The 57,671-nt window shown below is 43.7% G+C and carries 50 protein-coding genes, 2 tRNA genes and 2 other annotated features (1 of these 54 cut by a window edge); of the genes, 24 read left to right on the forward strand and 28 right to left on the reverse strand.

The features are described 5' to 3' along the window. The first annotated feature begins 581 nt into the window (after positions 1–581). Entirely contained in the window at positions 582–1,358 is a 777-nt protein-coding gene (locus tag ERJ70_RS19050) for an HAD family hydrolase (RefSeq protein ID WP_209369564.1), read from the forward strand. A 244-nt stretch (positions 1,359–1,602) separates the two neighbouring features. On the opposite strand, the gene ERJ70_RS19055 is transcribed toward ERJ70_RS19050, so the two are convergent. The 12 genes from ERJ70_RS19055 to ERJ70_RS19110 all read right to left on the reverse strand — a co-directional run bounded on the left by ERJ70_RS19055 (position 1,603) and on the right by ERJ70_RS19110 (position 13,534). Further along, entirely contained in the window at positions 1,603–3,069 is a 1,467-nt protein-coding gene (locus tag ERJ70_RS19055; protein ID WP_209366296.1) for an aldehyde dehydrogenase family protein, read from the reverse strand. A gap of 196 nt (positions 3,070–3,265) precedes the next feature. Beyond that, positions 3,266–4,852, reverse strand: coding sequence for a phosphoglycerate dehydrogenase (gene serA, locus ERJ70_RS19060; RefSeq protein WP_209366297.1), 1,587 nt, complete (start codon positions 4,850–4,852; stop codon positions 3,266–3,268). Between the two features lie 42 nt (positions 4,853–4,894). Continuing rightward, complete coding sequence (locus ERJ70_RS19065; protein ID WP_209366298.1) at positions 4,895–6,049, reverse strand: pyridoxal-phosphate-dependent aminotransferase family protein; 1,155 nt, start codon at positions 6,047–6,049, stop codon at positions 4,895–4,897. Positions 6,050–6,125: 76 nt separating this feature from the next. Then, positions 6,126–6,347 (reverse strand) — a binding site (T-box leader). 237 nt (positions 6,348–6,584) lie between these two features. Continuing rightward, positions 6,585–7,043: an Hsp20/alpha crystallin family protein gene (locus tag ERJ70_RS19070; protein WP_209366299.1), complete on the reverse strand. Its 459-nt coding sequence runs from the start codon at positions 7,041–7,043 to the stop codon at positions 6,585–6,587. A 170-nt stretch (positions 7,044–7,213) separates the two neighbouring features. Beyond that, positions 7,214–7,717, reverse strand: a complete 504-nt coding sequence (locus ERJ70_RS19075) for a hypothetical protein (RefSeq protein WP_209366300.1) — start codon at positions 7,715–7,717, stop codon at positions 7,214–7,216. Between the two features lie 590 nt (positions 7,718–8,307). Further along, positions 8,308–8,538: a 30S ribosomal protein S18 gene (rpsR, locus tag ERJ70_RS19080; protein WP_026568902.1), complete on the reverse strand. Its 231-nt coding sequence runs from the start codon at positions 8,536–8,538 to the stop codon at positions 8,308–8,310. A gap of 52 nt (positions 8,539–8,590) precedes the next feature. Then, positions 8,591–9,061 carry a single-stranded DNA-binding protein gene (ssb, locus tag ERJ70_RS19085; protein ID WP_209366301.1) on the reverse strand — a complete coding sequence of 157 codons (471 nt, stop codon included), beginning with the start codon at positions 9,059–9,061 and terminating at the stop codon, positions 8,591–8,593. A 12-nt stretch (positions 9,062–9,073) separates the two neighbouring features. Further along, positions 9,074–9,364, reverse strand: coding sequence for a 30S ribosomal protein S6 (rpsF, locus tag ERJ70_RS19090; protein WP_209366302.1), 291 nt, complete (start codon positions 9,362–9,364; stop codon positions 9,074–9,076). Positions 9,365–9,527: 163 nt separating this feature from the next. Next, complete coding sequence (gene ychF / locus ERJ70_RS19095) at positions 9,528–10,628, reverse strand: redox-regulated ATPase YchF (protein ID WP_209366303.1); 1,101 nt, start codon at positions 10,626–10,628, stop codon at positions 9,528–9,530. A 738-nt stretch (positions 10,629–11,366) separates the two neighbouring features. After that, positions 11,367–11,570 carry a DUF951 domain-containing protein gene (locus ERJ70_RS19100; protein ID WP_209366304.1) on the reverse strand — a complete coding sequence of 68 codons (204 nt, stop codon included), beginning with the start codon at positions 11,568–11,570 and terminating at the stop codon, positions 11,367–11,369. A 3-nt stretch (positions 11,571–11,573) separates the two neighbouring features. Continuing rightward, a complete protein-coding gene (locus ERJ70_RS19105) occupies positions 11,574–12,518 on the reverse strand; it encodes a mechanosensitive ion channel family protein (protein WP_245208071.1) in 945 nt (314 codons plus the stop codon). Next, on the reverse strand, positions 12,515–13,534 hold the full coding sequence (locus tag ERJ70_RS19110) for a YkvI family membrane protein (protein ID WP_209366305.1): 1,020 nt from the start codon (positions 13,532–13,534) through the stop codon (positions 12,515–12,517). The genes ERJ70_RS19105 and ERJ70_RS19110 overlap by 4 nt, the downstream gene beginning before the upstream one ends. Before the next feature lie 133 nt (positions 13,535–13,667). Between ERJ70_RS19110 and yyaC the strand changes: the two genes are divergently transcribed. Then, a complete protein-coding gene (gene yyaC / locus ERJ70_RS19115; RefSeq protein WP_209366306.1) occupies positions 13,668–14,258 on the forward strand; it encodes a spore protease YyaC in 591 nt (196 codons plus the stop codon). Between the two features lie 133 nt (positions 14,259–14,391). Here yyaC and ERJ70_RS19120 read toward each other — a convergent pair whose 3' ends face one another. The 5 genes from ERJ70_RS19120 to ERJ70_RS19140 form a co-directional block, all read right to left on the reverse strand. Further along, complete coding sequence (locus ERJ70_RS19120) at positions 14,392–15,105, reverse strand: DUF554 domain-containing protein (protein WP_209366307.1); 714 nt, start codon at positions 15,103–15,105, stop codon at positions 14,392–14,394. Positions 15,106–15,230: 125 nt separating this feature from the next. Continuing rightward, positions 15,231–16,067 (reverse strand): ParB/RepB/Spo0J family partition protein, encoded by an 837-nt coding sequence (locus ERJ70_RS19125; protein WP_209366308.1) that lies wholly within the window; start codon positions 16,065–16,067, stop codon positions 15,231–15,233. Continuing rightward, positions 16,039–16,821 carry a ParA family protein gene (locus ERJ70_RS19130; protein WP_026568912.1) on the reverse strand — a complete coding sequence of 261 codons (783 nt, stop codon included), beginning with the start codon at positions 16,819–16,821 and terminating at the stop codon, positions 16,039–16,041. The genes ERJ70_RS19125 and ERJ70_RS19130 overlap by 29 nt, the downstream gene beginning before the upstream one ends. 207 nt (positions 16,822–17,028) lie before the next feature. After that, positions 17,029–17,892 carry a nucleoid occlusion protein gene (gene noc, locus ERJ70_RS19135; protein ID WP_209366309.1) on the reverse strand — a complete coding sequence of 288 codons (864 nt, stop codon included), beginning with the start codon at positions 17,890–17,892 and terminating at the stop codon, positions 17,029–17,031. A 306-nt stretch (positions 17,893–18,198) separates the two neighbouring features. Beyond that, positions 18,199–19,245, reverse strand: a complete 1,047-nt coding sequence (locus ERJ70_RS19140) for an ATP-grasp domain-containing protein (RefSeq protein WP_209366310.1) — start codon at positions 19,243–19,245, stop codon at positions 18,199–18,201. Positions 19,246–19,732: 487 nt separating this feature from the next. Here ERJ70_RS19140 and ERJ70_RS19145 point away from each other — a divergent pair, with 487 nt between their 5' ends. Further along, positions 19,733–20,566 carry an alpha/beta fold hydrolase gene (locus ERJ70_RS19145; protein ID WP_209366311.1) on the forward strand — a complete coding sequence of 278 codons (834 nt, stop codon included), beginning with the start codon at positions 19,733–19,735 and terminating at the stop codon, positions 20,564–20,566. Positions 20,567–20,792: 226 nt separating this feature from the next. Continuing rightward, complete coding sequence (locus ERJ70_RS19150) at positions 20,793–21,077, forward strand: hypothetical protein (protein ID WP_209366312.1); 285 nt, start codon at positions 20,793–20,795, stop codon at positions 21,075–21,077. Positions 21,078–21,401: 324 nt separating this feature from the next. On the opposite strand, the gene rsmG is transcribed toward ERJ70_RS19150, so the two are convergent. The 7 genes from rsmG to rpmH form a co-directional block, all read right to left on the reverse strand. Then, a complete protein-coding gene (gene rsmG, locus ERJ70_RS19155) occupies positions 21,402–22,118 on the reverse strand; it encodes a 16S rRNA (guanine(527)-N(7))-methyltransferase RsmG (protein WP_209366313.1) in 717 nt (238 codons plus the stop codon). A 26-nt stretch (positions 22,119–22,144) separates the two neighbouring features. Beyond that, the gene (gene mnmG, locus ERJ70_RS19160) at positions 22,145–24,034 is read right to left on the reverse strand and encodes a tRNA uridine-5-carboxymethylaminomethyl(34) synthesis enzyme MnmG (RefSeq protein WP_209366314.1); all 1,890 of its coding nucleotides are present in this window, start codon (positions 24,032–24,034) and stop codon (positions 22,145–22,147) included. Positions 24,035–24,083: 49 nt separating this feature from the next. Then, positions 24,084–25,460: a tRNA uridine-5-carboxymethylaminomethyl(34) synthesis GTPase MnmE gene (gene mnmE, locus ERJ70_RS19165; protein WP_209366315.1), complete on the reverse strand. Its 1,377-nt coding sequence runs from the start codon at positions 25,458–25,460 to the stop codon at positions 24,084–24,086. A gap of 627 nt (positions 25,461–26,087) precedes the next feature. Beyond that, entirely contained in the window at positions 26,088–26,711 is a 624-nt protein-coding gene (gene jag, locus ERJ70_RS19170) for an RNA-binding cell elongation regulator Jag/EloR (RefSeq protein WP_209366316.1), read from the reverse strand. Beyond that, positions 26,711–27,493, reverse strand: coding sequence for a YidC family membrane integrase SpoIIIJ (spoIIIJ, locus tag ERJ70_RS19175; RefSeq protein WP_209366317.1), 783 nt, complete (start codon positions 27,491–27,493; stop codon positions 26,711–26,713). The genes jag and spoIIIJ overlap by 1 nt, the downstream gene beginning before the upstream one ends. 96 nt (positions 27,494–27,589) lie before the next feature. After that, positions 27,590–27,931, reverse strand: a complete 342-nt coding sequence (rnpA, locus tag ERJ70_RS19180) for a ribonuclease P protein component (RefSeq protein ID WP_209366318.1) — start codon at positions 27,929–27,931, stop codon at positions 27,590–27,592. 310 nt (positions 27,932–28,241) lie between these two features. Continuing rightward, positions 28,242–28,376 carry a 50S ribosomal protein L34 gene (rpmH, locus tag ERJ70_RS19185; RefSeq protein WP_019377820.1) on the reverse strand — a complete coding sequence of 45 codons (135 nt, stop codon included), beginning with the start codon at positions 28,374–28,376 and terminating at the stop codon, positions 28,242–28,244. A 1,387-nt stretch (positions 28,377–29,763) separates the two neighbouring features. Here rpmH and dnaA point away from each other — a divergent pair. The 8 genes from dnaA (at position 29,764) to ERJ70_RS19225 (ending at position 40,194) form a co-directional block, all read left to right on the forward strand. Continuing rightward, the gene (gene dnaA, locus ERJ70_RS19190; protein ID WP_209366319.1) at positions 29,764–31,119 is read left to right on the forward strand and encodes a chromosomal replication initiator protein DnaA; all 1,356 of its coding nucleotides are present in this window, start codon (positions 29,764–29,766) and stop codon (positions 31,117–31,119) included. A 230-nt stretch (positions 31,120–31,349) separates the two neighbouring features. After that, on the forward strand, positions 31,350–32,492 hold the full coding sequence (dnaN, locus tag ERJ70_RS19195; RefSeq protein WP_209366320.1) for a DNA polymerase III subunit beta: 1,143 nt from the start codon (positions 31,350–31,352) through the stop codon (positions 32,490–32,492). Between the two features lie 197 nt (positions 32,493–32,689). After that, positions 32,690–32,911 carry a S4 domain-containing protein YaaA gene (gene yaaA, locus ERJ70_RS19200; RefSeq protein ID WP_209366321.1) on the forward strand — a complete coding sequence of 74 codons (222 nt, stop codon included), beginning with the start codon at positions 32,690–32,692 and terminating at the stop codon, positions 32,909–32,911. Between the two features lie 40 nt (positions 32,912–32,951). Further along, positions 32,952–34,064: a DNA replication/repair protein RecF gene (gene recF / locus ERJ70_RS19205; RefSeq protein WP_209366322.1), complete on the forward strand. Its 1,113-nt coding sequence runs from the start codon at positions 32,952–32,954 to the stop codon at positions 34,062–34,064. A 15-nt stretch (positions 34,065–34,079) separates the two neighbouring features. Then, positions 34,080–34,364: an extracellular matrix regulator RemB gene (gene remB / locus ERJ70_RS19210; RefSeq protein ID WP_074599226.1), complete on the forward strand. Its 285-nt coding sequence runs from the start codon at positions 34,080–34,082 to the stop codon at positions 34,362–34,364. Between the two features lie 41 nt (positions 34,365–34,405). Beyond that, positions 34,406–36,322, forward strand: coding sequence for a DNA topoisomerase (ATP-hydrolyzing) subunit B (gene gyrB / locus ERJ70_RS19215; RefSeq protein ID WP_209366323.1), 1,917 nt, complete (start codon positions 34,406–34,408; stop codon positions 36,320–36,322). Between the two features lie 130 nt (positions 36,323–36,452). Beyond that, entirely contained in the window at positions 36,453–38,996 is a 2,544-nt protein-coding gene (gene gyrA, locus ERJ70_RS19220) for a DNA gyrase subunit A (RefSeq protein WP_209366324.1), read from the forward strand. A 112-nt stretch (positions 38,997–39,108) separates the two neighbouring features. After that, positions 39,109–40,194 carry an HD-GYP domain-containing protein gene (locus ERJ70_RS19225; protein ID WP_209366325.1) on the forward strand — a complete coding sequence of 362 codons (1,086 nt, stop codon included), beginning with the start codon at positions 39,109–39,111 and terminating at the stop codon, positions 40,192–40,194. 270 nt (positions 40,195–40,464) lie between these two features. On the opposite strand, the gene ERJ70_RS19230 is transcribed toward ERJ70_RS19225, so the two are convergent. Continuing rightward, a complete protein-coding gene (locus tag ERJ70_RS19230) occupies positions 40,465–41,421 on the reverse strand; it encodes a YaaC family protein (protein ID WP_209366326.1) in 957 nt (318 codons plus the stop codon). Positions 41,422–41,660: 239 nt separating this feature from the next. On the opposite strand from ERJ70_RS19230, the gene guaB reads away from it, so the two are divergent. From guaB to proC, 11 genes are all read left to right on the forward strand, one after another. Then, on the forward strand, positions 41,661–43,130 hold the full coding sequence (gene guaB, locus ERJ70_RS19235; RefSeq protein WP_209366327.1) for an IMP dehydrogenase: 1,470 nt from the start codon (positions 41,661–41,663) through the stop codon (positions 43,128–43,130). Between the two features lie 356 nt (positions 43,131–43,486). Then, positions 43,487–44,497, forward strand: a complete 1,011-nt coding sequence (locus tag ERJ70_RS19240; protein ID WP_209366328.1) for a TAXI family TRAP transporter solute-binding subunit — start codon at positions 43,487–43,489, stop codon at positions 44,495–44,497. Positions 44,498–44,659: 162 nt separating this feature from the next. Next, entirely contained in the window at positions 44,660–45,187 is a 528-nt protein-coding gene (locus ERJ70_RS19245; RefSeq protein WP_209366329.1) for a DUF1850 domain-containing protein, read from the forward strand. Then, on the forward strand, positions 45,171–47,267 hold the full coding sequence (locus ERJ70_RS19250; protein ID WP_209366330.1) for a TRAP transporter permease: 2,097 nt from the start codon (positions 45,171–45,173) through the stop codon (positions 47,265–47,267). The genes ERJ70_RS19245 and ERJ70_RS19250 overlap by 17 nt, the downstream gene beginning before the upstream one ends. A 410-nt stretch (positions 47,268–47,677) precedes the next feature. Next, positions 47,678–48,355 carry a uracil-DNA glycosylase gene (locus ERJ70_RS19255; protein ID WP_209366331.1) on the forward strand — a complete coding sequence of 226 codons (678 nt, stop codon included), beginning with the start codon at positions 47,678–47,680 and terminating at the stop codon, positions 48,353–48,355. Between the two features lie 198 nt (positions 48,356–48,553). Beyond that, complete coding sequence (locus ERJ70_RS19260) at positions 48,554–49,891, forward strand: serine hydrolase (RefSeq protein WP_374099741.1); 1,338 nt, start codon at positions 48,554–48,556, stop codon at positions 49,889–49,891. Positions 49,892–49,999: 108 nt separating this feature from the next. Beyond that, positions 50,000–50,884 (forward strand): pyridoxal 5'-phosphate synthase lyase subunit PdxS, encoded by an 885-nt coding sequence (gene pdxS / locus ERJ70_RS19265; RefSeq protein WP_026568936.1) that lies wholly within the window; start codon positions 50,000–50,002, stop codon positions 50,882–50,884. Between the two features lie 171 nt (positions 50,885–51,055). Next, a complete protein-coding gene (gene pdxT / locus ERJ70_RS19270; RefSeq protein WP_209366332.1) occupies positions 51,056–51,646 on the forward strand; it encodes a pyridoxal 5'-phosphate synthase glutaminase subunit PdxT in 591 nt (196 codons plus the stop codon). A 31-nt stretch (positions 51,647–51,677) separates the two neighbouring features. Beyond that, positions 51,678–51,886: a binding site (T-box leader), on the forward strand. 374 nt (positions 51,887–52,260) lie between these two features. Beyond that, on the forward strand, positions 52,261–53,535 hold the full coding sequence (gene serS, locus ERJ70_RS19275; protein WP_209366333.1) for a serine--tRNA ligase: 1,275 nt from the start codon (positions 52,261–52,263) through the stop codon (positions 53,533–53,535). Between the two features lie 117 nt (positions 53,536–53,652). After that, positions 53,653–53,745, forward strand: a tRNA-Ser gene (locus ERJ70_RS19280). A gap of 541 nt (positions 53,746–54,286) precedes the next feature. Further along, a complete protein-coding gene (gene proC, locus ERJ70_RS19285) occupies positions 54,287–55,135 on the forward strand; it encodes a pyrroline-5-carboxylate reductase (RefSeq protein ID WP_209366334.1) in 849 nt (282 codons plus the stop codon). Positions 55,136–55,206: 71 nt separating this feature from the next. Here proC and ERJ70_RS19290 read toward each other — a convergent pair whose 3' ends face one another. Further along, a complete protein-coding gene (locus tag ERJ70_RS19290; protein ID WP_026568940.1) occupies positions 55,207–55,887 on the reverse strand; it encodes a deoxynucleoside kinase in 681 nt (226 codons plus the stop codon). After that, positions 55,884–56,525 carry a deoxynucleoside kinase gene (locus tag ERJ70_RS19295; RefSeq protein ID WP_209366335.1) on the reverse strand — a complete coding sequence of 214 codons (642 nt, stop codon included), beginning with the start codon at positions 56,523–56,525 and terminating at the stop codon, positions 55,884–55,886. Before ERJ70_RS19295 ends, ERJ70_RS19290 begins: the two co-directional genes overlap by 4 nt. Positions 56,526–56,742: 217 nt before the next feature. Between ERJ70_RS19295 and ERJ70_RS19300 the strand changes: the two genes are divergently transcribed. Next, positions 56,743–56,815, forward strand: a tRNA-Arg gene (locus ERJ70_RS19300). A gap of 232 nt (positions 56,816–57,047) precedes the next feature. Here the strand turns inward: ERJ70_RS19300 and ERJ70_RS19305 are convergent. Then, positions 57,048–57,671 carry the 3' portion of a Ger(x)C family spore germination protein gene (locus tag ERJ70_RS19305; protein WP_245208072.1) on the reverse strand. The gene runs 621 nt beyond the window's last position, so only the last 624 of its 1,245 coding nucleotides appear in the window; the start codon falls outside the window, past its right edge — the gene reads right to left on this strand; its stop codon occupies positions 57,048–57,050.

The following is a 57,671-nucleotide window of genomic DNA, read 5'->3' on the forward strand; positions in this document are numbered from 1 at the left end:
CTGCGACATAACTTTTGCGTGACCTTCTGCCATCCCATTCACAATGAGTGCTTACCCAGCGCTGTGGGAAAATACTCGCTTTCCGTGGGGAACGCTTCAGCCAGAGTGCTGCATGAATCGGCCTCTTCGTTCCCTTTGGTCGAGGAAGCCCGCTGCGGAGCTTAACAGGGACGCAGACCCAACCGAGCGGGTCTTCAGACTGTTCCTTTCCAACAGGACATGGAGAATCTTCCTTGAATTTTCACCGCACGAAGAAAATGTGGGCTTCATTTTTGAGGATCTCGCATTTTCCCACAGCTTGAAATAGCTTTCTTTTCAGGTGAGAAGAAGGTACAAATCAATACTAAAAGTCATTTAAATCAAAATACCAAAAACCTCACCATGCCCGCGGAAAGCGAAGTGTTCTGCCGCAGCGAGGCTATGTACCCGACGAATATCAGAGTGTGAGAACTCGTCATAAAGTAGAATTTTTACTATGTCGGACTTACCACCAAAAGAATGAAAACCTGAAACACAACGAAGCCTGTGTAAAGAGGCTTAATAAAATATTACAGGGGGATGAACGGACGTTGAAAGCGATTATGTTTGATTTGGACGATACTCTGCTTTGGGATAAAAGAAGTGTGGAGGAAGCATTTAAAGCAACCTGTCTCACCGCCGCAAAAAAATATGGAATCGATCCCGATCTTCTGGAGGAGAAAGTGCGCGAGCAGGCACGCGAACTTTATGCAGGCTATGAAACCTATTCCTTTACTAAAGCCATCGGTATCAACCCATTTGAAGGGCTATGGGGCGAGTTTACCGAGGATGAAGACAACTTCCGGAAGATGAATGAACTGATGCCGACATACCGGAAACAAGCATGGACAAAAGGGCTGAAAGCAGTCGGAATCGACGATCCCTGGTTAGGTGCTCAATTGGCCGAGCAGTTCCCGCAGGAAAGAAAAAAATACCCCTTTACGTACGAAGAAACATTTCGAGTTCTTGATCAATTAAAGGGAAAGTACCGGTTATTGCTGCTGACCAATGGCTCACCCGATTTACAACAGTCCAAACTGGATTTGACGCCGGAAATCGCCCCGTATTTTGACCATATCGTCATTTCTGGCCAATTTGGCAGCGGGAAACCCAATCCGGCAATTTTTGAGCATGCGCTGAAGCTACTCTCACTGGATAAAGACGAAGTCATCATGGTAGGCGATAATCTATGGACCGACATTCTCGGAGCTTCCCGTGCCGGAATTAAATCAGTTTGGATCAACCGGCTTGGGAAAGAGACCGATGAGGTTGTACCAGACTATGAAATTTCCAGCCTGGACGAGCTCAACAATATTTTGGCCGAACACCGTATCAACTAAAAGAAACTTGAGCAAGACGAGCCTCAAGATGGCTGTTTTTGCGACAAAAAGAATAGACGTAGGACCTCGAGGGGGTAGGCGCTGGAGCTGGACGTGGTTGTTGCAGCCAATAATTATCCACAGTCAGTTAAATTTATCATTTCCTATACTACAAAGAAAACCGGGCAAACAGTGCCCGGTCCTTCATGGTTTGAAAGTTTATTTAGCAGTTATTAACCCCTGGTTATGGGCCGTTTCCGTACCATTATGATTGTTGTTGCTTAAAGAAAGGATAGAAGCGGTCTTCTTCCTGTACACTAATCCATTTCACCGTCGTAAATTTCTCAATGGCCCAGTCACCGCCAAATCTGCCGACTCCGGAGCCTTTTTCCCCTCCAAAAGCGACATGGGCTTCTTCGTTAACAGATTGATCATTCACATGAATCATACCTGTTTCAATTTGTTTCGCCACTTGAACCCCGTGGTGAATATCACCACTGAATACAGCACCGCTAAGACCATAAGGGGAGTCATTCGCAATGCGAATAATATCTTGTTCATCCTTTGCTTTAATAACAGAGGATACCGGACCAAACATTTCACGTTGCGCTACTGGCATGTCATTCGTCACATCACTTATAATGGTCGGATAAAGCACATTGCCTTCTGCTTGTCCACCTATGACCACATTTGCACCTTTCGCTTTGCTGTTTTCAATCTCTGTTTGAATTCTTTGTACTTCCTTATTATTGATTAGTGGACCAACTGCTGTCTCCGGATTAGAAGGATCTCCCGCTTTTAACTGGCTAACCTTTCCCTTAAAGGTCTGCACAAATGCATCATAGACACTCGCATCCACCACTATTCGGTTCAAGGACATGCAAATTTGACCCTGGTGCAAATAAGCGCCGAACGCAGCAGCTTCTGCGGCACGGTCGATATCTGCATCGTTCAACACAAGCAACACGTTATTTCCACCTAATTCAAGAGCTACATCCTTCAAAGTCCTGCCTGCTATTTCACCAATTCGACGCCCAACTTCCGTGGAACCGGTAAAGGAAACGAGCTTTGGAATCGGATGTTCAACAATATCATCCCCGATTTCAGATCCTTTCCCTACAATCACACTAAGCACACCTTTTGGCAAACCTGCCTGCTCAAAGATGTCGGCTAATAAAAATCCCGAAGTTATTGGTGTCGAGGAAGCAGGCTTCAACACCACACTATTACCTGTCGCAAGGGCGGGGGCAACCGACCGCATGGTCAGTACCAAAGGAAAATTCCACGGACAAATCACTGTCACTACTCCTTTAGCCGACCGGTATATTCGGTTTTCCTTTCCCGGCACATCAGAAGGCAATATAGTGCCTGTCATTCGATAAGGAAAGGAGGCAGCTTCTTTCAACGTACCAACCGTCGCTCCCCACTCGATTTCCGCTTTTATTCTTGTGCTCCCTGATTCCTTGACTAACCAGTTGATTACATCTTCCTTGTATTCCGTAAATAACTGAGCAGCTTTTTCCATTACCTCCCGTTTTTCCCCAGGAAGTTTGTTTTCCCACTCCCTTTGGGCATCCCTTGCCGTTTCATATGCACGATTAAGGTCCTCTTTCGAAGCCCCTCTAATCTCATTGATCACATCGTCCGTGTATGGGTTTGTATTGGTAATAAAACTGTTGCTTGTACCTTCGACCCATTCACCTGCTATATACTGTTTTGTGTATTTTTCCATGGTGATTCGCTTCCTTTCTTCTCATCGTTTGGAAACTTATTTGACAATTCCCATATTTAAACAAAATCAAGTGAATATCAAGTTATCTGCCTCCTATTATTAGCCAATTATTCAATTTCATGTTGTTTGCTAATTTTCTCTAAATATTTTTTTAATAAAAGGAGCAGCCCATTCTATCTGAGCTGCTCCTTTCTTATTATAAATCGATGGCTGTTACATCATAGATATCGGTAAGCCTCGTTAACTGATTCAATCCTTCTGTATCCAAGTGTTTGTCAATGGTAAGCATCATGATGGCATCCCCGCCGACATTGGACCTCCCCACCTGCATGGTAGCGATATTGATATTCTGCTCTGCCAACAGGCTGCCGACTCTTCCGATTGCGCCTGGCTGGTCTTTATGATGGATGACGACCATGTGTCCTTGCGGGATGACATCGACGCTGTAATTGTCGACCTTAACTATCCTGGCACCAAGACCGTTCAGCAATGTCCCGGACACTTGGCGGGTTCCCGACTTGGTCTTCACTTCGACCGTTAACAGATTGGTAAATCCTTTTGTCGAGGACGTTTTATGTTCATTTACAGCAATTCCCTTGCGCTCCGCAAAGTATGTTGCGTTGACATCATTGACATGGTCGCCCAAGTGTCGTTTCAATAACCCTTTCACCGTATTTCTCGTCAACGGTGCCACTTCGACTTCGGTCAAATCGCCAGAATAATAGATATGCACTTCTTCCGTCACTTCCTGTGTCAAATCGGTTAAAAATGCACCGAGCTTTTCCGACAGTTGAAAGTACGGAGCGATTTTATTCATGATCTCTTTTGGCACCGATGGCAAATTGACCGGATTCCTGGCCAAACCTCCATTCAGAAATTGGACAACGTCGTGACTGACGTCGATTGCCACGTTCTCCTGCGCTTCCACGGTGCTGGCACCAAGATGGGGAGTAGCAATGACTTGCGGAAGCTCTAGCAGCTTGTGGTCGGTGGCCGGCTCCTCTTCAAAAACATCCAACGCAGCCCCTGCTACTTTTCCTTCCTTGATTGCTTCATATAAAGCTTCCTCGTCGATGATGCCGCCCCGCGCGCAATTGATGATTTGCACACCGGTTTTCATTTTCTGGAATGCTTCCCGATTGATCAAGTGCCTTGTTTCCTTGAGCAGCGGAGTATGAACGGTAATAAAATCGGCCGCTTGCAGCACTTCAGGTAGCGTTCCATATCCGATGCCCATTTTTTCAGCCTTTTCCTCTGTCAGAAACGGGTCATAAGCCATGATATTCATCCGCTGGCCTTTCGCTCGAGCCGCTACCTCCGCTCCGATTCTTCCAAGCCCGACGATACCGAGTGTTTTGTTTTTCAGTTCGACGCCTACATACTTTTTGCGGTCCCACTGCTTCTGTTTTAACGAAAAATACGCCTGCGGAATATTGCGGGCCAATGCCATCAACATCGCGATGGTATGTTCCGCTGCCGAGTTGGTGTTGCCATCGGGCGCATTGACCACGATAATGCCGTGTTCCGTTGCAGCATCCAAATCGATATTGTCGACTCCGACGCCGGCCCGGCCGATTATTTTCAGGTTTTCCGCTTTTGTGATAATTTCCCTTGTCACCTGTGTCTGGCTTCTGACCAAAAGGGCATCGTATCCACCGATTTTGTCAGCCAACGTCTCGGCGGAAAGGTCGGTGTCGACGGTCACCTCGACGTTTTCTGCCTCTCTCAATGGCTTGATACCTTCTTCACTTAATGGATCACTGATTAAAACATGAAATGCCATCCTTGAACCCCCTGTTCTTTTTTGCTGCATCCATTCGTAACACTACTTGCGTTCCTCCAAGTACACCTGTTGTGCCGCCTTTGTCCCCGCACCTAATTCGATATCTTTGCCGATCTGCTGCAGACCAATTTCCATCGCGCTGACGATTTGAAGCACATCAGCCGGGGAGCAGTAGCCCATATGGCCGATTCGGAAAATCTTTCCTTGCAGATGCTGCTGTCCACCTGCCACCGAAAGATTGAAGCTCTGTTTTACAGCTTTCCGCAAATCCTCGGCCGCAAAATCCCCCGGTTTTACAGCTGTCACGGTCGGCGAAGCTGCTTCATCGCTTGTCAACAACGGAATGTCCAATGCCCGAAACGCTTCCCTGGTCATTTTCATCATCAGTCGGTGTCTGGCATAGACATTTTCCAACCCTTCCTCTTCGAAAAGGTTCAGTACCTGATCCAACCCAAATAAAAGCGAAAGTCCAGGGGTAAACGGAGTCGCATTTTTCTCCAGATTATCCCGGTATTTGCGCAAATCGAGGTAAAAGCGCGGCTGTTTGTTGGATTCGATTACCTGCCAGGCTCGTTCACTAGCCGCAATGAAAGTCAATCCTGCCGGCAGCATCATAGCTTTCTGGGAACCGGTGACCAATACATCGATTCCCCAGTCATCCATCCTGGTTTGCACTCCCCCGACACAGGAAACGCCATCGACAATCACGAGTGCATCAGACGAAGTATGAACCGCCCTGGCTATGTCCCTTATCGGGTTGAGTACACCGGTGGATGTCTCACAATAAGTAGCAAACACCGCTTTTATTCCAGAATGAGTTTCGAGAAACTGTTTCACGTCCTCAGGATTGGCCGCGCTCCCCCACTCAACCTCCATGCGATGGGTTCTCATTTGATAGGCTTCACAAATTTTAGCAAACCGGTCTCCAAAAGCACCGGTGACCACTACCAAGACTTCATCTCCCGGTTCGACGGTGTTCACTACAGCAGTTTCCAAGCCCGACGTGCCGCTGCCGGTAATGACCATGACGTCCTGTTCCGTTCCAAACACCGGCTTCAGCCTTGGGCGGATTGTCGCGAGCAATTCCTTGGTTTCCTGTCCCCGATGTCCAATCATCGGCTGGGCCATCGCCCTCTCTACACTCGGCGGTATGGGACTCGGACCGGGGATTCTCAATAAATGCTGATCTGGTAACATGCTACGTCTCCTCTCTTTTCTTCTCGTTAGCAGGAAATTTTCCCATTAAAAAAACTTCCCGCCCCCTACGATTTTGGTAAGGGGCGAAAAGTTATCACTCACGCGGTACCACCCTTTTTCACTGTCTTCCAACAGTCTTCATTGGCGCCATGCGTAACGGGCATGAAGCGGGCAACCCTACTGAGATTCAGCTTGCCTATTCCGAAGTGCTATTCCATAACAGCAGCACTGGTTCCCACCAACCACCAGCTCTCTGAAGTCTGCCGATTACCGAACTTGTCTTCATCACCATATTTATGTAACAACTTGAATTTTTATTTATCATAGCAAATTTGTCGTTATTGTCAATATATTTCGTCAATTTAGTTTTACGGCACCTATATTCCAAGCTTTTATTGTAAACGCTTTACCCCCTGTTATTGTTGAACGCTTTCCTGAAAGATTTTCTTACAAAAAAGTTGCATAAATAACCATGTTGCTTTTTCAAAAAAGCACTTCAAATCGAATTATACAACTTGAAGTGCTTCCATCCTGCCTAGTCAATGTCGATTTGGTTGCTCGTCTTGGCCTCTTTTGGTCCTCTGATGGTGAGCACGCCATTTCGGTAAGCAGCCTTTGTTCTATTTTTCTTGATTGTGTACGGCAGCTGAACAATCCGTTCGACGCCTTCAATCATCCGCTCCCTGCGGTAATAATTGTGGACATCGTTCGTTTCTTCTGTCTTCCGGTCATCGATCACCGCTATCTTCAAACGGTCCCCCATCGGTTCGATTTTGATATTTTCCTTGCTGACTCCCGGGATTTCCGCCTCTACCACCCATTCATTCGGGGTTTCATAAAGATCCACCGCGATTGACGTTTTTTTGAACATCGGCTGTTGGAAAAGCGAATCGATGGAGCTTAACAATCCATTATAGGGAGCATTTTTGAAATACTCTTCCATTTGGCTGAGCGGACTGTTTTTCTTTGGCTGCCGTCGATTTTCTTCCTCCATACCAACTCCCCCTTCCAATACTGGTTTCTTTATGGATAGGATATGGAAAAGGGCTCGTGTTGGTATGGACGAATGTCACGGGTATAACAGCCTTTGCAAACTTCCTAACGGATTATTTTTGCTGCCGAACTCTGAAGGAGAATCCATCCTATCGCATTCTTGCTCAAGGATTATTCATCCACCAAGTGCTCTTCATCAAGGTTTCCACTGAATAAAAAGGTGAGGACATCACCGTCTTCCAAAGTAATCGCCAGTTGTGTTTTAAAGGAGTCCAGGTATATTTCATTGAAATGGATTCCCGCTTTTAGTGCATTTGTATCTGCTGGTATCTTAATAAAGCCAGGATCTTTAGGATTCTTCTGTACTTCCCCGTCCTCTGTATCATCCACCGTCTTCGGTCCTTCATAGCCGCTTATCGGATATACATTTCCTTCTCCGTCTTCCAAATAGGTCGAATTTGAAGCATCCTCATTCTCTTGTATATCTGTCTCAATGATCACATCTTCGTCTGTATGGTTGCTGATTTCATAATAGAAAGTGGTCAGTTCATATTTCTGTCCTTGAAATTCTTCGACACGATCAAGTGTTACTTCTATCCCTTGTTTTTCTTTTGTCACCGAATAAGCAAACGTACCTGGAGAATCAGAATCACAAGCGCTGAGCATGCTAACCATAAGGAGTATGAATACCATTGATTTCCGAATAAAAATCACCTCCTATTATGTTCTTATATAAAGCGAGCATGTTGTTAGCGACAAGAGCTGAACAGGTTTCAGAGTCGTTATGTTTCATTCGCCTTTTCTGATTTATCAAGATGATTCGAGGGTGCGGTGGGAGTACATGTTTTCACGATTTTAATACTTCATTAGGGCTTTTCGTGGAGATTAACTAGTAAGGGACTCAGAAAAAAACTTTTTCTGTCTTTCCCTCCTATCTAATATATTTAAAGAATAACATAAAATTAACTTTCGGATTTTTCATGCAAGGACAAAAGCGCAAGCGCCTGTTTAAAGGAGTACAGGCTAGAGCCGCCACGTCTTGTGGCAACGCCTGCATACCCACATCGTGTGGGCCTCCGACAAGCTTAAGCCCACCCTCGGCGTGGCGCTTTTTGCCACACAGAGGGGGCTTAAGACCTCGAGGGGGTAGGCGGCTGGAGCTGAACGTGGCTGTTTCAGACAATAATTATCCACAGTCAATTAAAGTTATCATTTCCTATAAAGCAAAAAAAGCCCTATGGATTCCTCCATAGGACTCTTTCGCATTACTCCGTCACGTATGGCAATAGAGCCATTTGACGAGCACGCTTGATAGCTTTAGTCAATTTACGTTGATATTTTGCAGAAGTTCCTGTTACACGACGAGGAAGAATTTTTCCACGCTCAGAAACGAAACGTCTTAGCAAATCAACATCTTTATAGTCAATGTGTGTAATGCCGTTAGCTGTGAAGTAACACACCTTACGACGCTTTGCACGACCACGACGAGCTGCCATAGGTATTACCTCCTTTTATCTTGAGATGAAAAGTATCGCACTTTCAAGCTCATTAGAATGGTAAATCATCATCTGATATATCGATTGGTTCCCCATTATTGCTGAATGGGTCCTCTTCATTTTGTCTGGAAAAATCGTTGTTGTTCGATTGGTTCTGATTCTGTTGATATCCTGGTGAGCCTTGTCCTCCACCTTGGGAAGATCCTTTTGTTTCCAGGAATTGTACAGTATCGGCCACTACTTCGGTGACGAATACCCTTTTTCCATCCTGACCTTCAAAATTGCGTGTTTGTACACGTCCGTCTACACCGACCAAGCTTCCTTTACTCATAAAGTTGGCGAGGTTCTCAGCGGCACGTCTCCATACTACACAGTTGATAAAATCAGCTTCCCTGTTTCCTTGCTGGTTAGAAAAAGGTCGATTGACAGCTAATGTGAAATTAGCCACTGCTACTCCATTTGGTGTATAGCGTAAGTCCGGATCCTTCGTCAACCTGCCGACAAGTACGACACGATTTAACATCAGAACCACTCCTTATTGGTCGTCTTCGCGAACTGCAATATGACGAATAATGTCATCAGAGTATTTCGCTTGACGGTCGAATTCATTAATGGCGGTTTCATCGCCTTTAAAGTTGATTAGCACGTAGTATCCATCGCGATAATTGTTGATTTCATAAGCAAGGCGTTTCTTGCCTTTTTCATCAACTTTATCGATTTCCGCACCGTTATCAGTAAGAATTTTGTTGAAACGCTCGATCAAAGCTGTTTGCGCTTCCTCTTCGATATCTGGGCGGACGATGTACATGATTTCATAATTTCTCATCCGTTTGCACCTCCTTTTGGACTTAACGGCCCCTTTTGTTGCAAAGGAGCAAGGAGTAATCATTAATTACTCACAATGTTGAATTATACCAAAGTCCTTAGCATTGTGCAAGTACCCTACTACAGGCTTGCACTACATCCCAAAGAAAGACGAATTCCCCTGCTTACACATTGAAACGGAAATGGATGATATCTCCGTCCTTCACCAAATAGTCTTTACCTTCCAATCGAACCTTCCCTTTTTCTTTTGCTCCATTCATGGAACCAGCTTCCATTAAGTCATCATACGAAACAGTTTCAGCCCTGATAAACCCTCTTTCAAAGTCGGTATGGATGATTCCTGCTGCCTGTGGTGCTTTGATTCCTTCTGTGAAGGTCCAGGCACGGACTTCCTGCTCACCTGCTGTGAAATAAGTAGCCAGTCCAAGCAGATTATAAGTGGCCTTGATCAGTTGATCCAAACCGGATTCTTCAATGCCCAGCTCTTCAAGGAACATTTCCTTTTCCTCGCCTTCCAGCTCGGCAATTTCAGATTCTACTTTTGCGCTGATGACAATGACTTCCGCATTTTCAGTAGCTGCAAATTCGCGGACGAGTTTCACGTTTTCATTATCGTCAGCATCCAGCAGTTCATCTTCTCCGACATTTGCTACATAAAGAATCGGCTTACTGGTCAACAGATGCAGCCCTTTCACCAGTTTTTGCTGTTCGTCGGAAAACTCCACTGCACGCGCTGGCTTTTCTTCCTCCAGTGCATCTTTCAGCTTGCTTAATACGTCAAACTCGGCAACTGCTTCCTTGTCTTTTTGTCTTGCCATTTTTTCGACACGCTGCAAACGCTTTGTCACCGTCTCCAAATCTGCAAGAATCAGTTCCAGATTGATCGTTTCGATATCCGAAATCGGATCTACCGTTCCAGAAACATGGGTGATGTTTTCGTCTTGGAAGCAGCGTACCACATGACAAATGGCGTCCACCTGCCGAATGTGCGACAAGAATTGGTTTCCAAGTCCTTCCCCTTTACTTGCCCCTTTAACGATGCCGGCAATATCGGTGAATTCAAAAGCCGTCGGTATCGTCTTTTTCGGCTTCACTAACTCTGTCAGTTTCGTCAACCGATAATCGGGGACTTCTACTATACCTACGTTTGGATCTATTGTGCAAAATGGGTAATTTGCCGATTCTGCCCCTGCCTGCGTAATTGCATTAAACAACGTAGACTTTCCTACATTGGGCAAACCGACAATTCCTGCTGTCAATGCCATAAAAACTTCCACTCCTTAAGGATACCGCTCATATGAACGTTTCAGTCATACCAATTATAGATAGACTTGACCGAAATGACAAGTTATCAAAATGACAAAACAAGGGAAATATCTCCCCTTGTTTTTCCAACTTAGGTACGTGATATTCAGTTTTGTCATCGTGCAGATAAGTATTTTCAGAAATCATGCTTTTTGGAAGCTCTTTTACACGTTATCACTCTATAACTGGACAGTTGATAGAAACTGCGAACTAGTTTGAAATAAGTCGCCCTAACCTCCTACCTTTGTTGAGTTGGAGTACGGTGCTGCGGAAATACCCTGCGCTTTCCGCGGGCGGCTATGAGAACTTGGCTGGAAAACGCAGTGCCAGCCGTCAAAGATAGGTGCTTTTTACCTTCCTTAGGATTTTATGTGTTCCATCTCTGTCAAAAAACATCCTCAGAAAATGGTAAGCATATCTCTTCTTCTATCAAGAAAATATTGATACCAAGCTGCGGAAAAATGCGAGACTCCAGTGGGAAAGGAACAGTCTGAAGACCCCGCAGCTGGTGTTTTTCCAGTAAGGATACTGAAGCGTTCCCCACGGAAAGCGAGTGTTTTTCCGCAGCGCTGGATTAGCACTCATTCTGAAAAGAATAGGAGGAAGCAGCGACAGAGTTAGTTCGCTGTTTATATTTTTATACAAACAACGACCATCGTTTATAATGTCAATTTTTGATTTGTTTCACGTGAAACAAATTATTCTATTTCTTCCTGTCTTTCCAGTACCTTTTTCATTTTGCTATTGAACTTCTTTCGGGGAATCATTACGCTGTGGCCACAGCCTTCGCACTTAATCCGGATATCCATACCCATTCTGATGATTTTCCAGCGGTTTTCCCCACAAGGATGGGGCTTTTTCATTTGTACAACGTCATGTAATTGATAATCTTTTTCCTGCATCGTTTACTCCCCTCTTTCTCCTTGATTTTGATTGGACGATTCCTGGTCCCGGCTGTACATAACCATCCGCGGCAATGGAATGTCGATTCCGTGTCGTTCCAGTCTCCCTTTGATTTCTCTTCTCATCACTCTTGCAATCATCCAGTGTTCCATTGGTACCACTTCCGCAATCACCCTTATCACGACATGGGAGGTTTCCATTGTCTGTACTCCTAACAACTCCGGCACCGTAACCATTTCCGGATACTGTTTCGGAAGTTCCGGAAGCAGCTGTTCTATGATTCTTTCCGCAGTCGGAATGTCTGCTTCGTAAGGGATATTCACATCCACGACGGCGATACTGTTATGGATAGAATAGTTGGTCACTTGGTCGACGCTTCCATTAGGAACAATATGCAATTCTCCTGTCCAGCTTAAAATTTTTGTCGTTCTTAAGCCGATTTCTTCAACTGTCCCTTCTATCCCAGCGGTTTGTATATAATCGCCGACTGAAAACTGGTCCTCGAATATGATAAAAAATCCGGTAATCACGTCACGAACCAAGTTTTGCGTTCCAAACCCGATTGCCAATCCGGCGACTCCTGCACCGGCCAACAGTGCCCCGATTGGAATGGTCATCGCGTCCAGAATCATGATGAAGGCTGTGAAATAAACAACATAAGTCAACGTATTTTGCACCAGCTTTTTCAAGGTGTTTTCTCTTCGCTCGCTGATTCGGAACGGTCCGCGCTCCCTTTTTCGGAAAATCCGGTTGATCAAAGAGGTTCCAATCCGGATGATGAGTGCAGAGATAATGAGAATCATGATGATTTGCAGGATCACATAACCCACTTGCATCCAAAATTCCGGCCCCAACAGCCTTTTCACCCATTCAGCCCACTCTTGTTGTATTTCTTCCACTTTTTGTCCTCCAAAATTGATGGTAGTAATCATTTTACCATTTTTCATTCGATTTTGTACCTATTAACAATTGGATAGACAATAATACACGACAATACGTAGAGATTGAGAACGCCATATAGTGGGTATAAGTATTCTATCAAGGTTGAGAAGCCTATTCTGGTCAGCGGCACCATAAGAAGGACAAGAATGGTGGCGAGCACCCAAAGCGGATAATGCAGTTTATCTCTCACTCTGGTTACCAGACCGAGTGTCCCGGAAACGGCAGTCGTAAAGATTGCCAGCCAGAGGAGTACCGAAATAAACAAGAACATGATGTAGGGGTAACTTTTAAGGATGGCGAACAAAGGTATTTCATAGAGTAATACTTCTTCGGATATTTGGACGAGACTGTTGTTATAAACATAAGAAATCACCCCAAGTACAACACCGCTGCCGACACTGGCGATCCATATTTCTCCCCTGCCCTTCATTTCGTTGCCAATCGCTCCGAGTACAGCGATTAGCGGCAGAATATTAAGGGCGGTGAATGGAAAAGCTGCTGTCCAGTTTCTTTGTTTCGATATGTCAGGTATGAAGGACAGTTGCTGATGAAAAGAAAAGATGAGCAACGTTGCTAATAGACCGGTAATCAATAATGGCAGAATGAAACTATTCAAGGATAATACGCCTTTTATATCCCAGATAAAAACGGCAATCAATGGCAAAACGATTGCTGTTATTCCCCACCAGTCCGGAAAACTGAAGGCATGCCAGGTAGCACCGCTTCCTGCCAGCATGATCACGGTGGTCGTAAACAAATAGACAATGATCATGCCGTCATATAAGAAAGATAGTTTTTTTCCGACGATCATTTGCAGGACCGGTAAATAATGGGTCGACTGGCTTTTATAACTGATCTGCAACACAACATAACAACTAACTGAAAAAAGGATCGTGAACAAGAGGATGGCTAGTCCACTTTCATGGCCGAAAAATTGCCAAAGCTCTCGTCCCGATGCATAACCGGCTCCGATCATGGTGCCTACTATTAAAAACATCCATTTAAAACCTGCTTTCCACATACTGATCTGCCACCTTTTCACCCGGTCATTGTTTGCCAGGTTTTTTACTGGACCTTTATGTAACGCATTTACAGAGGTATAAAAGTATAAAAAATTCGTATACTAATACCAATATGTTTCTGGAGGAACAGCTATGAATCTAAAAAAGAGAATTTCCGGCAAAAAAGAAGGACGTTTCCATTATGAAGACGTGTTATTCTCCCAGAATATGCGGCAAGGTCTTGCAGAATTACTGCCGTTTTATGCAAAGGAAATTGTTGTTGTTTGTATTGGCACGGATCGATCAACTGGAGACTCGTTGGGACCTTTGACGGGTACTTTGCTAAACGAAAAAGCAAATAAAAGATTATCTGTGTACGGCACCCTATCAGATCCGATTCATGCCGTGAATCTGGAAGAGAAAATGGAAATGATTGAGGAACAGCATCCAGAAGCTTTTATTATCGCGATAGATGCCTGTCTGGGACGGATTGACTCTATTGGCTCGGTAATCCTATCCCCCGGACCGTTAAAGCCGGGAGCGGCATTGAAAAAGCCCCTGCCGGATGTAGGAGATATCCACCTGACAGGAGTAGTCAATATCAGCGGTTATATGGAGTTTTTAGTTTTACAAAACACGAGGCTAAACATTGTGATGCAGATGGCAAGAAAAATAACCGAATCGCTTCACCTTTTAGATTTGGAACTGACAAAGAAACAAGCTGTGCCTTTTCGGGTTAAGTAAGAACGATACCTAACATAGGAAAAAACAAAGAAACCCGTCCTTCATAACCGTGGACGGGTTTCTTCGCAATTCAACTGTCATTTTTAAAAAACAATCTCACAATCGCTGCCTTGACTGCCTCGCGTGCGTCCATTCATCCTGCAATCAATCCATATATGTAGTAAACAACGCCTACAGTCACCAGGGCAGGCAGCAGGTTAGCGACACGGATTTTAGTCAATTTAAGCAGGTTCAAACCGATAGCAACAATCATCAGTCCCCCTACAGCCGTCATTTCAACAATAAATCCATCGAAAAATGCTTGAGGAAACCAACTGTCAATCTGTGTTGCCAAAAGCGCGATTCCTCCTTCATAGAACAAAACAGGCAAAACAGAGAAGATCACGCCCAACCCCATCGTAGTAGTCAATACTAAAGCGACAAATCCATCGATGAATGCCTTCGTAATCAAAACACCATGGTCACCCCGTATCCCACTGTCCAATGCTCCGATGACAGACATGGCTCCGATGACAAATATCAAGGATGCAGTGATAAAGCCCTGTGCCACGCTCGCCTTTCCTGCACCTTTTTTAGCAAGCCTCCTTTCAATCCAGTAGCCAGCATTGTTCAATTTTGTTTCAAGGTGCAGTGCTTCCCCTGCAATAGCCCCTGTAAGAAGCCCCAACAGAACCACGACAATATTTTCGGAAGTTAAAGCCATTTGCAGCCCAATCAATAGGACTGCCAGGCCAATTCCATGCATGACGGTTTCTTTATACCTTTCGGGTATTTTCGTAAAAAACAAACCAATAAGTGATCCTATGAGGATACAGATTACGTTTACCATCGTTCCAAGCAAAACCATATGTTCATCTCCACTCTTTTCACTTGCGTTACGTTGCTTCGTTTACCTTTGTTTCACGTGAAACAGGAAAAAAATAAGCCCGGCCGTTAGGATACATATCCTACTGGCCCAGGCCTTAGTGGCAGTTATTGAAACTTGCCAAGAATTCGATCTAAATCCTCATTCGAGAAAAATTCTATTTCAATTTTCCCTTTTCGCTTGCCACGGTGTATGGTGACGCCGGTCCCCAAGTGGTCACGCAATTGGCTTTCCCGCTCCGAAATAAATATATCTTTCTTCGGTTTTTCTTTTTTCTTCTGGGGTGTCTTTTCGTTCAACTGGATAATCAGTTGTTCCACTTGTCGGACATTTAAGCCTTCTTTGCGGATTTTATCAACCAGTGGATTCAGTTTTTGCTTATCCTTTAAGCCGAGCAAGGCCCGTCCATGTCCCATTGTCAGCTCTCCATTGTTGATCAATGCGCTGATTTGATCTGGCAGGCTTAACAGCCGGACTAAATTCGCGATGTGAGGTCTGCTTTTCCCCAGCCTGCGAGCCAATTCTTCTTGCGTGATATTTAATTCTTTCATTAAGTTCGCATAAGCCGAGGCCTCTTCAATCGGGGACAAATCTTCCCGCTGCAGGTTTTCCAAAAGGGCAAGCTCCATCATCTTATCATCTGTCAGATCTTTAATGATGACAGGAATTGTTTTTAAGCCTGCTTCTTTGGCTGCCCGGAAACGTCTTTCCCCGACCACAATTTCATAGCCTTTGATGCTTTTTCTTACAATTAACGGCTGGAGAATACCATACTCAAGGATAGAATCCTTTAACTCTTCAATCGCATCTGCGTGGAATGTTTTCCTTGGCTGATATGGATTCGGCCTGCATTCTTTCACTGATATTTCCTGAACGGATTCCTCTTCCTTTGTTTCCAACTCAGGAAAAAAAGCATTAATACCTTTCCCCAACCCTCTCGCCATTAGCGATCACTTCCTTTGCTAAGTCTAGATAAACATCTGCGCCTCTAGATTTTGGATCATAAATGATAATTGGTTGTCCATGGCTGGGCGCTTCTCCAAGCCTGATATTTCTTGGAATGATGGATTGATAAACTTTATCCTGAAAATACTTTTTGACCTCTTCAATAACCTGGATGCCCAAATTGGTTCTGGCATCAAGCATTGTCAGTAACACACCTTCAATCATCAGTTCTTTATTCAAATGCTTTTGCACAAGTCTGATGGTGTTCAACAGCTGACTTAAACCTTCCAATGCATAATACTCACACTGGACAGGAATAAGGACTGTATCTGCGGCTGTCAGTGAGTTAATCGTCAATAATCCAAGGGATGGTGGGCAATCAATAATCACATAATCATATTCATCCTTGACACTGTCGATTGCTTTTTTCAATCTGACTTCCCTGGATATAGTCGGCACCAGCTCTATTTCAGCGCCGGCTAGTTGTATGGTTGCGGGTATGATATCTAAATTTTCTACGGTTGTAGGAACACATACTTTTTCAGCTTCTAAATCTTCCACCAGCACATTGTAGATGCACTGCTCCATATCTGCTTTGTTTATTCCTACGCCGCTCGTTGCGTTTCCTTGCGGGTCTATATCGACAAGCAGGACTTTATGGTTTAAGTATGCGAGACATGCACTAAGATTCACTGCTGATGTAGTTTTTCCTACGCCACCCTTTTGATTAGCAATGGCGATTACTTTTCCCATGGTGTCACCTACCTACTCTAAAACTTCTAACTCTTTTATTTTATCACTTATTTTACTCTATGAATGCGAAAAAAAGATAGTTTTTTAAAATGTTAGCATTTTGTAATCATCATCCTACATTCTCGATTCAACTGTTCAGCCCTTTGCGATGTTTCACATGAAACGAAAGAGTGCTAAAAAACACCCATCTTTTTAAAAAAGATGGGACTAACCTTGGTTATTCTTTTTCGGGATTTTTATCGTAATTTGATAATAATTTTCATGGTCCTCTTCATCAGTTTCTAAATCGATGCCGGTATCTGAAACCATGGTCAGCGATTGGCGAATCGTATTCATCGCTATTCGCATATCTTTGTTTACGCCTTTGAGTTTTGCCTTCTTTTGTTTCGGCTTGTCAGCAGAGAGTTTGGCAATTCGCTCTTCTGTTTGCTTGACGTTTAAATCCTTTTCCAGAATTTCAGCCAGGATTTTTTCCTGTTTCTCTGGATCTTTTAAAACGATTAAGGCACGGGCATGCCTTTCGGTAATATGTTTTTCAAGCAAAGCCTGTTGAACAGATTCAGGCAGTTTCAACAGACGCATTTTGTTGGCTACCGTCGATTGGCTTTTTCCCAAACGCTGCGCCAGCGCCTCCTGGGTAAGTCCATGCAGCTCCAATAAGCGCTGATAAGCCATCGCTTCTTCAATGACTGTCAGCTCTTCTCTTTGTAAATTTTCTATTAAAGCAACAGAGGCTGTTTCTGTATCGTTCATTTCTCTTATGATGGCAGGAACATTATCCCATTGTAAGTATTGTACCGCCCGCCATCTTCTTTCACCCGCGATTAGCTCGTACCCTTCTTCTTCCTTGTCCAGTTTACGGACGACAATTGGTTGAATCATCCCATGGGTATGTATCGTTTGGGCTAATTCTTCAATCTTTTCTTGAGTGAAGATGGATCTCGGCTGATAGCGGTTCGGTTCTATTTGGTTGACAGGAATCTGGATTACTTCATCCGGATGATATTCCTCTTGGACTTCTGAGTCTGATTTATCACCTAAGCCAAATATACGACTGAACGGGTGTAACATAGTCAGACACACCACCTTTACTAAACGGTCATTGGCTATATTGTATCTCTCCTATTTCCGATGTTCCACGTGAAACATAGAAAAATAGAAAACAGAAAATGCGCTGCAGTGAGAAGCTGCTGCGCATTAATAGCCATTTCAGTTTCCAATTATTATTTTATCATAGATTAGAGAAGAAAAGTATCGTTCTGAATTGTTTATTTTATAAAAATTGTCTGGTTTTCGGTAACTCCACCCTTGCTGAACTTATTACAAGATAGATAAGAAAACCCGGACTGTTTCCCAGCCCGGGTTTTCCTAATTCATTTAATCCGTCTTCTGATGCAATTTTCCTTCATTTATTCTGGTAACCAAGTCATAACGGGCAAGCTCCACATCAGGAGTCGATGTCAGCCATTCAAAGTCAACCGGCTTTCCTGCTACCAATGCTATAAACGCTGCCGGGATATCGGCTCCCGCTGCGTGTGAAAAAGCATAACCTCCGCCGAACCGCGGGTTGATGTCAATAATATAATAATCCTTTCCGTCATAAAACACATCGGTGTTCAAATAACCATTATGCTTAAAGTGGTCGCCGATCTTTTTACCGATTTCCACTAAGGGCTTCTCCTGGCTGGTAATCGTGCGGTCTACATCTCCCCCACGCATGGCCAGCTGTTTTCTTGCCAGTGAAGTAAGGTATTTCCCTTCCAAATCATTGACGATGTCGAGGCTGTATTTTTCTCCTTCAATAACTTCCTGAATGATGACATTGTCTTCCGGATCCTTTTCTGTATCAAAACGAAGCGGAGACTGCTCTATTTTATGGACTGCCAGTTGATAAGCAGATTTTAACTCTTCCATATTGTTGACGACTTCTATCCCAATGGAAGCAGAGCCATTACGTGGTTTTACAATAAATGGAAAATCATTATCTCCGTTATTAATACACGTTTGTACCTCTTCAATGGTAAAATACGTAGCCGGCGCCTTTAAGCCGATTTTGCCTAGCAATTCTTGATAACTCCCTTTATCCCTTACCTTTGTCACTACCTCGTAATCAGGAATAAATAACTTTACCCTTAGCTCATCAAAAGCAGCCTTGTTCTCTGCTAATTTCGGAACCTCCCAGTCATTCAAAGGAATCAGCATTTCAATTTCATCTTCCTTACAAATTTCCAGGATTTTTTCAGCATATTTATCATCAGTCTGATGTGGAATAATATAAGAACGGTCAGCTACTTGCAGCGATGGTGCGTTATAATCCGGGTCTGCCACAATCACATTCCCCAGGATCCCTGCTTCTTTTAGTGCTTCTTGAAAAAAACCGATAAAATCTATTCTTCTCGCGCCGGATGTCAGTAAAATATTCATATTTGCTCCTCCAAGTCGCTCTATTTTTCTGCTTTCAGTGAGTAGTTCTTATATGCCCCGATCAGTCGCTGGACAAACCTATGTAACGAAATAGTTAACAAATTGTATTACTTTTGATTTGAACCGTTTTCAAATAAATTTGAATCCCTTATTATGGAAGACAATACACTATATAATGTTTGGACAGTCTTCCTGCAATATTGATGATTGCAAACTTACTTTTAGCGTAGTTTAAAGATGGAGTTTTCACATTTGTTACCGCTTAATAGGATAATACAGTTTTTGCTCGATAATGCGACAAACGGTTAGACACTCGAAATTCACTTTATAGGTTTATGCTGAAAAGGTTCGTGTGGATCAATCTATATAGTGTTTATGTAGCATAACGATCACAATGATGTGTAATTTTTCATGTGGATATCTCTTACTCAAGTAACGGGCAGTATTGTTGAAGAAGCAAATAACGATATGAGGGGATAAATAAAAATTGAAAAGGTACATAATTAATGACGGAGAAATCAATGTACACGTAACAGAATGGGGCAGTAAAAATAAACCTGTAATTTTTTGCTTACACGGATTAGGAAGTACAAGCCTAAGTTTTATTGAAATCGCAGAAGAACTAAAGAATGATTATAGAATTTTTAGTATAGATGCTCCTGGTCACGGTAAAACAGACGTGTTTCATCGTGTAGAAAGTTATGAAATGCCGGCATTAGCAAAATGGTTGGATAATATTATCGGAATTCTAAAAATTAAAAAGTTTTATTTTTTATCCCATTCTTGGGGAAGTTTTGTTTCTTTATTCTATATACTTAATTATTCTGAGAAAGTGTTGGGGACAATTCTAATTGACGGTGGCTACCAGACCAAAAGAAGAAATTCTACTTCAATACAAGAAGAGATTGAGTATTACGAAAAGGATTTTGAAGAGTATGTAGAGACTTGGGAAAAGTTTTTGGATGTGGCTGTCTTTGGTGACTCCATAAGAACACCACTATTAATGACTGCGGCGAAGGATTTAGCCCTTGTTAAGGATGGAAGGTATTATTGGCACGCAAGGGGAAAAACGGCTGGTAACATTATTAGAGGTATGCACAAAGATGAAACGGAGGATATTTATGAAAACCTCCCTAATAACTTAAATATCTTATTACTCCGTGCAACCCTTCCTAAGTCACAAGATGCGTATAGGGATTTAACTTCAGGCATATTAGAACAAAAAACAGGAGCAACTGTAAAGTTAGTTCCTAATGTTTCTCATATGTTACATTGGGATAATCCAGAAGTTGTAATAAAAGAAATAAAAGAAAGATGGTAGTTGGGTTATTCAACTAACGGGTGCTTATCTGTGACAAGGAGAACAAGACCCTTTTGCGTTAAAGAGGCAGATTTGTTCAATAAGAAATCACAAAAGGAATGAGCTTTTACTGTGAAATAGGATTAGACGTATCTTAACGGCTAATAGAAACAATAATGCAAAAATTTGAGATGAAGCACATTAGTATTATTACTGGACATAAATAAAAAATATATGGAGGTATAGTATGTGGGTAATATTAGGCATTATTGCTATAGTAGCAACTTTTATAAATCTTTATATGTATAAAGCAGGAAAGGATTATAAGCTTGCTATGGCGATGGGATTATCATTTACAGCATTAACAATTTGTGCAGATTACAGTTATCTAACTCGATGGGTAAAAGTGGAAGATTGGGCGGCTTTATCGGATGTAATACCTGGTATGGCTAGGGCATTATGGTTTTTGACAATTGTTTCTATCTTACTAAATATAGCACCTATACTTTTAGAACTAAAAAGCAAGAAATAATTACTTATTGTCACTTCATTTATATCATATGCAATTATTGTGTAGGTCTTGATGTATAACTAACGTGTGCGTTAGTTGAAGACCAATTTATTTATCGGAGCCAAAATAAGCGTTATTTTATTCATTTTAATAGACGATCACAACATTTCTCACTGTTACTTTTAGTTTAGATATATGCCACGTTCATCATTCTACTATTTAGCTAAAGACGCTTACAGGATAGCATTCGTCCAAATAAAAAAGCAGCAGGCATTGAAGCAGAAAAAGGCACTATTACATTGCTTTATAAACAAAAAAACTGTCCGCAGCAAGCGGACAGTTTTTTCAAGAAATAGGGGTTCTGTTCGGAACCCCTGGTTTTCTCGGGTATTTGTTCGGCGTTTTTCTTTTCTTTTTGATAATAGCGATATTACGTTCACCATTTTCACCAGGTAATGCAAACGTATGGGTATCAATTGGTTCCCCGCCAAGCACCGTGATGGCCGTTCCCGCATCCGACATTTCCTCAGTTAATTGGGGACCCTTCATGGCGAGGAACGTTCCGCCTGTTTTGCAAAGCGGCAGGCACAATTCTGCCAATACCGACATGCGGGCCACTGCCCTGGCCGTAACGACATCATACTTGCCGCGAAACTTATCGTTTTTCCCGAAGGTTTCCGCCCGGTCATGATAAAATGCAACATCGCTTACATCGAGTTGATCTGCCAGATGGTTCAAAAAGGTAATCCGCTTTTTCAACGAGTCGACGATGGTCACTTTCAATTCCGGGAAACATATTTTTAACGGCAGGCTTGGAAAACCTGCGCCTGCCCCAACGTCACAAACGTGGAGCGGACCAGTAAAGTCATGGTAAAAAGCAGCGGAAATCGAATCAAAAAAGTGCTTCGCATAAACCTCTTCCCGGTCAGTAATAGCAGTCAGATTCATTTTTTCATTCCATTCCACTAACGTTTGAAAATACGTGTCAAACTGATCGATTTGACGATTGCTTAACGTTATTCCATGTTTTTTTAATTCTGTTAGAAAGGTTTCCTGATTCATCGATAAATCCTTTCTGTTCCTATATTTTATTGATTTGCCACACGGGAAACATTTCCTTGCTCGATATAGACAAGCAAGATGGAAACGTCTGCTGGATTGACTCCGGAAATCCGGGATGCCTGGCCGACAGACAAGGGTTTGACGCGCTTCAGTTTTTCCCTGGCTTCCGTCGCGATACCGCTGACTGCATCGTAATCTATATCTTCCGGTATTTTCTTGTTTTCCATTTTTCTCATCCGCTCAACTTGTTGATTGGATTTTTCAATATAACCTTGATACTTCGTTTGAATTTCGACTTGTTCTTTTACATCAGCCGGAAGTTCTTTATCTGCAGGCGTGACTTTCTCCAACAGTTCGTACTTCATTTCCGGACGCTTCAACAGATCAGCAGCCTTGACCGCCTCTTTTAGGGCTGTACCGCCCGCTTCCTCGATTATTGCCTGTATCTCTGCTTCCGGTTTTAAGATAACTTTGGACAATCGTTTTCTTTCCTGTTCGATCAATTGCTTTTTCTCTGTGAACCGGTCATAGCGTTCCTGCTTGATGGTTCCCAGCTTATAGCCGATTTCAGTCAATCGCATATCAGCGTTATCATGGCGCAGCAACAGTCGATATTCAGCCCGGGAAGTCAACAGTCGGTATGGCTCGTTTGTGCCTTTTGTCACCAAGTCATCGATCATGACACCGATATAAGCCTGTGAACGGTCGAGAATCAAGGACTCGATATCAAGCGCTTTTGCTGCCGCATTGATACCAGCCATAATTCCCTGGCCGGAAGCTTCCTCATAACCAGACGTACCATTGATTTGGCCGGCGGTGAACAATCCTGGGATGGACTTCAGTTCCAGGGTCGGCCACAACTGAGTTGGCACGACTGCATCATACTCAATTGCATAACCGGCCCGCATAATTTCCGCATTTTCCAAACCGGGAATGGTTTGCAGCATTTCTTTTTGCACATACTCTGGAAGGGAAGTGGAAAGCCCTTGGACGTACACTTCTTCGGTGTTTCTTCCTTCCGGCTCCAGGAAAATCTGATGGCGCGGCTTATCGTGGAAACGCACGACTTTGTCTTCAATGGACGGACAGTAACGTGGTCCTGTGCCTTTGATCATTCCCGAATACATGGCCGACAGACTTAAATTATCATCGATCACTTTATGAGTGAATTCATTTGTATAAGTGAGCCAGCATGGGATTTGATCGGTAATCACTTCCGTCGTTTCGTATGAAAAACTCTGCGGGTTTTCATCCCCTGGCTGAATTTCCGTTTTCGAGTAATCGATCGAATGGCTGTTCACCCGTGGAGGAGTACCGGTTTTGAATCGTACCAGCTCGATCCCGAGTTCTTCTAAGTGCTCAGACAACGATACCGAAGCACGTTGGTTATTCGGTCCGCTTTCATAGGATAAATCTCCGATAATCACTCTTCCGCGCATAAACGTACCTGTCGTGATCACGACGGACTTCGCATAATACGCTGCTTTGGTTTCAGTGATAACCCCTTTGCATTCGCCGCCTTCGACGATCACTTTTTCGACCATTCCCTGTCTCATTGTAAGGTTTGCTTCATTTTCCAACATCTGTTTCATTTCCTGGATATACAGCGGTTTATCCGCTTGAGCACGGAGCGCACGTACAGCCGGTCCTTTTCCAGTATTCAACATACGCATTTGAATGTACGTCTTATCAATAACCTGACCCATTACACCACCCAAAGCATCGACTTCCCTCACTACTACGCCCTTAGCAGGACCGCCGACCGAAGGATTGCAGGGCATAAAAGCGACCATGTCCAGATTCATCGAAAGCATCAACGTCTTTGCTCCGCGTCTCGCCGAAGCTATTGCAGCTTCACAACCCGCATGGCCTGCCCCTACAACGATTACATCATAATGTCCAGCATCATATGTCATTTGCTGTCTCTCCTTTATAAAAAGCTGTTCGTTCCAGCTATCCTTTTCATTATTTACCTAAGCAGAATTGGGAAAACAATTGGTCGATCAAGCTGTCATGGACAGTGTCCCCGATTATCTCGCCAAGAATCTCCCACGTCCTCGTAACATCTATCTGGACTAAGTCTATCGGCATTTGATTTTCCATGCCTTCCATAGCATCTGACAATGCTTGTAATGCTTGTTTCAGCAGCTGAATGTGTCTTACATTTGATACATAAGTGAGATCACCTGCGTCTAAATCACCCTCGAAAAACGTCTCCGAAATTGCTTTTTCCAGATCATCGATGCCTTTTTCTTCTATCAAGGCTGTCGTAATCACAGAATGATCCTTCGCCAATTCTTTTACTTTTTCTAAATTGATCTTTTGCGGCAAATCCGTTTTATTGACAATCACGACAACTTCCAGACCTTCTACAGCCTTAAATAAATTGAGATCCTCCTGAGTGAGTTCCTCTCCATGGTTGAGTACCAGCAGAATCAAATCAGATTCTTTCAGCACCTGGCGTGATTTTTCTACCCCAATTCGTTCGACGATATCTTCTGTCTCCCGAATTCCTGCTGTATCGACCAGACGCAAAGGCACACCGCGTACATTGACATATTCCTCGATGACATCTCTGGTCGTCCCGGGGACCTCCGTAACGATCGCTTTATTTTCGTGGACGAGCGCATTCATTAAAGAGGATTTGCCGACGTTCGGCCGGCCGATGATAGCAGTCGACAAGCCCTCACGCAAAATTTTGCCCTGCTTGGCAACTTCCAGCAGGCGCTCGATTTCACGATATACCTCTCTCGTTTTGCTGATCATCATTTGATGTGACATTTCTTCCACATCATCATATTCGGGATAATCGATATTCACTTCTACATGGGCGACCGTTTCCAGCAGTTCTTGGCGCAATTTTTGAATCAGCTGGGACAGACGACCATCCATTTGTTTGAGCGCTACGTTCATCGCCCTGTCGGTTTTCGCTCTGATCAAGTCCATCACCGCTTCTGCCTGGGACAAATCGATCCGCCCATTTAGAAAGGCACGTTTCGTAAATTCCCCTGGCTCGGCAAGACGTGCACCTTGGGCAAGGACGATTTCGAGCAAGCGATTAACCGATACCAAACCACCATGGCAATTAATCTCTACGACATCTTCCCTGGTAAACGTTTTTGGTCCTTTCATAACCGTTACCATTACTTCTTCCGCTACTTGTTTGGTAGACGGATCGATGATTTTTCCGTAATGGATGGTATGGGAGTCAACGTCAGTGAGGGATTTTCCATCGAACAATTGGTTCGCAATCTCTATCGCTTCCGGCCCGCTCAACCGGACGATAGCGATGGCGCCTTCTCCGATTGGCGTCGATATCGCAGTAATCGTATCTGTTTCCATTCGTTTCACCTCCAATAATGCCAAAATGTATCTATATATAGTATCCATTAAAATTTCATCAACAAGTAGTGACCATTGATTATACAGTCACTAACTTATTAGCATATCATAATTCGGGTTATTTGAAAATATCCACAAGTAGTTTTTGTCATTTTGGTTATCCACATGTGTATAAGTTTAACTTATTCGCATCTGTTTTTTCTATCCACAGCAAGTGCCGAAAGCTTATTTTAACACTTTCTGTGGATAATACCTAGAAGAACAACTAATTTTTTGCAGGAAAACATTCAAAGGATAGATTGGATTGCTATCGTATCCATTTACCACCCGGAAATGCTTCTTGGAGAACGTACTAGTTGAATGGAAAAAGGGAAGAATGGGGCATCGATCAACGGAGAGAACAAGCTTAGAAACCTCCCCAATCCATGGAGGGTCACTGTCTCACGGGATTTCAATCGAAGGCCCTCACAGGTTTACCACCATCCCGCTAATAACCTTGAATCTGCAGCAATGGATTGGCAAAAGACTTCGAGGCGGTCTGCGCAGGAATCACTAGAAAGACGTAAAAACCTTTTTCTTACCTAGTAAAAAAGTCCGACTGTCATTTAATCGACAGCCGGACTTTTATTAAGAATAGGATGGTTTGATGACTACGTGCCGGTTAGGTTCCACGCCGGCGGAAGTAGTGATTACCTTTTTATGTTGCTGTAATGCTGTATGAATGATTTTTCTTTCATAAGAAGGCATCGGTTCCAGTGTGACTTCTTTATGGGTGTTAACGGCTTTGTCTGCCATTCTTTTAGCGAGATTGATCAGCGTTTCTTTTCGTCGGCCGCGATACCCTTCTGCATCCACTACTACGGTATAACGTCTTTCTGCGTAACGATTTAGTACGAGTTGGACCAAATATTGCAATGCGTTCAACGTTTGTCCACGTTTCCCGATTAGTATGGCAATTTTATCGCCGGAAAGATCGAAGGTTACTTGTTTGTCAGTGACAATCGTTTCGACATCCACCGTTGCCCCTAATGCTGCGATAATCTCCTTTAAATAGGCTTCCGTTTTTTGTATCGGGTTTTGTGCCACGGATACTTTGACAATTGCCGGTTTAGAACCGAAAATTCCCAGGATTCCTTTTTTGCCTTCATCAATAATATTCAGGTCAACTTGGTCCCTTGAGGTGTTTAACTGCTTCAATGCTGATTGGACCGCATCTTCAACTGTTTGTCCAGTAGCAGTTACTTGTCTCACTATTTCGTTCCTCCTGTTTGAGCATCCTTATCCTTCATCATCGGCTTTCTGATGAAAACTGTCTGGGCTACCATGAAGATGTTACCGACTACCCAGTACAAAGCCAGTGCCGACGGGAAGAAAATAGCTACGACACCAATCATGATCGGCATCATGTAAAGCATCATCGTCATTTGCGGCATCATCGCATTTTGACTTGTATTCGTACCTGACATCATCAGTTTTTGCTGCAGGAAGGTCGCTCCGGCAGCCACGATCGGCAGGATATAGAAAGGATCCGGTTCGCCTAACTGAAACCAGAGAAAGCTATGCTCTTTGATTTCCGCAGTTCTCATGATCGCCTGGTAGAAGGCAATCAAGATCGGCATTTGCACGATTAACGGCAAACAGCCTGCAAGCGGATTGACGCCGTTTTTCTGAAACAATTCCATTGTCTCCTGCTGGAGCTTCTGCTGTGTATTGGCATCTTTCGAACTATATTTTTCCCGTACTTTTTGCAATTCCGGCTGAATATCCTGCATCGCTTTCGAGCTTTTCAGCTGCTTGATATTCAACGGCAGTAAAACCAATCGGATTAAGATGGTAACTAGAACGATCGAAAGACCGTAATTTTCATTAAACATATTCGCTACATAGGTGATTAGCTGAGACAAAGGCCATACAAACCAGTTATTCCAAAAGCCATCGCTTTCTGCTGTGATATCCTGGTTAACCTGTGTACACCCGGAAAGCAAGCCTAGTACTAGTGTCAAGGCCATTAGCAATAAGACCTTTTTACGCAATATACTTCCTCCTTACTTCTCTATCATCATCGATGTTAGTTATCTAATAGTATTCTATCATGTATCTTACAGGTCTTCTATATAAAATAGAGCAACCTACCTGACAAGCAGCCTTGACTTAGACAAAACATGCGTCAGGCTCTTTTTAACCTGGTGAAAATCCATGTCCTTCGCAGGCTTGCGGGCGATGACAATAATATCGTATGAAACCGCCACCTGCTCGTCCAACTCGAGAATGGCCTGCCTCAGATAGCGCTTTATCCGATTGCGAACCACTGCATTACCGATTTTCTTGCTTACGGATAAACCAACGCGGTAATGCTCCTGTCCTGGTTTGGCAAGATAATAAATAACCAGCTGCCGGTTGGCAAATGATTTTCCTTTTTTAAATACAAGTTGAAATTCTTCGTTTTTCTTCAAACGGTACGCTTTTTTCATGTAAAATCTCCTCCAACTGAAGGTAGCACTGGGCAGACTTCAGAGGATCAGTGAAATAATCGGTGATCTGCAGGCAAAGAAAAACCGCCGCCTTATTAGGGAAAAGCAGCCGATCCTGCCTTCTATCGTTTCCGGAATGACGGCAGAAAAAACGTGCTCTACAGCATTATCCAGAAAAAGGGCCATGTTTATGTAAAGTTAAAATACATCAGAAACAGGTGGTAAAGCCTTTTTTCTGTCTATACTGTAGATAAAGCATTCGAATTTTTCTGCCTAAAGTGGAAAAAAGACCACTGAAAATCTCAGTGGCCTATGCAGATAATACTTTTCTTCCTTTACGGCGACGACGAGCTAGGACTTTACGACCGTTTTTCGTGCTCATGCGTGTACGAAAGCCGTGAACTTTTTTACGTTTACGATTATTTGGTTGAAATGTACGTTTCATCTATAACACACCTCCCTGAGGATGAAAAAAATTCTTCTAATCAAGACAGTCCCATTCATTATACGGAATAGAGGTTTCATCTGTCAACTTGTTTCAGACAATCCGCCCTCCCAACCTTTTCCAGGATCCCCTGCCTTCCTCTGGTGGTTTGACCATCTACACATTTAACATAAACTGCGCAGTAACTGGAATGGCAAGTTCCATTGTTTATTCAAAAAAAGCGTCAAGCAACACTTCGGTAGCATCCTTCGCTTTCCGCGGGCAGGGCTTCAGCTAACTTGGTAAAGAAAAACCCTTTACCAAGTGGATCTTCAGCTCGCGCTTTTCCCGTTGGAGTCTGCGCATGCTACCTGCGCTAAGAAGCATGCAGATTAGCGTAAGCGCAGAAACCTTTTCCCTCGAGTTCCAACAAGACATCTTAGGAAGCATGTAGTTCTCTTTATAAAAATAGTTGAGGGTTCCGTCTTTTCTCGGTTCTCTTGGACTTTCTTTTTGTTTTCCTAGCTATGTCTTTTGATAAGACATTTCTTGTAATACCAAGTGAATCAAGAAAAAAACGTCTAATACACTCGTTTATAAACAGGAAACTGTTCTAGCTGTGGAAATACCCGAAGACTCCTGCGGGAGGAAAGGCCTCGGCGAGATCCCGCAGAGCTTTAGCTCGAGGAAGCTCACCAGCCGCCCGCGGAAAGCGCAGGGTATTTCCGCAGCGCCGTAATCCAACTCAATAAAATAAATGTAAGTAGTTAGGAAGATGAATTCAAACTATGTCGCAGTTTATATCCACACCAAAGGATACACTCACATTATAAAAACTCAAACGCCTTCGGTTCGGTCATCGCTTTACCACTGTTATATTACAAACTGTTATGACACAGCTATTTCCGACCAACTGCCTTCCTCTATCTCCCTATCCCGATTCCACTTTTGACAGTTATCCACATAGCTTGTACACTCTTTTTTCATGAACAAATATTTTTCCACATCGGTTATCGACAAATTAATCACAAAATATAGTGCTGTGGATAGTTTTTGTCTACAACCTGTAGTTTTTGTGGATAACTGTCGAAAAACCATTGCGCCATCCCGATTTATTTGGTATTATATTTGTGTTTTAACAGTTGAAAACTAACCAGCTGAAATATTTTTATCCACAGATTGTGGATAGTGTGTGGACATTTACACACATGCTTGTTTTTAAAGTTATCAACAACGTTGTGGAGTACTTCGATAATCGGATCTATCCCCTGTAACGACCGTATCTTTTTATCCACATTTACTTCGTTATAATTCTCATACCTTTCGATCTTTCTCCCGATAATCGATTCAAGAAAGATTGCGAGAGGTTTTTTATTTCTCTTAACTTAATGAAAGGGGTGACGACGGGTTGGAGAACATCCAAGAGTTATGGACAAACACGCTGAAATCCATCGAACAAAAAATTAGCAAACCCAGCTATGATACATGGTTGAAAAATACCAAAGCAGACCAATTGGACGATGATACATTAGTCATTTCGGCTCCAAACGAGTTCGCTCGGGACTGGCTGGAAAGCCGTTATACCAATTTGATTTCCGATGCTTTATTTGAAGTTACCGGTGCCGAATTAAAAACCAAGTTCATCATTCCTGAAACAGTTCACGAGCCGGACGACGTCAAACCGCCTGTTAAAAAGGTTCCTGATATCAAAAACAACGATAATGATGGGGAATCACCAAAATCAATGCTAAATTCGAAGTACACATTCGATACATTTGTAATCGGATCTGGAAACCGGTTCGCCCATGCTGCTTCCCTTGCTGTGGCAGAAGCCCCGGCCAAGGCATACAACCCGTTGTTTATATACGGCGGTGTTGGATTAGGAAAAACCCACTTGATGCATGCGATCGGCCATTATGTATTGGACCATAATCCAGCTGCCAAAGTGGTCTATTTGTCTTCTGAAAAATTCACGAACGAATTTATCAATTCCATTCGTGACAATAAGGCAGTGAACTTCCGGAACAAGTACCGTAACGTCGATGTGCTACTAATCGATGATATTCAGTTTCTTGCCGGAAAAGAACAAACCCAGGAAGAGTTTTTCCATACCTTTAATACCTTGCATGAAGAAAGCAAGCAAATTGTGATTTCCAGCGACCGTCCGCCGAAAGAAATTCCGACATTGGAGGACCGTCTTCGTTCCCGGTTTGAGTGGGGATTGATTACAGACATCACCCCGCCGGACCTGGAAACCAGAATTGCCATTTTGCGCAAAAAAGCCAAAGCGGAAGGTTTAGATATTCCGAACGAAGTCATGCTTTATATCGCCAACCAAATTGACACCAATATCCGTGAACTGGAAGGTGCACTAATCAGAGTGGTTGCCTATTCTTCTTTGATCAACCAGGATATCGATGCTTCATTAGCTGCTGAAGCCCTGAAAGACATCATTCCGAGCTCCAAGCCAAAGGTAATTACTATTGACGGCATTCAGGAAATTGTCGGGGAACGTTATAACGTAAAACTGGAGGATTTTGCGGCAAAAAAGCGGACAAAATCTATTGCTTTTCCCAGACAAATTGCGATGTATTTAACAAGGGAATTGACTGACTACTCTTTGCCTAAAATCGGGGAGGAATTTGGAGGACGAGATCACACAACGGTTATCCATGCCCATGAAAAAATTTCAAAAATGATCAGCCAGGATAACCAATTGCAAAAAGAAATCGAGGAAATAAAAGAACAGCTTAAATCTCTATAAAACAGCACTTTTTTCTTCTTAATTTTAATAATGGGAGCTGTCCTTCTGTTTTCCACATGTGAATAACGTGAATAACCATACAAACTTACTAACAGTCTATCCACAACCGGATAGGCTTCGTTTCCGGAGAAGATTTCGAGTTATCCACATAATCACATGCCCTATTACTATTACTACGATTTTTTTATTAATAAAATATATATAATATACTTCCCCTAGGAGGATTATTGATGAAATTTGTAATTCAGCGTGATGAATTGATGAATAGTGTACAACATGTCATGAAAGCTGTATCTTCCAGAACGACCATTCCAATATTGACGGGGATCAAAGTCGAAGCAGGAGAAGAAGGCATTAAATTGACGGGAAGTGATTCTGATATATCAATCGAATCCTTCATTCCACGAGAAGAAGACGGAATTGTTTACGTAGAGCAAATAGAACAAGGCAGTGTTGTATTGCAGGCTAAGTATTTTCCCGATATTGTCCGTAAACTTCCGGAGAAAACAGTGGAGATCGAAGCAGATGAACATTTGAAAGTCACTATCCGTTCTGGAGGATCAGAATTCCACTTGAACGGACAGGATGCGCAAGAATATCCACAGCTGCCCCAGCTTCATACAGAAGACAGCTTTGAGTTACCCACAGATTTATTGAAAAATCTGATCAAACAAACCGTTTTCGCAGTATCGACTGTGGAAACGCGTCCGATTCTGACTGGCGTGAATATGAAGGTGGAAGAAGGTCACTTAAACTTTATCGCTACAGATAGTCATCGCCTGGCATCGAGAAGAATTCCATTGGATGAAGCTAATTCCCAAGTTCGATTTTCAAGTGTCGTCATCCCCGGTAAAAGTTTGATTGAATTGAACAAAATACTGGAAGGCAGCGAGGACTCGATTCAAATCAGTGTAACGGAAAATCAGGTATTATTCCGGACAAGGCATTTGTATTTCCTTTCCCGTCTGTTGGACGGAAACTATCCAGAAACGTCCCGGCTGATTCCAGAGCAAAGCAAAACAATTGTCCACAGTGCCACAAAAGAGCTGCTTCAATCGATCGACCGTGCTTCTCTTTTGGCGAAAGAAAGCAAAAACAATGTGGTTCGGCTGATGACAAAAGAAAACAATCAAGTCGAAATAAGCAGTAACTCCCCTGAGGTAGGAAATGTGACAGAGGATGTTGCCGCCCAATCTATCGACGGGGAAGAGTTAAAAATCTCCTTTAGTGCCAAATATATGATGGATGCATTAAAAGCAATCGACAATGATCAGGTAAGAATTGAATTTACCGGTGCTATGCGGCCCTTCATTATCCGACCGATCGAAGATGATCAAATTCTGCAATTGATTTTGCCTGTAAGAACATACTAACTTTAGAAAAACACATTTTTTAAACTCTTGCCGGAGTATTCTGGCAAGAGTTTTCCCTTTTATAATTGATTTTTGGCAGGATATTCTCTGCAATGAGAAGGAAAACTAACGGATACCGCACTAGCTTTTGGATGGCGCTTTTCATATTCCGAAATGTTTAGTAAAATAAAAAGAAGGCATAAAAGTCAGGTGATAACATGAACGAAGAAATTGAAATCAATACAGCGTATATTCAACTAGGTCAGTTTTTGAAACTGGCCAATATTTTGGAAACCGGCGGTATGGTAAAATTGTTCCTAGCCGATTATCAAGTTTTGGTGAACGGTGAGCCGGAAAATCGCAGGGGAAGAAAATTATATCCCGGCGATTTGGTTGAAATAGAGGAAGTTGGTTCTTTTACTGTGGCTAAGCAAAAGTGACGGTTTTTCCTCATGAACCAGGAGAAGAAAGGGAATTCGGATGCATATTAACCAACTAGCCCTTAAGAATTACCGGAATTATGAGCAAATGCAATTAACCTTTGATGATAAAATCAACGTCATAATCGGCGAAAACGCCCAGGGCAAAACGAACTTGATGGAGGCTATCTATGTATTGGCCTTCGCGAAATCGCATCGGACGCCGAGAGACAAAGAACTTGTCCAATGGGAGAAAGAATATGCTAAAATAGAGGGGAGTGTCACAAAAAGAAACAGAAGCTTCCCCCTGGAAATCATCATCTCTTCCAAAGGCAAGAAAGCCAAGCTGAATCATCTTGAGCAGCGGCGCTTGAGTGACTATATCGGAGCGATGAATGTGGTCATGTTCGCACCGGAAGACTTGAACCTTGTGAAAGGCAGTCCACAGGTCCGCAGGCGCTTTATCGATATGGAAATCGGACAAATTCAGCCCACCTATATCTATCACTTAGTTCAATACCAAAAAATCGTTAAACAACGCAATCATTTGTTAAAAAGTTTACAAAGAAAGCAGCAGACCGACAGAACGATGCTGCAAGTGTTGACAGAGCAGCTGATTGAGCATGCAGCCTTTATCATAGAAAAACGATTTACCTTCCTGGAACTGTTAAGGAAATGGGCCGATCCCATCCACCAGGGAATCAGTCGCGGGATTGAACGACTCGAAATTAACTACCAGGGCACGATTGAGGTATCAGAAGACAGTAATAGGGAAAAAATAACAAGTATGTACCAGCAGCGTTTTGTGGAAGTGGAAGACAAAGAAATTGAACGAGGGACAACGCTTGTTGGACCTCACCGCGACGACCTGCTGTTTCTTGTCAATGGCAAAGATGTGCAAACATACGGCTCACAGGGACAGCAGCGCACCACTGCTCTTTCATTGAAACTGGCTGAAATAGAGCTGATTTACAATGAAGTCGGTGAATATCCTATCCTGCTGCTTGATGATGTACTTAGTGAACTGGATGATTACCGTCAATCTCACTTGCTGAACACGATACAGGGAAAAGTACAAACTTTTGTATCGACCACCAGTGTGGACGGCATTAAACACGAAACATTGGAAAAGGCAGAACTATTCCACATTGAAAATGGAAAACTCGTCACGTAGAAATGGGGGAAAACGTTGTTTATTCATATTGGAGATGATAATGTCATTCGTTCGGAGGAGGTGGTCGCTATTATTGACCACCAGATTGTTGCTTCCTCAACGATTAATGAGCAAATGCTTTTCAATCAGCGCAAAAACAAAAACGTGCTGGACCCCTCGGAAGAAGGGACGAAATCAATTGTTATCACAACAAATCATATTTATTATAGTCCCTTATCCGTGCTTACTTTGAAAAAGCGGGCGAGCATGATTTCAACGATTAGTAAATTAGAAGACTACTCGGAGTCTTTTGAAGAATAGAAACCAAAGGATCAAACCCTTGAGAAGTGTAGGTGAAAGAGTTGGCAGATAATATAGTAAATGAGCAAACGTATGATGAAAGCCAAATTCAGGTGTTGGAAGGTTTAGAGGCTGTCAGGAAAAGACCGGGTATGTATATTGGATCCACGAATGAACGCGGCTTGCACCACCTGGTGTGGGAAATCGTCGATAACAGTATTGACGAGGCACTTGCCGGTTACTGTGATACGATTCAAGTCTTCATTGAAAAAGACAATAGTATTACAGTCACTGATAATGGACGCGGAATTCCAGTCGGTATTCAGGAAAAAACGGGTCGTCCGGCAGTTGAAGTAATCATGACCGTCTTGCACGCAGGAGGAAAATTTGGGGGCGGCGGTTACAAAGTATCGGGCGGTCTCCACGGTGTAGGGGCATCGGTCGTAAATGCTTTGTCGACTGAATTGAACGTGTATGTGCACAGAGACGGTAAAATCCACCATCAAAGCTTCCGACGTGGCATACCGCATGGTGAATTGGAAGTAGTTGGTGAAACGGAGACGACCGGCACACGCACACACTTCCAGCCTGACCCGGAAATTTTTGATACGGTACGGTATAACTATGATACGCTGGCCCAGCGTCTTCGTGAGTTAGCATTCTTGAATAAAGGACTTACCATCACCATCCAGGATAAGCGCGAGGATAGAGAACCGGAAACCTTTTACTACGAGGGCGGGATAAAATCCTATGTGGAGCATTTGAACAGGTCAAGAGAAGTGCTGCACGAACCTTTCTTTGCGGAAAAAGAAGAAGAAGAAATTACGGTGGAAGTGGCACTGCAATACAACGATGGTTTTGCCAGCAATATCTATTCTTATGCCAATAATATTCACACCTATGAGGGAGGAACCCACGAATCCGGGTTTAAAACCGGGCTGACGCGCGTGATAAATGACTATGCCCGTAAAAACAACATGTTCAAAGAAAGTGATCCGAATTTATCGGGAGATGATGTCAGGGAAGGACTGACTGCCATTATTTCCATCAAGCATCCCGATCCTCAATTTGAAGGTCAGACGAAAACAAAATTGGGTAATGGAGAGGCAAGGGCGATCACTGACCAGGCCTTTAGCGAAATGTTCTCTAAATTTTTGTTTGAAAATCCTGATTCTGCCAAGACGATTGTCGAGAAAGGCCTGATGGCTTCCCGTGCCAGAATAGCAGCAAAAAAAGCGAGAGAGCTTACCAGACGTAAAGGGGCACTGGAAATTTCCAATTTGCCCGGAAAGCTGGCTGACTGTTCTTCAAAGGATGCCACGATCAGCGAATTGTATATCGTTGAGGGGGACTCTGCCGGAGGATCTGCAAAACAAGGGAGAGATCGGCACTTCCAGGCGATTCTTCCTTTGAGGGGAAAGATTCTCAACGTAGAGAAAGCGCGTCTGGATAAAATATTATCGAATAATGAGATCCGCACAATTATCACAGCACTTGGAACGGGAATCGGCGAAGACTTTGACATTTCTAAAGCACGTTACCACAAGATTGTAATCATGACGGATGCGGATGTCGACGGTGCCCATATCCGTACGTTATTATTGACGTTCTTTTATCGTTATATGCGTCCATTAATCGAGAATGGATATGTTTATATTGCCCAGCCGCCTTTATATAAAATCCAGCAAGGCAAAGCAGCTTATTATGCTTACAACGATAAAGAAATGGAGCGCATCCTCAGCGAAATTCCAAAGGCTCCGAAACCTGGATTGCAGCGTTACAAAGGATTGGGTGAAATGAATGCAACCCAGCTGTGGGAAACAACCATGGATCCTTCTTCAAGAACTTTGCTTCAGGTAGGTTTGGAAGATGCGATGGATGCCGATCAGATTTTTGATGTATTGATGGGTGACAAAGTGGAACCGAGACGGAATTTCATCCAAGATAACGCTCAATACGTCAAGAATCTTGATGTATGATGTAAGAGTTTTTCAGGAAACGAGATAGAGTAACATATGCAGAGACGGATATACATGGAATCCTGTACCCCAACAATTTTGGATTTCCATAGCCCAGTCTCTCTTCCTCATTTTGATAGGAGGTAATCCCATGGTGGACCAACAACGTCCGCAAGTTCAAGAAGTAAATATTAGCCAGGAGATGAGAACCTCATTTTTGGATTATGCTATGAGTGTTATTGTCTCACGAGCCCTACCCGATGTCCGGGACGGTTTGAAACCAGTACACAGACGTATACTATATGCGATGAATGACTTAGGCATGCATGCTGATAAAGCATACAAAAAGTCGGCAAGAATCGTCGGTGAAGTTATCGGTAAGTACCATCCACATGGTGACTCTGCTGTATACGAAGCGATGGTCAGAATGGCACAGGATTTCAGTTACCGGTACATGCTCGTTGACGGGCACGGCAACTTCGGATCCGTCGATGGCGACTCCGCAGCTGCCATGCGTTACACGGAAGCAAGAATGTCAAAAATATCGATGGAACTGCTTCGGGATATCAACAAGGATACCATTGACTATAACGATAACTATGATGGATCTGAAAGAGAGCCGGCCGTCTTTCCAGCCCGTTTTCCTAATCTGCTTGTCAACGGTGCTTCGGGAATTGCAGTCGGGATGGCAACGAATATTCCTCCCCATCATCTAGGTGAAACGATCGATGCAGTACTGGCTGTCAGTCAGGATCCCGACATTACGATCGAAGAACTGATGGAAAACCATATATATGGTCCGGACTTTCCAACTGCCGGCCAAATTTTAGGCCGAAGCGGAATCAGAAAAGCGTTTGAAACCGGTAAGGGATCGATTACCATCCGGGCAAAAGCGACGATTGAAGAACATGCAAATGGCAAGTCCGATATTATTGTGACGGAGCTCCCATATCAGGTGAACAAAGCCAAACTAGTCGAAAAAATTGCTGATTTAGTACGGGACAAGCGGTTGGAAGGCATTACCGACTTGCGTGACGAATCCGACCGGACGGGCATGAGAGTTGTTATCGAACTGCGCAGAGACGCCAATCCAAACGTCATTTTAAACAACCTTTATAAACAAACGGCGCTGCAAACTTCATTCGGCATCAACATGCTGGCGTTGGTGGATGGCCATCCGAAAGTTTTGAACTTAAAACAAACCCTCCAGCATTACCTTGAGCATCAAAAAGTAGTAATCAAACGCCGGACGGCATATGAACTGAAAAAGGCCGAAGCGAGAGCGCACATTTTGGAAGGTTTGCGGATAGCACTTGATCATCTTGATGAAGTTATTACCCTGATTCGCCAATCTAAAACGACTGATATTGCCAGAGAAGGTTTGATGAATCAGTTCGAACTTTCCGAAAAACAGGCACAAGCAATCTTGGATATGAGACTTCAGCGTTTAACCGGTCTGGAAAGAGAAAAAATCGAAGAAGAATACCAGGAACTGGTCAAGCTGATTGAAGAGCTGCGGGCTATCCTGGCTGATGATGAGAAAGTACTGGAAATCATCCGGGAAGAGCTCACGGAAATTAAAGAGCGCTTCAGTGATGAAAGAAGGACCGAGATTGTTATAGGCGGAACGGATTTCATCGAGGATGAGGATTTAATTCCAGAAGAAAATATTGTCATCACTTTGACGCACCAAGGCTATGTCAAACGGCTGCCATCTTCCACCTACCGTGCACAAAAACGCGGAGGACGAGGCATCCAGGGCATGGGGACAAACGATGATGACTTCGTGGAGCATTTAGTTTCTGCTTCCACCCATAGCCGTATTCTCTTTTTCACGAACAAAGGGAAGGTTTACCGTTCCAAAGGCTATGAAGTCCCTGAATTTGGACGAACTGCCAAAGGAATACCGATCATCAACCTTTTGGAAATCGAGAAAGATGAATGGGTCAATGCGGTTATTACGGTGGATGAGTTCAATGATGATCATTACTTGTTCTTTACAACGAAACAAGGAATATCGAAACGGACCCAGCTGTCCCAGTTCGCCAATATCCGCAAAGGCGGATTGATCGCACTCAATTTACGCGAGGACGACGAACTGATCTCTGTGCGACTGACGGATGGGACGAAGCATATTATGATCGGAACACAAAATGGATACTTGATTCGTTTTCCGGAAGATCAAATCCGTTCAATGGGTCGTACTGCTTCGGGAGTAAAAGGAATCTCCTTAAGAGGGGATGATAAGGTAGTCTCAATGGAAATCATCGAAGATGGCCTGCATGTCATGAATGTTACCAGCAAGGGGTATGGAAAGCGGACTCCTGCAGCTGAGTACCGGATAACCAATCGTGGAGGAAAAGGAATATTCACGTCCAATCTCACCGATAAAACCGGCAAGATTGTAGCAGTTAAAGCGGTGACAGGTGAGGAAGATATCATGATTATCACCGAAGCAGGTGTATTGATCAGGATGCCGGTCGAAGGAATTTCGATTACGGGACGTAATACACAAGGTGTCCGCTTAATCAGAGTACAGGATGGCGAAGAAGTGGCAACAGTGGCCCGAATCGAAACAGAGGAAGAAATCGAGGAAGAATTACCGCCAGAAGTCGTCAATGAAAACGAGCAAGTTCCGGTCGAACCCGGAGAAATAGAAGAGGTTCTCGAAGAAGAAGCGGAAGAAGACGAATAACGCAAAATAAATTCCAGGTGGAAACGGGCTGACTGATACAAACAGATCAGCCCGTTCTACCAAATTAAGAAGTTTATTACATACGGATAAAGGGATAAAGGGGTGGAAAAAGGTGAAGGTGCATCCGTCTCAGTTAATTCCAGGCTGTGTGGTTGTCAAAGATCTCATCGGAAAAACCGGACGCCCGATCATGCATGGAAAAACTGTTTTAACTGATGATTTGATCGATATTTTACATCGTTTTCTTGTCGATGAAGTGGAAGTGTTTTCCCGCTTGGAAGACGGAAAACCATACATTCCCGGCCAAAAAGTGGTCGAGGAAGAACCGGCTGAAGAAAAAAACGTTCCTTCTGACCTGCCTTTTACCGAATTTTATATGGGGACGGTCCAGCAATACAAACGGATGTTTACTGACTGGAGGAACGGCAAAACTCTGCAGATCAACCAAGTCAGAAAGCTTATCGTTCCTCTACTGGAAAGAGTCGATGAAATCGGTTTGAAGCTTTATAATTTGCACAAGCTTTCAACTGCGAAGGACTATCTTTACCATCATGCTGTCATGGTCGGATTGCTGTCTGCTTTCTTGGCAAAGAAAAGCAACTACAAGCATGAATGGATTCAAGTAGGTATAGCGGGCTTTTTAGCCGACTGCGGCATGGCGAAAATCGATGATCGTATCCTTTTTAAAGCAGGGCCGCTTAATGCGGCTGAATACGAAGAAATCAAAAAGCATCCGGTTTATTCCTACCGCTTTGTAGAGCCGGTTCCTTCCCTTTCGCAAGGAACGAAATTGGCCATATTGCAGCATCAAGAAAGGCTGGACGGCAGTGGGTACCCACTAGGAGTGGCAGGCGAAAAAATCCATCCATATGCCCGGTTTATCGCCATCAGTGATATTTACCATGCAATGACCGCTGAACGTGTTTACCAGAAACCACAGTCCCCGTTCAAGGTTATTGAAGAAATGGTGTATGAACAATTTGGTAAACTGGACCATCCTCTTGTGGAGAACTTTGTCAGCAGTTTGACGAACTTCGGAACGGGCACCAAGGTGATTTTGTCCAATAAGCAACAGGCAGAAATCGTATTTATCGAAGCAAAACATCCGACAAGGCCAATGGTCAGGCTCCAGTCCGGCCAGCAGGTCATCTCCTTGAAGGATGACCGGTCGCTCTACATAGAAGAAATCCTGACCTGAACTAACGCTCAGAGGTTTGAAGGGCTTTCCAAGCTTTTCAAACCTTTTTTCCCTGTATAGGAAATGATAAATTTAACTGTCTGTGGATAATTATTGGCTGAACCAGCCACGTCCAGCTCCAGCGCCTACCCCCTCGAGGTCTTAAGCCCACCCTCTGTGTGGCAAAAAGCGCCACGCCGAGGCTGTTCTTAAGCTTGTCGGGGGTGAGCAAGGCGCTTGCGCTTTTGGCCCTGCTTTGTAGATTGGAATATTAGATAAACAGTGGCTTCTTCAGTGTTGGTCATACAAATACCAGCCAATCAGAAAAGGCACTTTATCGGTAGTGATTTTTAGAAAGTGAACGATAAATGGATGGTCTTCATTTGGGAGTGAATGCAGTAAATCTCCCCACCACTCTGTTTCATAACGACAAATCATGCTTAAATTGTAAAGAAGCAAATAATGCGCCATTATTTCATGCCATTCAGTGAATTGATCTCTGCCAGAAGGAAAGTAAATTGCTTCCTCCTCCAAGTTAAAAAAAACAGGTCCTTGGGAATGCGGCGAAACAGGCCCTGGTAAATCGACGACCAGATGATTTTTGGTCGTCTTTTGTTCGAGAAAAGGAGGAAAGAAAGCGGCCATTTTTGTTAGGAAACTCGTTTCAGTCATATGATACGTATCCAGACAAGAAAGCGGAAAGCGTAGCTGCTGTTCTGCATAATTGCCAATATTGATCAGCGGTGTGTTTCCATGATGGAACCGGATCAGCCTGCTTACTTCCGGAATATGGGCGAATAGACGTTTCATGGCAATTTTTCCCGACTTGAGAGCGTCGATATCAAATAAAACATGAGAAAAGTAAGGAAATAACCCGTTATGCTGGATTTTTACCTCGTCCTTCCAAAAAGAATACTGTTGCTTTTTTCTTTTTCTCGTTGATACACCGTGGGCAAGCAGCGTTGTATTTTCCGGGTAGTCCGGCCGTCTGGTTAGCAGACAGGCTTTTAAAAGATGAACCATACCATAAAAAAGCAGAATCGGCTTCACCATGAGAGGAGCATTCTTGCTAGTCTCATAAAACGTGCGCCCGTGTTCTAAGTAATAAAGAAAACGATAGCAGTTCTGGTAGCTTTTTGCTTCTGCCTGTTCGAGTTGAATGGTTTGATAACAACGGTATAAATAGGTTTGAGAAGTTTCTGCTGATTTCAGGTACGTAAGAAAGTCATTTACTTCTTTTTTCCACATGAGAAAGACCCTTTCTGACTGCTTTAAAAAGACTGATTATTTAAACTTTTTAACTTGAAAACCCTTCCTTCTCCTTGTTTGTGCTGTTAAGATTTTCTGCTGCCGGATTTTGTTTATAAATGCTTGAAAAAGCAAAAGGGTTGTCGTATTGTAAATAACAATAAGTTTTTGCTGTACGCTTAGTTAGGATAACCAAATTTTCATAAACCATAAGATGATATCAAAGGGAGGATCCAGCAATGAGGGAGGACAAGTTTGCCAAGGAAGGACTAACGTTCGACGATGTATTGTTAGTGCCTGCAAAATCTGAAGTGCTGCCAAGGGACGTGTCATTGGATACAGTGTTATCATCCAATATCAACTTGAAAATGCCATTGATAAGTGCAGGAATGGATACAGTAACAGAAGCGGCCATGGCCATTTCGATGGCACGACAGGGCGGTTTGGGAGTCATTCATAAAAATATGTCGATAGAGGAACAAGCTGAAAATGTCGATATGGTAAAGCGCTCGGAAAGCGGTGTAATTACCAATCCGTTTTTCCTCCTGCCCGAGAACCAGGTATTCGATGCAGAACACTTAATGGGCAAGTTCCGCATCTCCGGCGTTCCGATCGTCAACAACAAAGAGGAGCAAGTACTTGTCGGAATCATTACGAACAGGGATCTTCGTTTTATTCAGGACTATTCCATCAAGATATCGGAAGTAATGACGAGCGAGCATCTTGTAACAGCTCCTGTGGGTACGACCCTGACTGAAGCAGAAGAAATCTTGCAAAAGTACAAGATAGAGAAACTGCCGCTCGTCGATGATCACGGTGTGCTGAAAGGATTGATCACCATCAAAGATATTGAAAAGGTGATCGAATTCCCTAATGCAGCCAAGGACAGCCAAGGCAGACTGCTGGCAGGAGCGGCTGTAGGTGTGACAGCAGATGCCATGACCAGAATAGCCAAGCTCGTTGAAGCAGGCGTCGATGTCCTTGTCATCGACACGGCGCACGGCCATTCCAAAGGTGTGATCGAGCAGGTGCGCAAGGTGAGGGAAAAATACCCGGCCATTGATATCATCGCCGGTAATGTAGCAACACCCGAGGCTACAAAAGAACTGATTGAAGCGGGAGCCAATATTATTAAAGTCGGTATCGGACCAGGTTCTATCTGTACGACCCGTGTCGTGGCCGGTGTAGGCGTTCCGCAAATCACCGCAATCAATGATTGTGCCAAGGAAGCCCACAAGCACGGTGTTCCGATCATCGCGGATGGCGGAATCAAGTATTCAGGCGATATTGCCAAGGCAATGGCAGCCGGAGCGCATGCTGTCATGATCGGCAGTCTGTTTGCCGGCGTATCGGAAAGCCCGGGTGAAACGGAAATTTTCCAGGGCAGAAGGTATAAAGTATACCGCGGCATGGGATCTGTTTCGGCAATGAAGTCAGGTTCCAAGGATCGTTACTTCCAGGATAGCGAGGAAACCAAGAAGTTGGTACCTGAAGGAATCGAAGGGCGGGTTGCCTACAAGGGACCGCTGGCTGATACGGTTCACCAGCTGCTCGGCGGCTTGCGATCCGGCATGGGCTATTGCGGTGCTGGAGACTTGGAAGTATTCAGGAACGAAGCCAGGTTCATTCGCATGACAGGTGCAGGGCTTCGGGAAAGCCACCCGCATGACGTTCAGATCACCAAAGAATCCCCAAATTATTCCGTATAATCAATAGAAAGCTGGACCGGCAACGGTTCAGCTTTTTTTGGTAAAAAAATAAGAAAGTATAATATTAAGTGCCTGTGAATCATTATTGGCAGGGACAGTCTCATCAAGCTCCAGCGCCTACCCCCTCGAGGTCTTCAGCCCATCCTCTGTGTGGCAAAAAGCGGCACGACAAGGCTTGTCTTAAGCTTGTCGGAGGCCCTCGCGATGTGGGTCATGCAGGCGTTGCCACAGGACGTGGCGGATTTAGCCTGAAAGGAAGCAAGAATAACTTCGAAGTTTGTCGAGGAAACAAATAACATTTGAATTTAAAATAATGGGTTTGCTATAATGAAGTATATTTTAAAAGGGGGAAGAGTATGGAAAAGAAAAAATGGTTACTTATATTGGTTTTGACGTTTGCTTTATCCATGCTGCTAGCTGCTTGTGGCGGTGGGGAAGCCGATCCGGATTCCGGTGGCGATAGTGGGGAAGGTGACAGCGCTGACAGTGGTGAAACTCAATTTCTTAGCGTTTTGACAGGTGGAACAGAAGGTACATATTACCCGCTTGGTGGTACTTTTGCCCAAATTATCAACGATAACCTTGATAATGCTGAGGCAAACGCACAATCAACGGGTGCTTCTGTAGAGAACATGAAGACAATGAGAGACGGAGATGCTGAACTTGCCTTCACTCAAACCGATATTGCTGCTTACGCGGCAGAAGGTTCTGTCATGTTCGAGGGAGATCAGATTGATAATATCCAGGCAATTGGAACCCTTTATCCAGAAACGATTCAAATTGTAACAACAGCCGACTCCGGGATTGAAACCGTTGCCGACCTGGAAGGAAAAGTTGTTTCCGTTGGTGCTCCCGGATCCGGAACAAATGCAAGTGCCACCGATATTTTGGAAGTGTACGGTCTTTCCATGGATGATATCGAAGCACGCGATTTAGACTTCGGCGATTCCACTTCCGGTATTCAGGACGGCACCATTGATGCTGCATTCATCACTTCCGGCACTCCGACTGGCGCAGTCGAGAGCCTGGCTGCTACGACGGATGTCAACATCGTACGTTTTGATGAGGAAAAGATCCAGGAATTGATCGATGCACATCCTTATTATGCAGAGGATACAATCAAGGAGGGTACTTACGACCTTGAAGAAGATGTAAAAACCGTTGCCGTACAGGCTATGCTGGTCACCTCTGCCGACTTAAGCGAAGATCTTGTTTATGATGTAACCAAAGCGATTTTTGAAAACACCGATCAAATCAGTCATCCGAAAGGAGAATTTATCTCTGCGGATACTGCTCTTGATGGAGTAGGTATTGATTTGCATCCAGGTGCCAAAAAGTATTTTGATGAAAAAGGAATTGAACAGTAAAACAAGACGAGAAGAGTACTGATGAGGATGTCCGTTCCACAGATCTGTTTTTTATTCCTGCGGCGGCAGCGCCGGCTTTTATGTCCGGTCTTGCTGCCCGCAGGTGTTAGAAAGCCGGGCTGCGTGGACTCCCTCATCTTTTTATGTTAGAAGGGATAATTTATGCCACTGAAAAAAGTTTGGCTGTTCGCGGTGATTATTTTTCTGCTTGCTGTAGCAGCCGCACTATTGTTTTATCCTTATCGTTATGTACTGGCTTTGCAAGATCCATTTACCAATGAAATATTAGCCTACTTGCCTGTCAACGACACCGATCATTTTCAAATAAAGTTCACCCACTCCGTCCATCTTTCGGATGTCATCGAAGAGTATGAAATCAACCAAGAAACGATTTATCCTTATCAATTGGTTTATGAAGACACTGCCATTGGCATGCCCTCCAATGCAGGTGAAGGGGAAACATTCGAGATGAAGGATGGAAAATACTACATTTCCAATTTGCAGGGTTCTTTTTCGGAAATCAACCTTGCAGTCGGTCAGGTAAGGGCAAATCATATGATCATCTATCAAAATCAAAGCTATTTACTTAAAGACTATGTAGGGGCAGGTACTTCCATTACCATAACCCCCACTCATGAAAGTAACTGGCATCTTTTAAAAGGGGTGAATATTCATGAGCGCCAACAATGAAACGCTTACAGAACAACAACAACAAGAATTGCTGCAACAATATGACCAGGAATCATCATACCGGTTCTTAACCGGTATGATGGCCAAGGTGGTCTTTTTCGGTCTGTTGGCCTTTTCTTTATATCAAATCTTTGCCACTACTATTTATCCTCTACCTGCGCAAATGCATCGTTCCATCCATATCGGATTCGGACTAGTGCTTATATTCCTATTGTTCCCGGCTACGAAAAAAGGGAGAACAAGCGGAAAAATCGCCTGGTACGATTACATCCTGGCCCTGCTTGGCTTTGGAGTAGGAGCTTACTGGCCATTGATGTACGAGGAGATCGTCAGAAGAGCAGGCGATATCAACCAAATGGATATGATTGTCGGAGCGATTGCCGTAATCCTTGTTTTGGAAGCAACCCGGCGTTCCGTCGGTCTTCCGATTACGATTATCGCTATAGCTTTTTTAGCTTATGCCTACTGGGGACGGCAAATGCCCGGGTTTCTCATCCACCGCGGTGTCAACTTAGATAATCTGGTTCAATCGATGTTTTTCACAACAGAAGGCATTCTTGGCACACCGATCGCTGTTTCTTCCACATTTATTTTCCTGTTCCTGTTATTTGGTTCCTTTCTGGTAAAAACGGGTGTCGGCCAATATTTCAATGATCTGGCCGTATCCCTGGCTGGAAAAAGGACCGGCGGACCTGCCAAGGTTGCGATTTTTTCCAGTGCCTTACAAGGTACCATCAGTGGAAGTTCGGTAGCTAATGTGGTGACCTCGGGTTCCTTTACCATTCCCATGATGAAACGACTTGGTTATCGAAAAGAGTTCGCTGGCGGTGTGGAAGCAGCGGCTTCTACCGGCGGTCAGCTGATGCCCCCAATCATGGGTGCTGCTGCCTTTTTGATGATTGAATTTATTGGAATAGATTACTGGACGATTGCAAAAGCTGCCGCTATCCCGGCCTTGCTCTATTTTACTGGTGTTTGGATTATGACGCATTTTGAAGCGAAGCGGACTGGACTGAAAGGTTTATCTGATGAAGAAATCCCTGATCGTAAGGAAGTGCTGAAGAAAATTTATCTTCTGCTTCCCATTGTGGCGATTGTCTTTTTCTTAAGCAGTGGGTTAAGTGTCATGCGCGCAGCCATTTATGGAATTTTGACGACAATTTTGGTCGGTGTACTGCGCGAAGACCGCTTCCGTAAAATTTATCCGATCGTTTTCGGAGCTGTTTTCGTGCTATATCTGGCATATGGTTTCATCACTGCCGGACCGTCTGTTGTCCAAAGTCTGATAGTCGCTGCTATCGCCACCATCATCGTCAGCTATTTCTTTGACGGTAATTTTAAAGAATCAGTGGATGCGTTGGTTGACGGAGCGAGAACGGCATTAGCTGTAGTGGCGGCAACAGCAGCTGCCGGTATTATTGTCGGTGTCGTAACCAAGACTGGCTTAGGACTGAAGCTTGCCAACAGTCTTGTTTCCTTGGCCAATGAACAAATTTTGCTGACCCTTTTCTTCACGATGATTGCGGCAATCATTCTGGGGATGGGATCGCCTACTACTGCCAACTATGTCATCACTTCTACGATCGCTGCACCTGCGATTATTTTGTTAGGGGTTGCAGATTTGCCGGCTCACCTGTTTGTTTTTTACTTCGGGATCGTAGCGGACATTACGCCACCCGTGGCACTGGCAGCCTTTGCCGCGGCGGGGATTGCTTCAGGAGAACCGATACGGACGGGACTCAACGCCGCCAAAATTGCGATTGCTGCCTTCATCATCCCCTATATGTTTGTCTTGCAGCCGGAGCTGTTGATGATCGATACAAACATCCTGGAGCTTATTTGGATTCTGTTTACTGCTGTGGCAGGAATGATTGCCATAGGTGCCGGATTGATCGGATACTGGTACCGGAAAGTTTATTGGCCTGAGCGCTTGTTTGCTGTAGCAGGCGGGCTGACATTGATTTATCCGGGCACCTATTCTGATGTCATCGGTTTGTCTGCTTTTGCTATCCTGCTGGCTTTGCAATTCTTCATGAAGCGAAACGAGGTCGGTGTACCGGAAACAAAAGCAAGAGCTTAGAGCAGAAAACTGTCCCGTATAAAAGCGGGGCAGTTTTTTATTGCCCGGGGAATTATTCCATTTTGGTAGATGGCTGCTCCATTGATTCATGAACATTAAGGGAGCAGCAGGGACGTGGGAATAGCACTTCATCCGAGCGATAAAGACTGAATGAAGTGGAAGAAACGGTTAAAAAGCACTTCATCCGACGCAAGAATTCCAATAACGGTAGGCCAAATAAATGAAAAAATATTTGGATTTCCCTCCTATGTTCTTTATTCCGTTCCAGAGCCTGGCCCCTTTCTAGAGTTTACGATTCACTTAGGCTTTTCTTTGTTACACTGAAATAGAAAATACTAACGGTACAATCAACGTTTTCAACAGTTGGTTTGCGGTAAAACGTATCAGTAAAACTTAGAGGAGGAGAAAAAATGGCTAAACAATTACTGAAAAATGATTGGAATGAAAAGCTCCAGGAGGAATTTGAACAAGATTATTACCAGGAGCTTCGTGAATTTTTGAAGCAGGAATATGAGCAAAAAACGGTATATCCAGCTATGGATCATATTTACGAAGCACTCCATTTAACTTCTTATGCCAACACAAAAGTAGTTATCCTCGGACAAGACCCTTATCATGGGCCGAACCAGGCCCATGGATTGAGTTTTTCTGTACAGCCGGGCGTGACACCTCCGCCTTCTTTGAAAAATATCTTCAAAGAGCTGAATGATGACATGGGCTGTCCCATCCCCGAGCATGGTTACTTGAAAAAATGGGCGGAGCAGGGAGTACTAATGCTAAACACGGTATTGACCGTACGGAAAGGACAGGCAGCTTCCCATCGGGGGAAAGGCTGGGAACATTTCACCAATAGAGTGATCGAAGTGTTGAATGAGCGGGAAAGACCCGTCGTTTTCCTCTTATGGGGACGTCATGCCCAGGAGAAACAAGCTCTACTGGATACGAATAAACACCGGGTAATCACCTCCCCCCATCCGAGCCCGTTTTCCGCAAATAAAGGATTTTTTGGCAGTAAGCCGTTTTCACGGGCCAATTCCTACTTAGAAGAATTGGGAGAAGCGCCAATAGACTGGTGCCTGCTAGAGTAGGAATGAACACCATCTATCAATCATGGAAGGGATAGGTAGATATCAATAGAAGTTATACAGGGTAATCAGTCATGTTAATAGGTCCATTTGCGCATCTGTTTCATCATTGCTAATAGGCTTCGGAAAAGCAGTTTCGCTTTCCTTCTACCTGTGATAGAATATGAAAGATGCATACTATTTTCGTGGAGGTAGAGAAAGTTGAAACATAATTTAAAAGCATCCTTTTTTCTATTAATGGCGGTGCTAATCGCATGTACTTCGCTAATAGCCAAGCCTGGAAAGGCAAATGCCGCTGAGTCGCTTGATTTGAACGCAGAGTCTGCGATTCTGGTAGATGCGGAGACGGGGAAGATTTTATATGCGAAACAGCCTGATATAAAATTACCTCCAGCTAGTATGACCAAAATGATGACAGAATATCTTGTATTGGAAGCCATCAACGAAGGTCAAATCAGCTGGGACACGACAACACAGATTAGTGATTACCCTTATGAAATTTCTGCAAGTAGTATATCTTCAGGGGTGGGCCTGACGCAAGATAAAGATTATACAGTACGAGAGCTATACGAAGCGATGGCAATCATATCCGATAACGGGACGACCATCGCACTCGCAGAATTGATTGCCGGGTCAGAAGGCGAATTTGTAAAAATGATGAATGAAAAAGCAGAGGAAATGGGATTGCCGGATTATCAGTTTGTGAATGCTACTGGTCTTTCCAACTCCGACTTGGGTGAGAATCATCCGGAAGGTACGGAGCCTGACGCCAATGACCTGCTCTCGGCAGAGTCTGCTGCCCTGCTTGCTTACCACTTAGTGAATGACTATCCAGAAGCATTGGATGTATCGAGCAAAATGACTACGGAATTTGAAGGAAAGACGTTGGAAAACTTGAACTGGATGCTGCCTTGGGATAATGTCAACTTCAAACAATTTGGCTTTGAAGGCGTTGATGGGTTGAAGACAGGCTGGACAGACGATGCTGGCTATTGTTTCACCGGTACAGCAGAACGTGACGGCAGAAGGCTGATTTCTGTGGTCATGAAAACAGAAAGCAAGGAAGCCCGCTTTGAAGAAACGGCGAAATTGCTTGATTATGGATTCTCTCAATTTGAAAACAAAGAAGTTTTTCCGGAAGGATATCAGAAGGAAGACCAAACAAGCTTGCCGGTAACGAAAGGAAAGCAAGATGAGGTGGAAATCGCTTCAAGTGCAGCTATTCAAGCCCCGATAAAAAACGGGGAAGAAGATAGTTATGATGTTACCTTGAATGTTGATGAAGAAAAGCTGAATGAGGATGGCGAACTGGTCGCTCCGCTTGAAAAAGGGGAAAAAGTCGGGACCATGGAACTCACTTATAAAGGGGAAGCAGATTATGGTTATATCACCGGCGAAAAACAAGCACAAACGGTTGATGTAGTTACAACTGCTGCTGTCGAAAAGGCCAATTGGTTCTCCTTATCCATGAGTGCTGTAGGCAATTTTTTCAGTAATATTTTCTCTTCTGTATCAGATACTGTGAAGGGTTGGTTCTAATTCACGCCGATACATTCTGGTTGGGGTTTTCAGAAAAATAAGGTAAAATATTGGATAACCAATGAAAGAAGATTATAAATGAGTGATTATATATGGGAGGAATACTGAATGTCTAATTTGGGTACTGATCGCGTTAAACGTGGAATGGCAGAAATGCAAAAGGGCGGCGTCATCATGGATGTTGTCAATGCAGAGCAGGCAAAACTTGCAGAAGAAGCCGGTGCTGTTGCGGTTATGGCATTGGAAAGAGTGCCATCTGACATCCGTGCAGCCGGCGGTGTAGCAAGAATGGCAGACCCTACAATCGTGGAAGAAGTGATGAATGCCGTATCCATCCCGGTAATGGCAAAAGCAAGAATCGGCCACATTGTGGAAGCACGGGTACTGGAAGCCATGGGTGTTGACTACATCGATGAGAGTGAAGTGTTGACTCCCGCAGATGAAGTGTTCCACATCAATAAATCAGATTACACAGTGCCTTTCGTTTGTGGCTGTCGTGATTTGGGAGAAGCTACCCGCCGTATCGGAGAAGGTGCTTCCATGCTGCGTACCAAGGGAGAGCCTGGTACTGGCAATATCGTCGAAGCAGTTCGCCATATGCGCGAAGTTCAGTCTCAAATCCGTAAACTGATTGGCATGTCGGATGATGAAGTCATGACTTTTGCCAAAGAGCTTGGTGCTCCTTACAATGTCTTGCTTGAAATCAAAGAAAAAGGCCGTTTGCCGGTCGTCAACTTTGCAGCAGGCGGTGTCGCGACTCCAGCTGATGCTGCATTAATGATGCAATTGGGAGCAGATGGCGTATTTGTCGGATCTGGTATTTTCAAGTCTGATAATCCAGAAAAATATGCCCGCGCAATAGTAGAAGCTACAACCCATTATCAGGATTACGAAATGATCGGAAAAATTTCCAAAGGTCTTGGCACTGCCATGAAAGGTATCGAAATTGGAACACTTGCTCCGGAAAACCGTATGCAGGAGCGCGGTTGGTAAGCAGCAAGACTTAAATTAATTCGCATGAAATAATGCGGAGGAGCCAGCCTACGTATAGCTGGATTTTTCAGGAATGAAACCTAGCGTTCCTACTCCTCTATCACGCTTGAAAGACATGGCCAATCGTCACGTTTTCTTTAGACAATAAACCTCTAAAAGGAGATATGCACCATGATAAAAATAGGGGTACTAGGCCTACAAGGTGCTGTAAGGGAGCATGTAGATTCCATTCAAGCATCTGGAGCCGAAGGCATCATCATCAAGAAAAAAGAACAGCTGGAAGAAATCGACGGCCTGATTCTTCCGGGCGGCGAGAGTACGACGATACGTCGTTTGATTGATAAATATGACTTTTTTGACGCATTAGTCGCCTTTGGAAAACAAGGTAAGCCTATTTTTGGGACGTGTGCTGGATTGATTTTATTGGCCGGGGAAGTTGTCGGCCAGGAAAAGGCTCATTTACAGCTGATGGATATGAAGGTAGAACGGAATGCATTCGGTCGTCAGAAGGAAAGCTTCGAGGCTGAACTACCGATAAAAGGGGTAGCAGATGATTTCAATGCGGTCTTCATCCGTGCGCCGTTTATCCGTGAAGTAGGCGAAGATGTCGAAGTGCTGGCTGTCTATGATGAAGCGATTGTAGCGGCTAGACAGGGACATTTCCTTTGCAGTGCTTTCCATCCTGAATTGACCGATGACCATCGCATGACCGCTTATTTTGTCACCATGGTGGAAGAATCGATGAAAGAACTTGCATCTTAACGAGTTTTTCGCTATTCTAAACTATAAATAATGCAATGTAATGACAGGAAATAGTAACAAGAAGCCTTTCATCAGAGAGCCGGTGGTTGGTGAAAACCGGTGTGGGGTCCTTGTGAATCCATCCTTGAACAGGTATGCCGCAATGCATACCCGGTAAACGCCGTTATCGTAAGTGAGCCGGAAGAATTTTATATTTCTTCAATAAGGGTGGTATCGCGGGATCAAACTCCCGTCCCTGTAACAATACAGGGGCGGGAGTTTTTTAATGTTTCGGCTGTCCTTATAAAAGAACAACTTATTTAGCATAAGTTGGCAGGAGCACCACCTTGTAAGTGAATGAGAACTATACTAATCCGGCGCTGCGTAAATACCCTGCGCTAAAAATGTGCTTACTTTACTGAAAAAGTACATTTGTCTCCTACTTTAATTAGGTTGTTAAAAGAACCCAAGCAATAGACTCTGTGGGAACAGCAATAGTGTTAAGCGGCTGGTTGATATTCAAGTAGAGAGGAAGAAAAAGATCTGCTAAAGTAAGTTCACAATGTATATTTCTTTGGACAAAAGCAAATTTAACCAAACCCCTATCAAATGACTATATGAAGGAGGACTAATTTATGTTGGACATGAAATACTTACGTAACAATTTTGCAGAGGTGAAGGATAAACTAAAGCACCGGGGAGAGGATTTATCAGAGTTAGATAAATTCGGTGATTTGGATGCCAGGAGAAGAGAATTGATTGCTGGCACAGAGGATCTGAAGGCAAAGCGAAACGATGTCTCGAAGCAAATAGCCGAACTAAAAAAACAAAAGCAGGATGCAGATTCTTACATTGAAGAAATGCGGGAAGTAGGCGACAAAATCAAAGCCTACGATACAGAACTGAAAGAAGTGGAAGAGAAGTTACAATCCTTGCTGCTGTCGATTCCAAACATTCCGCATGAAAGTGTGCCTGTCGGGGAAGACGAAGAAGACAATGTGGAAGACAGGAAGTGGGGCGAGGTGCCTTCCTTTGCATTTGATGCCAAGGCCCACTGGGACATTGCAACTGACTTGGATATCCTTGACTTCGAACGGGCGGCGAAGGTGACGGGAAGCCGCTTTGTATTCTATAAAGGTCTTGGTGCCCGTCTAGAACGTGCATTGATTAACTTCATGATGGACTTGCATGCAGAAGAACATGGCTACGAGGAAATGCTTCCTCCATACATGGCCAATCGTACTAGCATGACAGGTACTGGCCAGCTGCCAAAATTCGAAGAAGATGCTTTTAAAGTTGCTGATACCGACTACTTTTTAATTCCGACAGCTGAAGTGCCAGTGACGAATTATCATCGGGACGATATTCTGTCGGTGGAAGACTTGCCAAGAAAATATGTGGCTTACAGTGCATCTTTCCGTTCCGAGGCTGGGTCTGCCGGAAGAGATACAAGAGGGCTGATCCGACAACACCAGTTCAACAAGGTGGAATTGGTCCAGTTCGTAAAACCGGAGGATTCTTATCAAGTATTGGAAGAACTAACCGGAAATGCTGAAAAAGTGTTGCAATTGTTGAAGCTGCCATACCGGGTGATGAGCATGTGTACAGGTGATCTTGGTTTTACGGCTGCCAAAAAGTATGACATCGAAGTATGGTTGCCTAGCTATGATGATTACAAAGAAATTTCTTCTTGTTCTAACTTTGAAGATTTTCAAGCGCGTAGAGCCGGCATCCGCTTTAGAAGAGAGGAAAAAGCAAAACCAGAGTTTGTCCATACGTTGAATGGATCAGGTCTTGCAATCGGCAGAACCGTTTCAGCCATCCTGGAAAATTACCAGCAGGAAGATGGAACGGTAGTGATTCCTGAAGTATTGCGGCCATATATGGGCGGCAAAGAGATAATCCAATAACCATTTACTAATAACCGGAAAGTCACTTGGCAGTAAAGACTTCCCGGTTGTAAGTAAAATCTTGATTTGATGGTTGACATCAATTTTGCCAGATGGTATATTAATTGATGTCGACACGGAGGATTACCCAAGTCTGGCTGAAGGGAGCGGTCTTGAAAACCGCCAGGGGCTTCATCGCCCGCGGGGGTTCGAATCCCTCATCCTCCTCCATAATACACACGCAAACAAATTGGAGATTATACAGAAAAAATCGTTACCTGCGTAACGGTTTTTTTATTTTGATTATTTAGCAGAAGCAGCGATTTAGCGGTTTTTCGATGGGGTTTTGTTCTATTCTGTGGTAAATACCCACTCAGAATAAGTCGAATCCCTTGGCATTCCAATATTTTCATCTGATTAGTTGTTATATACCTTGACAGAAAACATTTTTCCAAGCATAATACATAAAAATAAACCATTGCGAAGAACAGGCCAGTAAATAATGACAGGCGTCAGAGAGTGGAATCCACCGGCTGAAAGATTCCATCGCTAAAGCATTATGGAAACCTACCTGGGAGCTGTCAGGCAAGAAAACACTGACCGTAGCCGGCGTTAACGGTCCGAGCGGGCACTCTGTTTCACATGGAACAATGCCAACCAAGGTGGTACCGCGGATGACGACCCTCATTCCGTCCTTATGATATTAAGGACGGGGTGGGGGTTTTAAGTTTTGGTTAAAATAATAAGGCATCTATTCAAGGAGGAGATAGGCATGTTTAATAAAATTGCGTTTATCGGGGCAGGTTCGATGGCCGAGGCAATCATGACCGGTATATTGGCTAAAGGATTTTTACAAGCGGATCAAATCTGGGTGACCAATAAAGAAAACAAGGAGCGTTTGGAACGGCTGAAAAACGTCTATCATGTTCGCTGTTCCATTGATAAGGAGCAGGTTATCCAGGGAGCGGATGTCATCATTCTGTCTATGAAACCGAAGGATATTACGGAAGCGCTAGAAGGAATCAAAAAGTATGTAACGGATGAACAGATTGTTGTATCTGTGTTGGCAGGTGTTTCAACGGGGTATATCTCGGAACAATTAGAAAAAAATTGTCCGGTCTTACGGGCGATGCCGAATACATCTGCTACCATCGGCTATTCGGCAACAGCCATAGCAGGGGGAAAGCAGGCAGAACAGGAGCACATTCGTTTAGTGGAAACCTTGTTCCAAACGATTGGTACAACGACCGTTGTCGAGGAAGAAGATGACCTCCATACGATAACCGGTTTATCCGGAAGCGGACCGGCATATATTTATTATTTTGTCGAGGCAATGGAGGAAGCAGCAGCTGAAGCAGGGTTGAAGCCTGAGATTGCGAAGGAATTGATTATTCAAACCCTTGTCGGCGCTGCAGAAATGCTGAAGAACTCAGATGAACAGCCATCCGCCCTTCGCGAAAAAATCACCAGTCCAGGCGGAACGACACAAGCCGGGTTGGAAACATTGGAAAAGTATAAATATCAAGAAGCGTTGATGGCATGTATCAAGCAGGCAGCAGCACGTTCGATTGAGTTGGGGAGTCCGTATCAGGCAAAAGCTGATACGAACAAGATAAAATAAATGGGGCTGCCCTAAAACAAAATGGATAATAAGAAAAGAGTCGGACAATTGTTTGTCCGACTCTTTTACAGTTAGGTCAATTGCCCGGATTTCCACTTTCGGGACTGCTGGATGAAGTGGCCGATTTTTTCCAGTACTGGTTCGATCGAGCTTTCGTCATTCATCAAGTCGTAATCCGCAATGTTGATCCGCAGGATTGGGCAGGAATTGAAATTGTTGATCCAATTTTCATACCGCTTGAACATTTCTTCCCAATAAGCGATTGGAGTTTGCTGTTCCATCGGGCGACCGCGCTCTTTGATTCTTCCGAGTATATCGTCAAAGGAACCCTCTAAATAAATCAATAAATCAGGATGCGGGAAGTAAGGAGTCATAACCATTGCGTCAAACAAACTTTTATAGGTCTCATAGTCTACTTGCGACATGGTTCCTTTATCGTAATGCATCTTCGCAAAAATGCCGGTATCTTCATAAATGGAACGGTCTTGGATAAAGCCGCCTCCGTATTCAAATATCCGTTTCTGCTCCTTGAACCGTTCAGCCAGAAAATAAATTTGTAAATGGAAGCTCCAGCGTTCAAAATCGGCATAAAACTTATCCAGGTATGGGTTGGTATCTACTTTTTCCAGAGACGTCCGAAAGTTCAGAGCGTCCGCTAAAGCGTTGGTCATCGTCGATTTCCCCACTCCAACCGTTCCGGCTATCGTAATGACACTGTCATTCGGAATGTTATAACGTTCTCTTAAGTTCATTTGACTACTTCCCCTTTTCTCAAGTGCTCTTCAACTGTATAAATAATCTGATCCAAATCATCCTGGTGTTTAACAAAGTCCAGATGATCGCCATTCAAACGGATGACCGGAATGGACGGATTCATTCGTTCAAACTGATCCATGAAGTCATTGTAATCCTGTGAAAGCTGCTCCAGATATGCCGGCTGAATATTCTGCTCTACTTCCCGTCCGCGCATTCTTATCCGATCTAACAAGGTTTCCAGGCTGGCATCCAGGTAAATCATCATATTTGGCTGCGGCATATCAGCCGTCAAAATATCATAAATCTTTGCATACTTATCAAATTGCTTTTCTTTCAACGTCCGCTTGGCAAAAATCATATTCTTGGAAATATGATAATCAGCAATCACGGGCTTATCCTGGTTTAAGTATTTGGTTTCAATATCCTCCAGCTGTTTGTACCGATTGCATAAGAAAAACATTTCTGTCTGGAAGCTCCATTCTTCTATGTCATCATAAAATTTACCAAGGAATGGATTTTCTTCGACTATTTCTTTCAGTAAATGCAATTCAAAATGCGCAGCAAGTTTTTTAGCAAGCGATGTTTTGCCTACCCCGATGGGTCCTTCTACAGCAATAAAAGGAAGTTGTCCCATTTCTCCTCCTCCAATCATCAAGCAAGGTGCTATCTCTATATTCAGTCTAAGAAAGTACGTTTTTCGTTATTATTCGACAGACAGATACCATTTTATCATATCAGCAGCAGTCTGGAATAGTCTTCAGTAAAATTGTCATGTTTTTCCCTTTTCAAGTGGAGAAGTATTTTGTATAATAAGTAGTGCTTCCCTTTTTGGTGAAGCTAAATTGGATAGTGGCTCCATAGCTCAGGGGATAGAGCAATGGTTTCCTAAACCATGTGTCGCAGGTTCGAATCCTGCTGGGGCCATAACGCAAAGGGGGCTGTTCTTCTCGTAGAACAGCCCCTCTTTCACAAATCATATTTCGTTATGTTTGTTATAGTTTAAAAAATAAATAGGGGCAAGCAAGTGAAAAAATAGCTAAAAAACCGACCCCTACAGCCCCAGTTTTATTTCCTTCCTTATAAATCGTTCGTGAGAAGGAGCCACAGTAAAAAGCGATATACAAAGAGAAAATCGCTATAATGATTGTTCCCATCTCTAATCCCTCACTTCACCGATATTTGAATCATCGATCATTTTTCCGAAATATAACTGTTTTAATTTAAAGTTGACATTGATTTCTGCATTTGGGTAAATGGTGTGATTCCAGTCTGCTTTTTCGTACTCCTCAATCGTGGAAAAATATTTTCTTATATATAAGGACCAGTAAAAGGCGTCCGTTTTGTATTCTTCCTGTGTCTTTTTGATTAGGTTATTGGCTTCCTCTTCTACAACCTTGGGAATATATGCTTCAAGGAGTGCCCGGTTTTTTTCATTTTGAGAATAATCGATGAGACTAGGGACCCCGATGACCTCAATGGTGAACGGAACCGTTACATTGATTTTTGTTGGTTGATTTTTCCGGTAATCAATCTTCACGTCAATGGACCGGTCTTTTGAAAAGTTGGCTGCGATCCGGTACTTTTTATTTTTCGGGTCTGGATACGTACTATATAATGCTTCCATTTCCATGGTGTCATCGAGGATGTTGGCTATTCTTGTTTCCTGACCACTGAGAACATCAATCATTTTTCCTTCTTTAAATACAGCTGAGCCCATAAATTGTGTCGGGTTTCCGCCCTCAAGCGGGATTTGACCGGCAATGTATTGATCTTCATTGCC

It is taken from the genome of Sediminibacillus dalangtanensis (assembly GCF_017792025.1).
Taxonomy (GTDB): Bacteria; Bacillota; Bacilli; order Bacillales; family Amphibacillaceae; genus Sediminibacillus; species Sediminibacillus dalangtanensis.

Excerpts from the sequence above, each read along its gene's own strand:
- ERJ70_RS19050 (WP_209369564.1), top strand. The coding sequence starts at position 582 with ATGTTTGATTTGGACGATACTCTGCTTTGGGATAAAAGAAGTGTGGAG.
- ERJ70_RS19055 (WP_209366296.1), bottom strand. The coding sequence starts at position 3,069 with ATGGAAAAATACACAAAACAGTATATAGCAGGTGAATGGGTCGAAGGT.
- serA (WP_209366297.1), bottom strand. The coding sequence starts at position 4,852 with ATGGCATTTCATGTTTTAATCAGTGATCCATTAAGTGAAGAAGGTATC.
- ERJ70_RS19065 (WP_209366298.1), bottom strand. The coding sequence starts at position 6,049 with ATGTTACCAGATCAGCATTTATTGAGAATCCCCGGTCCGAGTCCCATA.
- ERJ70_RS19070 (WP_209366299.1), bottom strand. The coding sequence starts at position 7,043 with ATGGAGGAAGAAAATCGACGGCAGCCAAAGAAAAACAGTCCGCTCAGC.
- ERJ70_RS19075 (WP_209366300.1), bottom strand. The coding sequence starts at position 7,717 with ATGGTTAGCATGCTCAGCGCTTGTGATTCTGATTCTCCAGGTACGTTT.
- rpsR (WP_026568902.1), bottom strand. The coding sequence starts at position 8,538 with ATGGCAGCTCGTCGTGGTCGTGCAAAGCGTCGTAAGGTGTGTTACTTC.
- ssb (WP_209366301.1), bottom strand. The coding sequence starts at position 9,061 with ATGTTAAATCGTGTCGTACTTGTCGGCAGGTTGACGAAGGATCCGGAC.
- rpsF (WP_209366302.1), bottom strand. The coding sequence starts at position 9,364 with ATGAGAAATTATGAAATCATGTACATCGTCCGCCCAGATATCGAAGAG.
- ychF (WP_209366303.1), bottom strand. The coding sequence starts at position 10,628 with ATGGCATTGACAGCAGGAATTGTCGGTTTGCCCAATGTAGGAAAGTCT.
- ERJ70_RS19100 (WP_209366304.1), bottom strand. The coding sequence starts at position 11,570 with ATGCAGGAAAAAGATTATCAATTACATGACGTTGTACAAATGAAAAAG.
- ERJ70_RS19105 (WP_245208071.1), bottom strand. The coding sequence starts at position 12,518 with ATGAAAAATGGTAAAATGATTACTACCATCAATTTTGGAGGACAAAAA.
- ERJ70_RS19110 (WP_209366305.1), bottom strand. The coding sequence starts at position 13,534 with ATGTGGAAAGCAGGTTTTAAATGGATGTTTTTAATAGTAGGCACCATG.
- yyaC (WP_209366306.1), top strand. The coding sequence starts at position 13,668 with ATGAATCTAAAAAAGAGAATTTCCGGCAAAAAAGAAGGACGTTTCCAT.
- ERJ70_RS19120 (WP_209366307.1), bottom strand. The coding sequence starts at position 15,105 with ATGGTTTTGCTTGGAACGATGGTAAACGTAATCTGTATCCTCATAGGA.
- ERJ70_RS19125 (WP_209366308.1), bottom strand. The coding sequence starts at position 16,067 with ATGGCGAGAGGGTTGGGGAAAGGTATTAATGCTTTTTTTCCTGAGTTG.
- ERJ70_RS19130 (WP_026568912.1), bottom strand. The coding sequence starts at position 16,821 with ATGGGAAAAGTAATCGCCATTGCTAATCAAAAGGGTGGCGTAGGAAAA.
- noc (WP_209366309.1), bottom strand. The coding sequence starts at position 17,892 with ATGTTACACCCGTTCAGTCGTATATTTGGCTTAGGTGATAAATCAGAC.
- ERJ70_RS19140 (WP_209366310.1), bottom strand. The coding sequence starts at position 19,245 with ATGAATATTTTACTGACATCCGGCGCGAGAAGAATAGATTTTATCGGT.
- ERJ70_RS19150 (WP_209366312.1), top strand. The coding sequence starts at position 20,793 with ATGTGGGTAATATTAGGCATTATTGCTATAGTAGCAACTTTTATAAAT.
- rsmG (WP_209366313.1), bottom strand. The coding sequence starts at position 22,118 with ATGAATCAGGAAACCTTTCTAACAGAATTAAAAAAACATGGAATAACG.
- mnmG (WP_209366314.1), bottom strand. The coding sequence starts at position 24,034 with ATGACATATGATGCTGGACATTATGATGTAATCGTTGTAGGGGCAGGC.
- mnmE (WP_209366315.1), bottom strand. The coding sequence starts at position 25,460 with ATGGAAACAGATACGATTACTGCGATATCGACGCCAATCGGAGAAGGC.
- rnpA (WP_209366318.1), bottom strand. The coding sequence starts at position 27,931 with ATGAAAAAAGCGTACCGTTTGAAGAAAAACGAAGAATTTCAACTTGTA.
- rpmH (WP_019377820.1), bottom strand. The coding sequence starts at position 28,376 with ATGAAACGTACATTTCAACCAAATAATCGTAAACGTAAAAAAGTTCAC.
- dnaN (WP_209366320.1), top strand. The coding sequence starts at position 31,350 with ATGAAATTTGTAATTCAGCGTGATGAATTGATGAATAGTGTACAACAT.
- yaaA (WP_209366321.1), top strand. The coding sequence starts at position 32,690 with ATGAACGAAGAAATTGAAATCAATACAGCGTATATTCAACTAGGTCAG.
- recF (WP_209366322.1), top strand. The coding sequence starts at position 32,952 with ATGCATATTAACCAACTAGCCCTTAAGAATTACCGGAATTATGAGCAA.
- gyrA (WP_209366324.1), top strand. The coding sequence starts at position 36,453 with ATGGTGGACCAACAACGTCCGCAAGTTCAAGAAGTAAATATTAGCCAG.
- ERJ70_RS19230 (WP_209366326.1), bottom strand. The coding sequence starts at position 41,421 with ATGTGGAAAAAAGAAGTAAATGACTTTCTTACGTACCTGAAATCAGCA.
- guaB (WP_209366327.1), top strand. The coding sequence starts at position 41,661 with ATGAGGGAGGACAAGTTTGCCAAGGAAGGACTAACGTTCGACGATGTA.
- ERJ70_RS19240 (WP_209366328.1), top strand. The coding sequence starts at position 43,487 with ATGGAAAAGAAAAAATGGTTACTTATATTGGTTTTGACGTTTGCTTTA.
- ERJ70_RS19245 (WP_209366329.1), top strand. The coding sequence starts at position 44,660 with ATGCCACTGAAAAAAGTTTGGCTGTTCGCGGTGATTATTTTTCTGCTT.
- ERJ70_RS19250 (WP_209366330.1), top strand. The coding sequence starts at position 45,171 with ATGAGCGCCAACAATGAAACGCTTACAGAACAACAACAACAAGAATTG.
- ERJ70_RS19255 (WP_209366331.1), top strand. The coding sequence starts at position 47,678 with ATGGCTAAACAATTACTGAAAAATGATTGGAATGAAAAGCTCCAGGAG.
- pdxS (WP_026568936.1), top strand. The coding sequence starts at position 50,000 with ATGTCTAATTTGGGTACTGATCGCGTTAAACGTGGAATGGCAGAAATG.
- pdxT (WP_209366332.1), top strand. The coding sequence starts at position 51,056 with ATGATAAAAATAGGGGTACTAGGCCTACAAGGTGCTGTAAGGGAGCAT.
- serS (WP_209366333.1), top strand. The coding sequence starts at position 52,261 with ATGTTGGACATGAAATACTTACGTAACAATTTTGCAGAGGTGAAGGAT.
- proC (WP_209366334.1), top strand. The coding sequence starts at position 54,287 with ATGTTTAATAAAATTGCGTTTATCGGGGCAGGTTCGATGGCCGAGGCA.
- ERJ70_RS19290 (WP_026568940.1), bottom strand. The coding sequence starts at position 55,887 with ATGAACTTAAGAGAACGTTATAACATTCCGAATGACAGTGTCATTACG.
- ERJ70_RS19295 (WP_209366335.1), bottom strand. The coding sequence starts at position 56,525 with ATGGGACAACTTCCTTTTATTGCTGTAGAAGGACCCATCGGGGTAGGC.